The 57,671-nt window shown below is 60.2% G+C and carries 19 protein-coding genes and 2 pseudogenes (1 of these 21 running past the window's edge); 9 read left to right on the plus strand and 12 right to left on the minus strand.

Annotated features, from left to right (window positions below):
• From ALP40_RS17815 to ALP40_RS17825, 3 genes are all read right to left on the minus strand, one after another.
• On the minus strand, positions 1-718 hold a 718-nt coding region (locus ALP40_RS17815), incomplete at its 3' end, for a LuxR family transcriptional regulator (RefSeq protein ID WP_147478340.1).
• A gap of 529 nt (positions 719-1,247) precedes the next feature.
• Complete coding sequence (gene adeC, locus ALP40_RS17820) at positions 1,248-2,720, minus strand: AdeC/AdeK/OprM family multidrug efflux complex outer membrane factor (RefSeq protein WP_122209525.1); 1,473 nt, start codon at positions 2,718-2,720, stop codon at positions 1,248-1,250.
• Positions 2,721-2,768: 48 nt separating this feature from the next.
• A complete protein-coding gene (locus tag ALP40_RS17825; RefSeq protein WP_183136060.1) occupies positions 2,769-3,560 on the minus strand; it encodes a helix-turn-helix transcriptional regulator in 792 nt (263 codons plus the stop codon).
• 658 nt (positions 3,561-4,218) lie between these two features.
• Here ALP40_RS17825 and ALP40_RS17830 point away from each other — a divergent pair.
• Positions 4,219-5,355, plus strand: coding sequence for an efflux RND transporter periplasmic adaptor subunit (locus ALP40_RS17830; RefSeq protein WP_375139995.1), 1,137 nt, complete (start codon positions 4,219-4,221; stop codon positions 5,353-5,355).
• Between the two features lie 1,017 nt (positions 5,356-6,372).
• Here ALP40_RS17830 and ALP40_RS17835 read toward each other — a convergent pair.
• Together ALP40_RS17835 and ALP40_RS17840 are read right to left on the minus strand one after the other, a co-directional pair.
• The gene (locus tag ALP40_RS17835; protein WP_122209528.1) at positions 6,373-6,834 is read right to left on the minus strand and encodes a DUF3429 domain-containing protein; all 462 of its coding nucleotides are present in this window, start codon (positions 6,832-6,834) and stop codon (positions 6,373-6,375) included.
• 134 nt (positions 6,835-6,968) lie between these two features.
• On the minus strand, positions 6,969-7,583 hold the full coding sequence (locus tag ALP40_RS17840; protein WP_122209568.1) for a dTMP kinase: 615 nt from the start codon (positions 7,581-7,583) through the stop codon (positions 6,969-6,971).
• Positions 7,584-7,822: 239 nt separating this feature from the next.
• On the opposite strand from ALP40_RS17840, the gene ALP40_RS17845 reads away from it, so the two are divergent.
• Positions 7,823-9,094, plus strand: a complete 1,272-nt coding sequence (locus ALP40_RS17845; RefSeq protein WP_259640727.1) for an OprD family porin — start codon at positions 7,823-7,825, stop codon at positions 9,092-9,094.
• Between the two features lie 92 nt (positions 9,095-9,186).
• Here ALP40_RS17845 and ALP40_RS17850 read toward each other — a convergent pair whose 3' ends face one another.
• From ALP40_RS17850 to ALP40_RS17860, 3 genes are all read right to left on the minus strand, one after another.
• The gene (locus ALP40_RS17850; RefSeq protein ID WP_122209530.1) at positions 9,187-13,770 is read right to left on the minus strand and encodes an AAA domain-containing protein; all 4,584 of its coding nucleotides are present in this window, start codon (positions 13,768-13,770) and stop codon (positions 9,187-9,189) included.
• A gap of 155 nt (positions 13,771-13,925) precedes the next feature.
• Positions 13,926-15,317 (minus strand): MFS transporter, encoded by a 1,392-nt coding sequence (locus ALP40_RS17855; protein ID WP_122209531.1) that lies wholly within the window; start codon positions 15,315-15,317, stop codon positions 13,926-13,928.
• The gene (locus ALP40_RS17860; protein ID WP_122209532.1) at positions 15,314-16,327 is read right to left on the minus strand and encodes a cupin-like domain-containing protein; all 1,014 of its coding nucleotides are present in this window, start codon (positions 16,325-16,327) and stop codon (positions 15,314-15,316) included. Before ALP40_RS17860 ends, ALP40_RS17855 begins: the two co-directional genes overlap by 4 nt.
• 245 nt (positions 16,328-16,572) lie before the next feature.
• On the opposite strand from ALP40_RS17860, the gene ALP40_RS17865 reads away from it, so the two are divergent.
• Both ALP40_RS17865 and ALP40_RS17870 read left to right on the plus strand, forming a co-directional pair.
• Positions 16,573-32,703, plus strand: a complete 16,131-nt coding sequence (locus ALP40_RS17865; RefSeq protein ID WP_183136061.1) for a non-ribosomal peptide synthetase — start codon at positions 16,573-16,575, stop codon at positions 32,701-32,703.
• A gap of 3 nt (positions 32,704-32,706) precedes the next feature.
• Positions 32,707-46,305 (plus strand): annotated as a pseudogene (locus ALP40_RS17870) (amino acid adenylation domain-containing protein); the annotation flags it as partial.
• A gap of 264 nt (positions 46,306-46,569) precedes the next feature.
• Here the strand turns inward: ALP40_RS17870 and ALP40_RS17875 are convergent.
• Positions 46,570-47,895: an FAD-binding oxidoreductase gene (locus tag ALP40_RS17875; RefSeq protein ID WP_122209569.1), complete on the minus strand. Its 1,326-nt coding sequence runs from the start codon at positions 47,893-47,895 to the stop codon at positions 46,570-46,572.
• A 318-nt stretch (positions 47,896-48,213) separates the two neighbouring features.
• Here ALP40_RS17875 and ALP40_RS17880 point away from each other — a divergent pair, with 318 nt between their 5' ends.
• The gene (locus ALP40_RS17880) at positions 48,214-48,531 is read left to right on the plus strand and encodes a hypothetical protein (protein ID WP_122209535.1); all 318 of its coding nucleotides are present in this window, start codon (positions 48,214-48,216) and stop codon (positions 48,529-48,531) included.
• Between the two features lie 89 nt (positions 48,532-48,620).
• Positions 48,621-48,956, plus strand: coding sequence for a hypothetical protein (locus tag ALP40_RS17885; RefSeq protein ID WP_147478341.1), 336 nt, complete (start codon positions 48,621-48,623; stop codon positions 48,954-48,956).
• A 211-nt stretch (positions 48,957-49,167) separates the two neighbouring features.
• Here the strand turns inward: ALP40_RS17885 and ALP40_RS17890 are convergent, their stop codons facing one another.
• Entirely contained in the window at positions 49,168-51,477 is a 2,310-nt protein-coding gene (locus tag ALP40_RS17890) for a TonB-dependent receptor (protein ID WP_122209537.1), read from the minus strand.
• A 72-nt stretch (positions 51,478-51,549) separates the two neighbouring features.
• Positions 51,550-51,930 carry a biopolymer transporter ExbD gene (locus ALP40_RS25885; RefSeq protein ID WP_259640728.1) on the minus strand — a complete coding sequence of 127 codons (381 nt, stop codon included), beginning with the start codon at positions 51,928-51,930 and terminating at the stop codon, positions 51,550-51,552.
• An 821-nt stretch (positions 51,931-52,751) separates the two neighbouring features.
• Between ALP40_RS25885 and ALP40_RS17900 the strand changes: the two genes are divergently transcribed.
• Positions 52,752-53,399 (plus strand): DUF2238 domain-containing protein, encoded by a 648-nt coding sequence (locus ALP40_RS17900; protein WP_183136062.1) that lies wholly within the window; start codon positions 52,752-52,754, stop codon positions 53,397-53,399.
• Between the two features lie 196 nt (positions 53,400-53,595).
• On the opposite strand, the gene ALP40_RS17905 is transcribed toward ALP40_RS17900, so the two are convergent.
• The gene (locus ALP40_RS17905; RefSeq protein ID WP_122209539.1) at positions 53,596-54,867 is read right to left on the minus strand and encodes an NTP/NDP exchange transporter; all 1,272 of its coding nucleotides are present in this window, start codon (positions 54,865-54,867) and stop codon (positions 53,596-53,598) included.
• 242 nt (positions 54,868-55,109) lie between these two features.
• On the opposite strand from ALP40_RS17905, the gene ALP40_RS17910 reads away from it, so the two are divergent.
• Together ALP40_RS17910 and ALP40_RS26210 are read left to right on the plus strand one after the other, a co-directional pair.
• On the plus strand, positions 55,110-56,309 hold the full coding sequence (locus tag ALP40_RS17910; protein ID WP_122209540.1) for an MFS transporter: 1,200 nt from the start codon (positions 55,110-55,112) through the stop codon (positions 56,307-56,309).
• Positions 56,310-56,658: 349 nt separating this feature from the next.
• A pseudogene (locus ALP40_RS26210) lies at positions 56,659-57,671 on the plus strand (cache domain-containing protein) (its annotated part continues 22 nt past the right edge of the window); the annotation flags it as partial.

Below are 57,671 nucleotides of genomic sequence, written 5' to 3' on the forward strand. Positions count from 1 at the left end.
TAAGAGACAGCATCATGGCTTGCTTGACGTTGACGCATTCGAGTTTTTCAGTCATTTGACGCGCATAGAACTTCACGGTGCGTTCGGTGATATTCATGATCAGACCGATTTCACGGTAGGTCTTGCCCATGCTCAACCATCTGAGGAACTCGTTTTCACGAGGCGTCAATCGCAGGGCGTCTGATTGGGCAGAAGGCGTGGGCCGGTTGTGGTGCGCAAGCTCACTGATACCTTTGATCACCAGCCTATTGGCCTCAACGCTCTGAATGAACTCGTTGTTATCAGCCTTCGCAGCCAGGTGCATGGAGCCGAAGGTGCGACCCGGCTCGTGCAGTGGAACAGTGAAGCCGTGCTTTATCCCGTAACGCGCCGCCTGCCCGATGACTTCAAGGCCTGAATGCCGTGGTCGCAGGACGTCACTCCAAAAGAAGGGCGCGGAGGTGTTGGCGGTGTGGATGATGATCGGATCTTTTTTATAAAGCGATTTTTCACGGTACGTCGCCAGCCACTCGGCAGGGTAGTTGCTGAAGATGGAAACCCGCGAGCTGCCCAGTGGCGTCAGGTCAAGGTGCAAGTACGCAAAGTAGTCGACGTGCAACTTACCGAACAGTTGGCCCACCGTGTCAATATAATCGGCTTCGCCGGTGCCGGGAATGCGTTGCTCGGCTTCAATAAGCAAATCCAACATCTGCGAGCCGTGCTGCAGTGGCTTATGCATAAAGAGATAACCCGATGATATCCATTAGCGACACGTTTTGGTGCGTCGATTGTCCATTTAGAGTACCGCCTGTTGATGGTCCGGTGTTTGGGAGTGCCGAACCTGTGCAAAGGCGCTAGAGCGCTGGAACATCAAAATAATTCAATACCCGCTCTCTACTTTTCAAATGATCGGTCAATTAAAAGGGTCCCCGAAAACGGTCCGCTCGACGCGGAAAGAGGGCCTGGATCCATGAACGTTGTATTGCCATGCGGATTTGGATCCCATTCCTAGGCAAGACAGCAACAGGCTATATCGTTTCAGTGCGTCATACAACCCTAAAACGGTATTGCTTATAGTTTTTGGTTATAAGCGATATATCAATCCCATCTATAGGCTATCAGTCATCAATTAGTCAGACTGTTTAATGACCCTTAGTACACAAAAGTACCAATGGGAAGACAGGAAAGTCTCATTCAAACGTCCATATTAAATGTCACGCGTCATATTAAAAACAGGTGACTCAATGATTAACTTTACATGACGACCTTCATAACAATGGCTTTCGAAGCTCACTGCGGTGGGGTTCAAAAGAAGCGGTCGTTGCAGAGGTCGTTTCTGTCCAGCCGCCGCCCAATGCTTTGTACAGATTGACCTCGGCAGTCAACTGCGCCAAACGATCCGAGATCAGGGTGCTTTGTGCGCTGTACAGTGAGCGCTGTGCGTCCAGCAGAGTAAGGCTGCTGTCCAGGCCGCTTCGGTAGCGCGCTTCAGCGAGGCGATAGTAATCTTCGTTGGCCTTCAATGAATCGCGTTGCGCAGCGAGCTGTTGGGTATAGGTCTGCCGGGCAGCCAAGCCGTTAGCCACTTCCTGGAAGGCGGTCTGAATGCTTTTTTCATACTGCGCCACCCGAATGTCTTTCTGGATTTTCGAATAATCCAGGCTTGCGCGAAGGTTGCCAGCGTTGAAGATCGGCAGATTGATCTGTGGCTGAAATAGCCACGCTCCCGAGCCTGCCTTGAACAGGCCCGACAACTCGGTGCTCGATGTACCAGCGCTGGCGGTCAGGCTGATGCTGGGAAAGAAGGCGGCGCGCGCAGCGCCAATATTGGCATTGGCAGCCTTGAGCAGGTATTCGGCTTCCAGAATATCAGGACGGCGCTGCAGCAAGTCCGACGGCAGACCTGCGGGCACCGCTTCCAGCACTTCATTATTCAGGGGTTGACCGGGGAGGGCGTCTGCCACATTGGCGCCGACCAGCATCGTCAAGGCATTCAGGTCTTGCGCAACCAGCCTTTCATAATTTGCCGATCGCGCACGTGCATCCTCCACTGACGTACGAGACTGGCTCACCGCCAGGGCGGAAGCGGTTCCGGCCGTGTTTTGCCGTAGTGTCAGGTCGAGGCTCTGTTCGTAGGTCTGCAAGGTATCGCGCGTCAGCTTCAGTTGTTCCTGATCGGCACGCCAGTTCAGGTAGGCGATGGCCACGTTCGCAACCAGGCTTAAGTGCGTGCTTCTAAGGGCCTGCTCGCTGGAGAGGTAAGTCTCCAGGTTCTGCTGAGTCAGGCTGCGATTGCGACCGAACAGGTCCAGCTCGTATGCGCTGATACCCAGTGTTGCAGAGTACGAACTGCTGATGGTGCGTTCGCCGAGTGACGACATATTTGCCGGCAGGCTCTGTCGGCTTCCAGACCCCGTCGCGGAAATGGCCGGAAACAGATCGCTTCGCTGTATACGATACTGCGCCTGATAAGCCTGGATGTTGAGCACTGCCACGCGCAGGTCGCGGTTGTTCGACAAAGAGAGCGCTATCACGTGTTCCAGTGCCGGATCGCGAAAGAAATTTCGCCACCCCTGGTCTGCTGCTGCGATCCCATCGGCCCCGGGAGCGGACATAGGCCCATAAGCCGGACCGAGCGGGTAGTTCGAGGCGACAGAGGAGGGTGGGCGCTGGTAATCAGGAATGAGGGAACAACCACCCAGCAGCAAGCCTGCTGCGGCGCCGAGCAAAAAGCACTTCATAGGGACAGCCTTTTTTGAGGAAAACATCAGCCCGCAGCAGTTGGGGGGCTAAGCAGTCTGAGAGACGCCAATCATCCACTTGACCAGGCCATGACGACCTTTGACACCCAGCTTGGCCGCGGCCCGCTTCAGATACGTTTCGATGGAGCTGTTCTTGACGTGTAGTTTCTCGGCCATTTCCGGAACGGTCGCACCGGCAAGCAGGCCAAGACAGATTTCCTTTTCTCGCAATGAAAGCCTGACATCCGAGTGCGTCAGCTTTTCGTTGAAATCGCGTTGCAACTGTTGTCCGCCCAGTGCCATTGCATCACCTTCGGCGGGCACGTTGCATAGATTGCGGGTGGCTTGCGCGTGACGCTCGAGCAAGGGCAACAGCGTTTCAGAGAAATTTTTAAGGAAAGACAGCTCGTGTAGAGAGAAATCGCGCAAGGGTTGTTGACGGTGCAGGGAGATCACGCAGCGCCGATTCGATTTGCGCGACACCAGATTGCACTGATACGCCACCGAGGAACCTGTCGCATCACCAGGTACATCGCTGAACGGGTACCTGAGGTGGATCAGCAGCGAGTCATCGACGTTGACCATGCGCGTGAGCAGCATCTGGCTGTCCTGAGAGGGCGTCGAAAGAGCTTGTTTCTGTTCCGCGCCTTCGCGTCCCAACGGCTGAATGCTGATGATGCTGGCTTCGTTTTCGTCAATCGTCCACTCGCTCAGGTCCAGCAGGTCAATGGGTACTGACGCTGTGATGAGCTGGTACATATTGGAAACGAACTGCACATCGCCGACACTTGATATCAAACGTCCCAGTTCAAGAAAATAAGCAGGTTGTTTCCCCGTCATACGTAGATTTGCATTCATCACACGTGCGCCCCCATGGCAGCTGTTTCCGATGGAATCCAGGATCGCATCCGCATCGGAAGTCCATTGACATCTCGCCTCATGGCGTCTGTATCTTGTAGGACAATAGCTCTAATTTAGAGACGAATATACACAGCCGCTTCGGAAGACGTCTGTAAGGGAAACCGGGGACAATCTGTCATGCCTGTGCTTGAACCCCGAAGGCCCGCGATCGATAGAGAAGAACTGACGTAGTCGAAAGTCAAATTCCCAAAGGGCACGAACGAATTCCGGACCGGTTATTGGTCAGTAGTGACGGGATATGAGGTCCTGTTCGGACGCTCACACATCAGAACTCACCGACCGCTATCAAGTCGTCATTGCTCAGCGCTGACCGTCTTTAGCATGAGCGCTCAAAGTGTCGTGTCCCCGATTGCCGGGACAGACCTGTACGGGGCTGAATGCTTCCATTCCATGTCTCTTGAGTCAGCCGTATGACTTCGGATTTCGCGCGCAAGCGGCATCGATAAGGAAACCTGTTCATGTACGTCTTTTACCCTGGGTTGCTGGAATGGGCACGTGCTGGATCCCAGCCAACGGCAAATGGGGGCAGGGCGTGAGAATCTGGCGTTTCTTTCGCACGCTCAATTACCGCAAGCTCATTTTGCGACTGATCTTCATAGACCTGACCATCACGCTGGCAGGCTACGCCTTCTATAAAGCTGTCAGCGAAGACGCTGCCCCTGTGTACTTGACTGCTGCCGTTGAAGTCACGGACATTGAGCACGCGGTATTGGCAGACGGCGTACTCCAGGGAAAACAACAGGTCGACGTGGGGGCGCAAGTTTCCGGGCAGCTAAAAACACTCAACGTCGCACCCGGCGATAACGTTCGCAAAGACCAACTGCTTGCCGAAATAGATCCTTTACCTGCGCGCAATGCGTTACGTCAGGCGATTGTCAGCCATGAGCAACTCATCGCTCAGAAAGATGCGACAGCCGAGCAACTGAAACTCGCAGCACAGACCTACAAACGTTACGAGGAATTGGGACCGCAAGCTGCAGTTTCCCAAGATGACTACGACAAGGCAAAAGCTGACTATAGGGAACTGCAGGCCAGCCTGACGTCACTTGAGGCCCAAGTAAGAGCCGCACAGATCAAGATAGAGACAGCCAGGATCGAGCTGGGGTATACGCGCATTCTTGCGCCTATGGATGGCAAGGTTTTAGCGATTGTCACGCAGGAGGGCCAGACCGTCATTGCGGAACAGGCACCGCCCGTTATTCTGAAAATGGCCCAGCTTGACACCATGACGATAAAGGCTCGTGTCGCTGAGGCCGACGTGGTGAACATTCACCCAGGGCTTCCGATCTACTTCACCATACTGGGCGATCGTGATAAGCGATACGACGCAACCCTGAGCGCCATCGAGCCAGGCCCCGACCGTTTCGCCAGCCAAGCCAGTGGAGCAGGGCGCTCGAACGACGCGGTATTCTACAACGCCTCCTTCAACGTTCCCAATCCGGATGGCCGATTGAGAATAAACATGTCTGCCCAGGTGCGAATCGTTCTTGAAGTGGCGAAAGACGTCCTGACGATTCCAGTTGCCGCGCTGGGCAAACGTAACCCGGAAGGTACGTTCCCGGTTCGTGTCGTTGATGAGCGTGCGCACATCAAGACCGAAAACATCCGCACGGGCATCAATAATAATGTGCGTGTGCAGGTCATGTCTGGATTGAAGGCAGGTGAGAAGGTAGTGATTGGAGAGACGTTGAAAAGCGAATCTTCAGGTACATAGCCGGTAGGCTGTGATCCACAGTCATTCTATTAACTCAACTAAATACACGTTTAGTCGTGTTATCAATGCACGTGCTTTGTAACCAACGCGGGTGAGGGGAAAGATGCTGTTTATAACAGCGCAGTCATTGGCATTTCACGCAATAGCATGGATGTTTTCACTTGGGCTTATCCGCGTCAAGCCTTCACCTTAAAATCCTGGTCGTGCAGCTGTCGGTTCGGTTTCCATAGGCGCCATTGACACATTAGACACCCGTAATAAATAAGTATTTTGTACGGTCCGGGTGCCCGTCATCGTATGCGATCTTCCAGCCTATAAATGTCTGACGGGACGGAGATCAGTGATCGCTGAAGGATCTGCCCGGTAGCATTTCTTTTCTGGATATCCCCGGGTGACGTTGTGCAGTTTTTCTTCGCATTGACGTGATGACTGTCAGCGCATAGACGATCCAGGCAAACCATACTTATGGTTTAGCTGAGTTGCCGTCGCTACCAATCAGCCCGTTGGACTCAAATGATCTGCGCTTCAGGCCATTGCCGGTTCAACCGACTACTGAGGATCAGGCATTCTTTAGCGTGCTGGTTGAAACCGTGGATGGTGGGCGCAGATTTATGAACCAAGAAAGCTCCCGGGCCAAATGACGAACCGTCACTCAGCCGGAAAGGTATTGCGGTACGTTTATGTGAATCGATGAGCCTTGGTTGATCGCAGGTTGAGGGGGCGGGATTCAGGTTCAGGTAATGACGCGAAATTTGTCCCGCTACGCTCCTGATAATGCAACAGCTTATGTCGCATAATGTATATTATGTTAAATTGTGTCTATCTGTTACTTGACCCTGCCGCGCCATCTTCGACCGGTTCCTCTTCGCTGCTGACGTTGATTATTAGTCGGCGGCCATTTCTTCTCGCGAGAGCTTTTGGTGGCGGCCAGTGCATCGTCCATGCATTGACGCTTGGTGAGCTCACGACCGCCAGTACTCAAGAGGCATAAGCAACCACCCATAAACACAAGCTTCATCAATGAAGCGTTTCAACCACCGCGGCAAACAGCAAGCAGACACTCGCCACGCCGGTAAGCTGTAATCGCATCGGCAAGTACCACGCAGGCATGCTTATAACCCGCGAAAGCTGCCTGTCCTGCCGGAGTTGGGCAACCAAGCCGACGACCAACAATACGCAACCCACCGGTATTGGCAATAACGTGGCAATCCAGGCAATAAGCGCAGGCATGACGCTCCAGATGAATCGTTGGCTGCGCTGCTCCGCGCTCATGTCTTGCACGGTCATGGCGAAGCCCCAGTGCAAAGCGCCGACAAAGCTCAGAATGACGGCACCATAGTTGACTAGCGCAATCGCAATCAACGGCCGATAGTCCATAGAGAACGGGATGAGCAGCGTCAGAAAAATAAACGGCAACAGACCGCCATAACCCAACCATTTGACGTGTTTTGACTGAGAGGTTGAAGGTAACGCGTTCATTTGAATTCCTTGCAGTGAGCGACACTCAAAACGTTAAGCTCAACAGCGCCGATTGGGCGAGCCGGTTGAGCTTCTCCCAAAGGGTACAGAGCGTCTGTAGGTATGTGAAATTGGACAATCAAGCCACCTTCAGTTCATTTCCCCTGCGCGGCCTCAAGGGCTTTATAAATCCTCGACACCACTTGGCTCGTAGCGTCTTCGATCGTTCCCTCATTACGGCACAACCCCCAGCCGTTTTCTGAGACCGCTCGCTCAAATGACTTTGTGCAAGCGGCATGCTCTTCCAGCGTATGGATTACCGTACTGCCCAGCCCACGCCGTCGTTTTGCTGCCCTGGCCCATGAGATATCCGGGTCGGTTACGACGCCGATATGCAGGTCGGGTATGCGCACGTTTCGATCCATGTTCAATTGCAGAATCTCTGCAAACGGGATTATCCGGCGGAACGCGGCATCCGATGGGTACCAGCGATCAATCAGGATAATGCTTTCCGGCGGCTGTTGAGTCAGCACGTGCCGGGAAATCCAGTCACGGCTATCCGCCAGGTGCTCACAAATCTTCAGCTCCAGCGGTCGTGTAGGATCTTTGGTGAACGCATCAACGAGCGCCATTATCTCAGCCCGACGGGGATCGCTTTTTTTCTCGCAGAGCCGGATTACCTTATGGTTGTCCGCCCGCAGTACTGTGGTGACGGCCTCCAGCAGTGTGGTTTTGCCGACGCCTTTGGGCCCATCCAGAGAAACGAACATCAGTAATCGCCAAAAAGCCCACATGAACGGGCAAAGATGATCACTCTAACCCGGTTCATAGCCAACGGGTTTCAAAATACCGAGTCATGAATCACGAATGTATCGCGGTCGTGATCTCATAAAAAGTCGGCACATCCACTCAATCCCTCAGCGCCGACTTCGCAGACCCTCTTCATACGCCCGTTACCCCCGGTTTCCGACTAATGAAGTTTTTTGCATTTCCTCGATTTGCACTGGCCATGCCCTTTTATGCTGTGGTCGCCTCAACCTCCGCCGCCGGCTTGCTGGACGATGCCAAATCCGCCCTCCTCACCCGCAACTACTACCTCAGCAACGATTACCGATCACCCTCTCCTACCGCAAAAAGCTACAAGCAGGAATGGGCCCAAGGCTTCATAGGTACTTTCACGTCCGGTTTCACAAACGGCGCTGTCGGCGTCGGCCTTGATGCCCATGCGTTCTACGGTTTGAAACTGGATGGCGGCAGAGGGCATTCCGGTACCGGTTTGCTACCGGTAGACGGTGACGGTGACGGTGACGGTCGCAGCGAACGCGACTATTCCAGTGCCGGCGGCGCGCTCAAGCTGAAAGCCTCTCGGACGACACTGGCCGTGGGCGAGATGAGAGTTGAGACGCCAGTGTTCGCTACCTCAGACAAGCGCCTGCAACCTGAATACGCCACCGGGTTCCTGCTCAATAGCCGGGAAATCGACAACGTGAATCTGGTCGCCGGTCGTTTCACCGCGTTCAAGAATCAGGACAGTTCATCCGGCAAGGACGATTTTCAAGGCTATGGCGCAACTACTGACGCAGGTGGGATCAGTGTTATAGGGGCCGATCTGTTCAGCGACAGCCCAGTGGGTGCTGCGCTGTATGCCTCTGACCTCAGTGAAGCCTGGCATCAATATTACGCCAATCTGCACTTCAAGCAGTCCGGTGTGCTGCTCGATGCCAACGTCTACCACACCCGCGATACCGGGCAAGCGCTCGCGGGCGACATTGATAACACAGTGTTCAGTCTGTCAGGCAAATATACGTTGGGCGCTCATGCGGTCATGTTCGGCTGGCAGCGAATCAACGGTGACACGCCGTTTGACTTTGTCGGCGGCGACTCGATTTATCTGGCTAACTCAATCAAGTATGCAGACTTCAACGGAGCCCGTGAGCGCTCGTGGCAAGCGCGTTACGACCTGGACTTCGGTGCGTTTGGCGTGCCCGGATTGAGCTTCATGACCCGCTATGTGTCCGGCAGCCAGATCGACGGCTCCCACGCCCCCAAGGGTGGCGCATACAACACGTTCGACGCGGACAGCGGCCAGTATCAGCCTCAACAAGGTGCTGGCGGTCGTCACTGGGAGCGCGATATTGACCTGCACTACATTGTCCAGTCCGGCGCGGCCAAGGAACTATCGGTGCAGTTGTCGCAGGTAACGCACCGGGCCAACAGCGCTCAGGCGGACGATGATATCGACAGGATTTACGTCGTGATCCAGTACCCGCTGGCGTTCTGAATGCCGATACGGATGGCTGGCTCACTCACTCGGAGCCTGGAAAGAGCCCGACCACCCGCTTCACTGATCACACCTGAGGCCTATGGCTCAAGTCAGAGCAATGACGCTTCTTCGGCATCTCCCACCCGGTCTTCCAGTGCCTCGTCCTCCGTGGCCTCCTCCACCTGCACAGGCACAACGGCTTCGCCGGTCCACTCCCTGAACTCCACCAGGGCTGGCAGCCGGTCAAGTGCGCCGGTGGGTTCGATACCCAGTTGCGCCAGGCGCTTTAGCAGCTCTTCGAAGATTTCGTCCTTATGAAGGCTCCAGGATGACGCAAAGCAACGCCAGAACGTCCAGCCGGCACGTTCCAGAATGCGCTGGCGGTTCATGTCGGCTTCCCAGCGATCCGGGCCGTGGAAGGCGTCGCCGTCACACTCGATGGCCAGACGATTGTCGTTCGCCCCCTCCACCACCATGTCCAGGCGGAATGCCCCGCTTTTCACCTGTGGTGTCACGCGATAGCCGCGCTCGACCAGTCGGGTGAAGACCTGCTGCTCGAAGCCGGACTCACAGAGGTTGACCAGATCGTCCTGATCAACCTGCTCTTCAACCTGCGGCTTGCTGAAATACTCCAGAAGCGAGCGCCGAAGATCTTTTTCAGACAGGTCTTCCAGGGTGACCGAGCGAACCAGATACATTCTGTCTCGCGCCCGGCTGGCGGCAACGTTGAAGCGCTGTTCCGCCCCGACCCCGGACAACGGGTGATGATTTTCGACGTCAGCCACCAGCGAGATGAAGATGATGTCGCGCTCGCTTCCCTGGAACGTGCTGGCGTCGCCGCAGGCAAACTCCCGCGCGTGCAGCTCGGTCGCCGAGCATCGTTCACGCACCCGCGCATCGATATGTTTGGCTTGCTCCATGCCACCCAGCAGCGTGACGACACCGATGCTGCGTCCGGCATAGGCGTCATCGTTGATCAGGGCTTGAATTTCCTGAGCGATGGCTTCGGCTTCAAGGGTGTTGCAGCCCTTCTTGTCTTTAACGCCGTGCTTGACGTAAATGTCTACCAAAGGCGGGTCCAGTCGTTCGGAGGGGCGCGGGATTCTGAGCGGCTGGATCGCGCCGTTGTAGAAGCGATTGGAGTACGTGATGATCGGCGGAACACACCGGAAGTGTTCGCGCAGCATGACCATCTGGCCAGCAAAGACCCGTGCGGCGAGATCGTACAGCGACTTGTCAGGTGTCATGTCCGCGCCATACGGCTGGTCACTCAGGAAACGCTCCCGAAGTTCACCGATCCGTTTGCCGGACTTGAAGCCTCCGTCTGGCGACACCTGCTTGTCGTCACCGACCACCAGCACTTTCTTGGCGCGAACGATGGCCGGCAGCGCCCACAGATCGGACTGGCTGGCCTCGTCAACGATCACCAGATCGAAGGCGCCAATGTCCGCCGGCATCGATTCGGAAATCCTCGCATGGCTCATGATCCAGCACGGCACCGCACTGGCGGCATCCTGCATGCACTGTTGCGCGTCCCGGCGGTAGCGTTCTGCGTTGGGGCCTGTGCCTTGCCCTATTTTCCGCACGGCGGTCGAGTAGCCCGCCAAGGCTTGCAGCACCATCGGGCTGGCACTGGCCTTGGTGGACAGCCATGCCGCCCGACTGACGACCTCGCGGTACATACGCGCCAAACCGGACTCCAGGTCTGTGCGTTTGGCGTTCAACTCAACGAGTTCGTGCCGGGCCTCAATGCTTTCCAGATGGGAGCGGATGCGCGTGTGTTGCCACGCCTCTTTCCAGGACGTCGGCAGTGCCGTGTCTTCAGCACCATTGACGACCGGAATGCTGAGCACTCTTTCCGCAATCTTCTCGCCTCCGGCTTGCCTGAGGCGCTGAGCGCCGTCACGGACTTGGCAGAGCAGCGTTTCAAGCCCTTGGATACGCTGCAGTTCGGCGATCAGATCAGCGTAAGCCGTGACGACATGCTGATGGCCGGCTTCAAGGTTGCCCAGTTGCGTCTGGGTGAATGCAGACAGCCTTTCAATCACCGGCCCGCTGTGACGAGCGATCCGAGTGCGCAGGGTCGCGAGCGATGTCAGGGCCGTATTAAGGTCCAGACGTGCCAGGTGATGACGCAACTGATCACGGAGCGTCTTGAGTGTGGCCACGTCCACCGGGTTCAAGCCGGCAGGCGCATCGTCGAATACTGCCAGGCAAAGTGGAATCACCTGTTCCTCTACCTGGGTACAGAGTTCCAGTGCTGTCTGGACAGTGAAGGTGGTCGATTCCAGTTGCCTGAGATGGGCAATGCCACCCGGCTGAGGGGGTAACTCCAGCAATTCGGCCAACGGATTCCATCTGGCGGCAAAGGCTTTCACATCGGCGTGCAACTGAAGATAGCGCAGCACCGCCCGCCATTGCTCAACGGACTTGGGCGCTGACCCGTTGACCTGCACCTGCTCCAGATGGGCTTTGGCTTGAGAGACGCCAAAGCTCATCATGCCGAAGGGTTTGCCGGTTTCGGCGGCCCGCTCGACGGCCTCCAGCGTTTTTTCGCAATCGAGGCCTTCGTCCGGGAAATGCACGTGATTTTCGAGCAGATCCTTGCGGCGCTGCGCCAGATCCTGCGCTTCCGTGAGCCTGGTTTGCAAGACGGATATCTCGCTGTTGAAACGCTGTCCGGCCACCTTGTCACGCAGCCTTATAGACCAGTCGGGTTCGTTTTCTGCGCCGTTACGCAGTCCGGTCAACAGGCCCAGGCATGCTTCAAGCCGGGTATCCAGCAGTCTCGCGGAAGCGACCACCGCATCGTCTTCGGATTTCAGCGCGAGGATCCCGCCTTGATCGAACGCCTGATCCAGGTGCTTGAGCTGACACAGGGCGGCATGAAGCTTTCCGATGTCTTCAGGCGTCGGCAGCTGCGCCGGGTCGATCACATTGGCGTTGACGTAGACCAGATCGGCTCCCAACTGACGACGAGCCTGGCGCAAGGCTTTGCCCGTCTCATCATCGAACGGCAAGGCGTGTTCTTCGCCCAACGACAGTTCGTCGTCGAACCATTGATACTGGTCACCGCCTTTCATGATCAGCTCGGCAAGCTGCTCAGCGCGGTACAGGACGCCGTCGATATTGATCTGGGACAGCTGCTCCAACGCGATCTCATTGACCCTGCGATCCAGACGCACCAGGTCGGCGTGGGCGAGGTCGATGGACTGATGCAGGCGCTCGATTTCGCTACGGGCCAACGAAGGGTTGATCTGTGAAACCTGATGCTGGATCGCTTCGATCGAACCTTGGAACTGCCGGATGCCCTCGCGATCATTGGTGAGCAGCGCGACCGTCAGCGGGCGAACTTCCTCGGGGATCTTGGCTTGCAGGACTTTCAGTGCCTGCTCGCCACGCGAGGTGACCAGAATGCGTTTGCCCGTCGCCAAGTAGTGGCAAATGATATTGGCAATCGTGTGGGTTTTGCCTGTTCCCGGGGGGCCTTGAACGGCCACGCCAGCCGCGTGCTCCAGGCGTTGCACGATGGTGACCTGTTCATCGTTGTAGGGCAGCGGAAAATAGAGTTCTTTGGATTCGGCGACGGACCCGTCCATGCTTCGGCTGGAGAGTCCGCGGAAATTGACGCTGTCGTAGTTGACTGCGAATGGCGACGGGGGCGTCACCAGCGCCAGAGGGCCTTCGGGCACTTCTTCGCACTCGACGAGCTTCCGGCGGATGTTACGCAGGTCGTTGATCAGCCAGTTGCTGGGCTTGGGCCGGGCGAATACCACCCAGGACGAGCTGACCTGCAGCGCGTCGCCCGCCTCCGGTGTCGGCTGATCGGTCGCCATCCACTGAATGTATCGGCCACGGCTGTCCAGGCTGCTAGCGGTTAGCGTCAGCACATCGGTGAAGGTCGCCGGTATGAAAGGGTTCAGCGACATCTCGGTGCTTCTGGCCAGATGCTCCCGTACGGATTTCTCACATTCGCTGGCGCCGGGCACGCCTGCATTGATCAGTGCGTCGAACTCCACCATAGGATTCGTGGCGCGAGGGCGAATTTCCAGCGCCATCGTCGTCTCGTTGAGGCTGATCTCGGTGGCTTGGGTCAGCAGCGGATAATGAAACACCTGCGGGGTGTTATCGATCATCACTGACCAAGTGCTGACCCCCATGCCCCAGACCAGCTCACGGGCGGCCTTACCTGTCTCCATCTCACGCATGAGCGCAAAAATGTTGCCGTACAGGTCAATGGTCTTGCGACGTGGCGTTTCCACCTCGGCCCACTGTTGCCAGCTAACGAGATACTCCGCGAGTGCCGCCTTGGCCTGCTCTCGCACCCTGCTGTCTATAGCGGCCGGATCTGCGTCGGGCTCGTTGCCCTGCTCTTCCTTGATACGCTGCAGCAGCGAAACCTCGGCGATTACCGGGGCTTTGAATGGGTTTTCGCTGGTTTTGATCAGTGATTTGCCCAGCCCCTCTGCAAGCGCCGGGCTTCTTGATTCTTCCAACCGGTCTATCTGAAGCCAGATGCTGTCGCCCAGGAACTGCTGATCGAAATGCAGACCAGGCAGCGCCGTAAGAAACGCGGGGGTCAGGACCTCGTTCTTGGGACTTGATAGCTGATACCGGGAGGGCTCGAGCTCCTTGATGCTTTCCTCTGCGTACTCGAACAGTCTGCAGAGGAGCTCACTAGGCGTCCGTTGCATTTCACACTCCCCATCTTGCTGCGGTGGCAGTCAGGCCAATAAATTTCGCCAAGGATGCCATATTGTTCGCATCCTGACTGCCTGCGCAGCTTTTCAGGGGTCGATCAGATCACAGTCGCCGCTCCCGAGTCTTGAGCGCGGTAATCCAGGCGCAATTACAAGGCCCTGACCGGTTCCGTTTCGTCAACCTTGTCCTGCGTTTCCTCGGAACGGGCGCCTTCAAGGCGACGCATGGGCCCGTACACCAACGCCCCCAGTGCAAGCATGGCAACCCCCATGCCCGTGATCACGAACAGTAACCCCACGCCACGACCCTGGCCAACGCCCAGCCAGACACCGATAGATCCGGCGTAGGCGCCGTCGACGCTTAGTGCGGGCTGAAACCAATGATCCACCAGCACGCCGCCGCCAACAATCGCCAGGCTGGAGCCGGCAATGGTCAGCATGCTGATCAAGGCAAACACGCTGGCCCGGTTACCGGCCGGAATCCGGCTCATCCACAGCGCATTGACCCCGGCGTCGGCAATGCTGGCAACCATGATGGCGCAGAAGGCGATGGCGCAATACGCGACGAGTTCCGACGCCATGCCCAGGCCGATCACGCATACCGACAGCAGCAGGTCGGCGCCTGCCGCCATCACCATCAGTCTTCGCTGGTTACCGGCAAAGACCAGCAGCCCGGCGCCCAACAGCCCACCCAGCGCCGCCCACGTGTAAGCGATACCCAGGCTGTCACTGCCCAAGGTCGACAATAACAGCGGCGCCATCATCAAGGTCACCATCGAAAGCATGGCGTTGCGCAGCACCGCATAGAACAGCAGACAGGCCATCACGTGGTTGGCCACGAAGAACCTGAGCCCCGCCTTCACGTTGTTAAGCGCACCCTGCAGAACGGCCTCCTGCCCTTCCCCGTTTTTTCCGGCGGCGGGCGCTCGCTGCACCCAGGGCATATGGGAGAGTGCCTTGACCACCAGCACCGTGCCGGTGCAAAAGGTAATCAGGTCCACCATCAGAACGCTGACCAGTCCCGCCTTGGCCATGATCATCCCCGCCAACAGCGGTGCGACCAGCGACGATGCATTCTTGGTGATGCTGATGAAACCGGAAGCCTGGGTGTATTTTTCAGGGCGGACAAGGGCACTTACGGACGCCTGGTACGCCGGGGTACGGAACGCCGAAACGATCGAGGCCATGCAGTTGAAGATGTACAAGTGCATCGGTTCAAGACGTTCGAACCACAGTAAACCGATAACGCCGGCCAGTAACAGGGCCAGCAGCACGTCGCAACAGACAATGATCAGCCGGTGGCTGACCCGGTCGGCAAGCCCTCCCGCCAGCGGCAGGAACACCACTGCTGGCAAAGTCGCCGACAGCACCACGTTGGCAAAGGCCAGCGCCGAGCCGGTCGTGGTATAGACCCAGACGCCGAGCGCGAACTCGGTCAGAACCGTGCCGATGATTGCCAGGGATTCACCGCACCAGAGGTAGTAGAAACGCCGCCCCAGATCGAACCCTTTGAATGAGCGAACACGGTTCCAGACACTCATGGGTTGACGTCCTGTCGAGTTTTGGGCCTGAAGACCCCAGCCAGCCCGCGTCCCAACCGGTAGGCCATCGAATAGAGCACCGCGCAGACCACCAGTGGCGCCTGACGGGAAAACACGTAATTGCGCATCAACCGTCTGGCAATCGGCGAACGCATGTCACCGATCACGTGCAACGGAGTCTTGAACGTGGCCGCGACGGTCGCTCCGATCGCGTTGTCCATCGACTGCACGGCATGCCACCAGTAGACCGGTATATAGAGCGCGTCGCCCGGCTCCACGACTGCGCGCACGGCCCGCAGATTCCGGGTGCCCGGAAAGCGCTGGGTATCGATGTCATACAGGTAGCCAGCCTCCTCGACGACCGGCCGCAGCGCTTGCCAACTGGCCTCATCCGGTGGCAGCAACAGCACTTCCTTGGCGCCGACCACCTGAGACATGAAGGTTTCGTCGGCGCTGTGAAAGTGCCAGTCGGTGTACGAGTTGCGGTACATGAAGCTGCGGTACGGCGGGTAGTGCAACGGCGTGGACAGCTCCGGCATGAACGGTAATCCGCCCACGTCATGGCGCATCTGTTCAAGGGCCTCCCCCTCCTTGAAGCCGCAACTGTCCGCCACCAGCGGATGATCGCCCACCCCAAGACTGTCCAGAAACTCGTGGAACGGGATGTCCTTGTGGACCTGTTCCGAATACTGAATCAACGCCGATCTCACCTCCGGGTTCGACCAGCCCACCACTTCCGAAATGATTTTCGAACGAACCACCACATCACTGTTGCGCGAGTGGGCCTTGATGTAGCCCGACTGCTTCCATTTTTCGAATGCAGGCCAGTGCCGTACTGCGTTCTTGATCAGGCAGGGACGGTTGTAATTGACGTAGCGCCGAACGAAATCCTCCCGGGAAATGCTCAAGGCATCAATCACTTCCACAGGCTTTGCCTGGGCGTAATTGGGGAACCGGGACAGGCTCCAGAATTTCGTTTCAGGATGGTCCATTTCGGCGGTCAACGACATCTCGTGTCCCTCACAAATACGCTCAAGAGGCGGTGATATATACAGACTCCCAACGCCTTCCCCAAGCGTGGAAAGGCTCTTGCCCCGCAGTTGTCCCTGCTTCCCATGACAGACATCACAGGGGCGACGTTCTAATTTTTCTCATGCTTTTTCATCGTCCCGCGGACGGGCAGTTGCCTGGGTTTTTACACCGCTGCCCCACGGCTCGAGACGACCTCACTGATCCAGAAAACAGGTGTTACGAAATGAATTCGCCGACCGAAAAACTGACCGCGCAAGGCCACGCGTCCCATCAACTGGCTTCCGTTCAGCAAGGTATCTGGCTCGATCAACTCGCACACCCGGACCTGCCGTACTACAACATCGGCATGACCCTGGATATCAAGGGCGAAATCGACATTGCGCTGTTCGAGAAAGCCATCCAGAGGGTCGTCGACACTCATGACGCCTTGCGCCTGAGCTTCAGTCATGAAGGTGGCATCGGCAGTCAGCGAGTCCTGAGCCAAGCCCCCTTCGCACTTGAGGTCATCGAGCTGCCTGAAGGGCCGGACGGTGCCGAACAGGCCATGAAGTACCTGCGCAATGCGTTCCGCCAACCCTTCGAGGCACTGACCGGACAACTCTGGGAAACGCGCCTGGTACGGTGCGGAGCTCAGCGCTATTACTGGTTCAATCGCTACCATCACCTGGTTGCCGACGGCATCGGTGCTGTGCTGATCGGGCATGCGGTGGACGAAGCCTACACAGCGCTGCTGAAGGGTGACGAGCCCGTTGCCGAAGGCCACTCGTACCTCTCGTTTCTTGAAGAGGACAGAACGTACCTGAACTCTTCCCGTTACGAGCGCGACCGACTGTTCTGGGAGCAAAGCTTCGCGCAACTGCCGCCGCCTCTGCTGCAGCGTCGCGCGGATTTCAAGTCGGGCCTGGCCAACGTTCTGGCCCCCAGCGCTCAGGTTCAGGCATTGTTGCCCCGCGCCCTGTACAAAGCCCTGACGCAGTTTGCCAGCGAACGCAGCCTGACCGTCGCACACGTGCTGGTTGGCGTGATCAGCACCTATTTCTGCCGCACTGTGGGGGTCGATGAGATCGTCATAGGCATGCCTGTACACAACCGCACCACTGCACGACAGAAGGCCACCGTCGGGATGTTCTCCTCGGTCAGCCCGATTCGTCTGGCCTTCGATCCTCAGGCCTCGCTGGTCGACCTGATGAACGCGGTGGGCACACAACTGCGCCGCACCTATCGGCATCAGCGTTTCCCCATCGCAGAACTCAACCGCAACCTGCGTCTGGCACAAGCCGGTCGGCGCCAACTGTTCGATGTTGCGCTGTCGTTCGAAAGCTTCGATGGCGACGCCTACTACGGTCAGGACACCCCGGCCCGTGTGCTCATGCTGGACAATGGCTACGAGCAGACGCCGATGGCGATCTTCGTGCGCGATTACAACCCCGCCGAGGACGTGTACCTGGATTTCAACTACAACACCGCCTTCTTCACGCCCGAGGAAGCCCGGCGCGTCCAGCAGCGCATCTTCGCCATGCTCGAAGCAGTCCTGACGGAACATGACGCCCCGCTGGCGCATTTCCCACTGATGAGCGAGGACGAACACCAGCAACTGGTCGCGTTCAATGACACCGCTCACACCTATCCGCGTGACGTGCTGATTCATCAGTTGATCGAACACCAGGTAGCCCAGCGTCCGGACGCCTGCGCCGTCAGCAGTGATACCGGGCCGTCGCTCAGCTATGCAGACCTCAACAAGCGGGCCAACCAGCTTGCCCATCGCCTCATCGAACTGGGCGTAGAGCCGGACGCGCGGGTCGCGGTCAACCTGCGTCGCGGTCCGGAAATGGTCGTGGCGCTGCTGGGGATCCTCAAGGCCGGCGGTGCCTATGTACCGATTGACCCGGACCTGCCCAGCGCGCGTCAGGCCTACATGCTCGGCGACAGCTCGCCGCGTGCCGTGCTGACCAGTCACGACCTGCTCGATGACCTGCCAGCGCTAAAACTGCCGGTGCTGGTTCTGGATGACCACAACGACAGCGCCCAACTGACTGCACAGCCGACCGGCAACCCAGACGCCCAAAAGCTCGGACTGCTCCCAAACCACTTGGCTTATGTGCTGTACACCTCAGGTTCCACAGGGACGCCCAAAGGCGTGATGAACGAACACTTGGGCGTCGTCAACCGGCTGCTCTGGGCGCGGGATGCCTACGGTGTAGACGCACGCGATAAGGTGTTGCAGAAAACCCCGTTCGGTTTCGACGTGTCGGTGTGGGAGTTTTTCCTGCCGCTGCTCGCCGGCGCCGAACTGGTCATGGCACGTCCGGGCGGTCATAAGGAACCTGACTACCTGGCCCAGGTAATCCGCGACGCAGGCATCAGCCTGCTGCACTTCGTACCTTCCATGCTCGATCTGTTTCTGGAACACCGCTCGGCCCATGACTTCCCGCACTTGCGTCGGGTGCTGTGCAGCGGCGAGGCCCTGCCCCGCAGTCTGCAGCGACGCTTCGAGCAGCAACTGACCGGCGTCGAGCTGCATAACCTGTATGGGCCGACAGAGGCCGCCATTGACGTCACCGCCTGGGAATGCCGTCCGACCGATCCGGGAGAAAGCGTGCCGATCGGTCGTCCTATCGCCAACCTCCAGATGCACGTGCTGGACGAGCTGGGTCAGCTTCAGCCGCCCGGTGTGGCGGGTGAGCTGCACATCGGTGGCATTGGCGTAGCCAGGGGTTACCTGAACCAGCCGGAGCTGAGCGCCGAACGCTTCATCGCTGATCCGTTTTCCAACGATCCTCAGGCGCGCCTGTACAAGACAGGCGACGTCGGTCGCTGGTTGGCCAATGGCGCGCTGGAATACCTGGGGCGCAACGACTTTCAGGTCAAGATTCGCGGTTTGCGCATCGAGATCGGCGAAATCGAGGCCGCGCTGGCGCTGTGCGACGGTGTTCGCGAAGTGGTGGTGGTTGCCCGCGAGGATGATCCGGGACAACCGGACAGCAAGCGCCTGGTGGCCTACCTGTGCGGTGAACCAGCCCCGGCCAGAGAGCTGCGTCAGGCGTTGCTCAAGCACCTGCCCGACTACATGGTCCCGGCGGCATTCGTGCAGCTCGATAGCCTGCCGCTCACGTCAAACGGCAAGCTGGATCGCAAGGCGCTGCCGGCACCCGACATTGAAGCGCTGGTCGATCAGGGCTACGAGGCACCTGAAGGCGAGATCGAAACCGACCTGTCCCTGATATGGCAAGACCTGCTGGGCCTGGCCAGGGTCGGGCGTCACGATCACTTTTTCGAGCTGGGCGGCCATTCATTGCTGGCGACGCGGTTGATTTCGCAGATTCGCCAGCGTCTGGGCGTCGAGCTGAGCCTGGCAGAGCTGTTTGCCCATCCCGAACTGACGGCTCTGGCCGGGGTTATCGCCCGAGCGGGCCGCAGCACCCTGCCAGACATCACGCCAGTATCACGCGAATCATCCTGGCCGTTGTCCTTTGCCCAGCAGCGCCTGTGGTTCCTCGCCCAACTGGAAGGCGGCAGTGCGGCCTATCACATGCCGGCCGCGCTCAGCTTGCGCGGTGCGCTTGATGAAGCCGCCCTGCAACGCGCACTGGAACACCTCGTCGCACGCCACGAGGGCTTGCGCACCACCTTTATCCAGGGCGATGACCAACAGCCGTTGCAGCGCATCCAGGCAGCGGACACCGGTTTCAGCCTGCAACTGCACGATCTGCAAGGATTGGCGGACGCCGAACAGCAGTTGGCTGCACTGGCCAGTGAGGAGTCATCACTGCGCTTCGATCTGGAACAGGGGCCGTTGATGCGTGGCCGCCTGATCCGCCTGTCCGCCGATCACCACGTCTTATTGCTGACCCTGCACCACATCGTTTCCGATGGCTGGTCGGTGGGCGTACTGACGCGGGAAATGACATCGCTTTACGAAGCCTTCAGCCAGGGCCGGGGCAATCCGCTGGCACCGTTGGCGTTGCAGTACCTGGATTACGCCGTCTGGCAGCGCCGTTGGCTCAGCGGCGACGTGCTGCAACAGCAGACCGCGTACTGGCAGCAAACGCTGGCAGAGGCACCTGCCCTGTTGATGTTGCCCACCGATCGCGTGCGTCCGGCGCAGCAGGACTATGCCGGAGCCGTATTGCCGCTGGTTCTGGATGAAGACCTGACCCGAGGCCTCAAGGCATTGGGCAAACGCCACGGCACCACCCTGTACATGACCGTCATGAGCGCCTGGGCAACCCTTCTCGGGCGTTTGGCCGGGCAGGACGATATCGTCATCGGCTCCCCGGTCGCCAACCGCACGCGCAGTGAGGTTGAAGGGCTGGTAGGTCTGTTCGTCAATACCCTGGCCATCCGCGTCGACTTGAGCGAGCAACCGACGGCCGAGACGCTGTTGGCACGGGTCAAGCAGCGCACTTTGGGCGCTCAAGCGCATCAGGACCTGCCGTTCGAGCACGTGGTAGACGTGATCAAGCCAGTGCGCAGTCTGTCCCACAGCCCGGTTTTCCAGGTGATGTTGACCTGGCAGGATGCCGACGACATGAATTTCGTGCTCGGCGACCTGCAACTGGAAAGCCTGAAGCCCAGCCAGACGCTGGCCAAATTCGATCTGTCGCTGGACATCGGTGAGTCCGAGGGATGTCTGGTCGGTACGCTTGAGTACGCAACCGCGCTCTTCGACGAACGCACCCTGCAGCGCTATCTCGGCTATTTCCAGCGCGTGCTGCAGGCGATGGTCGATGATGATCAGCAAGTACTGGAACACGTGCCGCTGCTCGACACGGCCGAGCGTGAGCATCTGTTGCAGACGCTCAACGCAACCGACGCACCTTATCCGCAGCACACTGTTCATCACCTGTTCGAAACACAGGCTCAGGCACAGCCCGACGCCATTGCCGTGGCGTTCCAGGCGCAGCGCATGAGCTATGCCGAACTGAACTGCGAAGCCAACCGCCTGGCCCACCACCTGATCGGGCTGGGCATCGGCCCTGATGACCGGGTCGCGATTTGTGTCGAGCGTGGTGTGGAAATGATGGTCGGCCTGCTGGGCGTGCTCAAGGCCGGGGCTGCCTACGTGCCGCTGGACCCCGCTTACCCCGCCGATCGTCTCGTTTACATGATCGAGGACAGCGCACCGTCGGCGTTGTTGACCCAACGCGACCTGCAAACACGCCTGCCTACACTGGCTTTGCCCGTCGTGCTGCTCGACGACGGTCAGCGCCAGACGCTGGCTGCGCGTGATGACAACCCAGTGGTGAACGCCCTTGGCGTGCGCAACCTTGCCTATGTGATCTACACCTCCGGCTCCACCGGCAAGCCCAAGGGCGTGATGATCGAACACCGTGGCCTGGTCAACTACAGCCTCGACGCTGCAAAGCTGTTCGAACTGTCCCCGGCCGACACGGTGCTGCAACAGAACACCCTGAACTTCGACCTGTCGGTTGAAGAAATCTTCCCGGCACTGCTGGCCGGCGCCACGCTGGCACCCAGCCGGGAAATATTCGGCAGCGAACTGGCAGCGCAGGAGGGCATTCACCCGACAGTCCTGCACCTGACGGCTGCCCACTGGCACACCCTGGCCGCCGAATGGCACCACCAGCCGCAAGTCGCCGCGCAACGTTTGCAGCATGTGCGGTTGATCAACGTGACCGGCGACGCGCTGTCGGCCCAAAAACTCAAACTCTGGGATGAGGTGCGTCCTGCGCACACTCGCCTGATCAACACCTACGGCCCCACCGAGGCGACCGTATCCTGTACCGCCGCCTACGTCAGTCACGACGCTGTGGCAGGCAGCGAAGGCAGTGGTAACGCGACCATCGGCAAGCCGATGGCCAACACCCGTATCTACCTGCTCGATGCTCATCAGCAACCGGTGCCGTACGGCGTTGCCGGGGAAATATTCATTGGTGGCGATGGCGTGGCACGCGGTTATTTGAACCTTGATCAGGTCAATGCCGAGCGTTTCGTTTCCGACCCGTTCAGCAACAGCCCTGATGCGCGCATGTACAAGACCGGCGACCTGGCGCGATACATGGCCGATGGCCGTATCGAATATTTGGGTCGCAACGACTTCCAGGTCAAGGTGCGGGGTTTCCGCATCGAGCTGGGCGAAATCGAGTCCCGCCTGGGCAACTGCACCGGGGTGAAGGAAGCGGTGGTGATTGCCCGCGAAGACCGCCCGGGCGACAAGCGTCTGGTGGCGTACGTGGTCGCCCAGCCACAGGTGGTGCTGAATGCGGCCAGCCTGCGTGCCGAACTGGCGCCGCAACTGGCTGAATACATGCTGCCCAGTGCGTTTGTCATTCTTGATGCCTTGCCGCTGACACCCAACCGCAAACTGGATCGCAAGGCGTTACCCGTACCGGCGGACGACGCGTTTGCCAGTCGTGCCTACGAGGCACCGCAGGGTGAGGTCGAGCAGGTTGTCGCCGAGGTCTGGCAGGACGTGCTGGGCATTGAACAGGTCAGCCGTCATGACCGATTCTTTGAACTGGGTGGCCACTCGCTGCTGGCGGTCAGCCTGATCGACCGTCTGCGCAAGCGCGGCCTGAATATCAATGTCAGCGCCGTATTCACGGCACCGAGCGTGAGCGAGATGGCGTCCGCCATCCGCCAGAACGCTCAGCCCCTGTTTCAAGCACCGGCCAATCGTATCCCGGCAGGGTGCAGCCAGCTGACGCCGGACCTGCTATCGCTGGTCGACTTGAATGCCGCGCAGATCGACCTGATCACCGCCGCCGTTCCCGGCGGGGCTGCCAACATCCAGGACATCTACCCTCTGGCTCCGCTGCAGCAGGGCATTCTCTTCCATTACCTCTTGGACAATGAAAGCGACGCGTATCTGGTGCGCTCGATGATCGAGTTCGACGGTCGCCTGCGCCTTGACGCATTTCTTCAAGCGCTGCAAACGGTCATCGACCGGCATGACATTCTGCGCAGCTCGGTGCATTGGGTCGGTCAGCCGCAAGCGGTTCAAGTGGTTCATCGCCAGGCGCAACTGCCGGTACAGACCCTGACGCTGGCCCCGAATGAAGACGCGCTCGGCCAACTGGATCGCCTGACCGATCCGCGCCGTCTGCGTCTGGACTTGCAACAGGCACCGCTGATGCGCGGTTACATTGCTCGCGCCCCCCGTTCCGAGCGGTGGCTGCTGTCGCTCATCGATCACCACATGATCAGCGACCACGTCACCCAAGAGCTGATACTCGAAGAAGTTCGCCTGCTGATGCAGGATCACACTGCCGATCTGCCGGCGGTTCAACCTTACCGGGAGTTTGTCGCACAGACCCTGGCCTCGTCCCCCGAAGCCCATGAAGCCTACTTCAAGCGCCGTCTGGCCGATGTCGATTCACCTACCGCGCCTTTTGATCTGTTGGAAATCCAGGGCGACGGCACCCGAATCGAAGAAGCCGAACACCCCCTGAACGACGCACTTTCCCGACGCATTCGGGCCCAGGCCCGCGAGCGCGGTGTGTCGGCAGCGGTGGTGTTTCATGTCGCCTGGGCTCAAGTGCTGGCCCGTTGCACGGCGCGCGACGATGTTGTATTCGGCACCGTGGTCACTGGCCGGTTGCAGGGCACAGCGGGTGCCGAGCGGGCGTTGGGCATGTTCATGAACACCTTGCCGGTGCGTGTGCAATTTGCCGCTCACGGTGCTCACGACCTAGTCATGGCCACTCATCGCGACCTCAGCGAGCTGCTGGCCCATGAACAGGCGCCCCTGGCGCTGGCTCAGCGTTGCAGCGGCATCGGCACGTCGGTGCCGTTGTTCACCAGCCTGCTCAACTACCGCCATCAGGGCACCGACAGCCGCTTGGACTGGGCAGGTATTCGCCTGCTCGACAGCGCCGAGCGCACCAACTACCCGCTGTCGCTGGCCGTCAACGATTACGGCGATGAGTTCAGCCTGGTGATGCAGAGCGTGGCGCCGGTCTCGCCACAACGCCTGTGCGCCATGATGCAGCGTGCACTGGAGCAACTGACGGAGGCGCTGGAACACACGCCGCACATGGCGGTTAATCGACTGGACGTACTGCCGAGTCATGAACGCGAGCAGTTGCTCGAAGGTTTCAACGCCTCCGCCGTCGATTTCCAGCTGGACCTGACGTTCCCTGCGATGTTCGAGGCCCGTGTCGCCCTTGACGGTGAGGCCGTGGCATTGGTCAGCGAAAACGTGAGCCTGACCTACGACGCACTCAACCGTCAGGCCAACCGGATCGCCCACCGCCTGATAGGCATGGGCGTCGGCCCGGATGACCGCGTGGCGATCTGTGTCGACCGCAGCCTGGAAATGGTCGCGGGCCTTTTGGGTGTGCTCAAAGCCGGTGCGGCCTATGTGCCGCTTGACCCATATTTCCCCGCCGATCGCATCGCCTACATGCTGGAAAACAGCGCGCCGGCCGTGATTCTGACCCAAAACGCTCTGCAGTCGTCACTCGCGGCAGGCAACGTGCCGGTGTTGTTGCTCGACCCCGATTACGTCGAGCGAGACGGTTTCCTTGCACAGCCGGACCACAACCCGCAGCGCCCCGGCATGCGCGCCGAGCATCTGGCCTACGTGATTTACACCTCAGGCTCCACCGGGCGTCCGAAAGGTGTGCAGATCAGCCATCACGCCTTGAGCAATTTCCTCCAGTCAATGCGCCAGGCGCCTGGGCTGCGCGCGCAGGATCGTTTGCTGGCGATCACCACGATTTCCTTCGACATCGCCGCGCTGGAGCTGTATCTGCCCTTGGCCAATGGCGCCTGCGTGGTTCTGGCGTCCCGCGAGGCGACGATGGACGGTATGCAGTTGCAGCGCTTGCTCGAAGCGCAGCAAATCACCGTCATGCAGGCCACCCCGACAACCTGGCAGATGCTGGTGAACAGCGGCTGGGCCGGTAAGCAGGACTTGCGTATTTTCTGCGGCGGCGAAGCCTTTCCCCGCAGCCTGGCCCGCGACCTTCTGTCACGCAGCGAACAACTGTGGAACCTCTATGGCCCGACGGAAACCACCATCTGGTCGTGTGCCGCGCAGGTGGGCGCGCAGGGAGAATCGCTGATCGTGCCAATTGGCAAACCGATTGCCAACACGCGCACCTACCTGCTCGACGCTCAGCAACAACCCGTCCCACAGGGCGTGTCGGGTGAGCTTTACATCGGTGGCGAAGGCGTTGCACGAGGCTACCTGAACCGCGACGACCTGACCGCCCAACGCTTTCTCGCTGACCCTTTCAGCCAGCAACCGACGGCCCGCATGTACCGCACCGGCGATCTGGCGCGGTATCTGCCGGACGGCTCGCTCGAATACTTGGGACGCAACGATGATCAAGTGAAGATCCGGGGTTTCCGGATCGAACTGGGTGAAATCGAGGCGCGTCTTGGCGGGTGTGCCGGTGTCAACGAAGCGGTCGTGGTCGCCCTTGAGGGCAGCACGGGAGAGAAACGCCTGGTTGCCTATGTGGTTGCCCGATCCGACGCAACCGTGGATGCCACCGACCTGCGCGCAGAACTGGCCTCGCAACTGGCCGAATACATGCTGCCAAGCGTCTTCGTGATGCTTGATGCGATGCCGTTGACGCCCAACCGCAAGATCGATCGCAAGGCCCTGCCCGCCCCCGGTGCCGAGGACTTCGCACACCGCCAATACGAGGCGCCATTGGGTACAACCGAACAACGTTTGGCCGTTGTCTGGGCCGAGCTGCTGGGTCTGGAAAAGGTAGGTCGCCACGACAATTTCTTCGAACTCGGCGGTCATTCGCTGTTGACCGTGCAGCTGCAAGCCCGCCTGCACCAGGACCTCGGCGTCGAGATCAATCTGCGCACCCTGTTCGGCATCACCTCGCTGCTGGCCTTGGCCCAGTGCGTGGACCAGACCGCGCAGTCGCACCTCCAGCCCATCGACGTCGCCCCGCGTACCGGGCTCTTGCCGCTGTCGCTGGCCCAGCAACGGTTGTGGTTTCTCGATCAACTGGACCCGGCCGCCAGCGTCGCCTACCACATGCCCGCCGCCCTGCGACTGCGCGGCCAGCTCGATCGCACGGCTTTGCAGCGTGCCCTGGACCGTATCGTTGCCCGTCACGAAAGCCTGCGGACCACGTTCCACAAACAGCACGACATCGTTTACCAGCGCGTTGCCGCCGAACACATCGGCTTTGCGCTGACCGATCACGACCTGCGCGCCGTACCGGGCGAAGAGCGGCAGGCACGCGTTGAGCAATTGAGCGAGGCAGAGGTCCGCCAAGCCTTTGATTTGAGCAAGGGCCCTCTGATTCGCGGTCGTTTGCTGCAATTGGCCGATGATGAGTATGTACTGCTGGTCACCCAGCACCACATCGTCTCCGATGGCTGGTCGGTGGCCGTGTTGGTCGACGAGTTCAATCGTCTATACAGCGCCTTCAGTCAGGGCTTGGACGATCCATTGCCGACCTTGACGCTGCAGTACGCCGACTACGCCGCCTGGCAGCACCAGCATTTGCAAGGAGAACGCCTGCACGCCCAGACACGCTTCTGGGCCGAGCACCTCAAGGGCGCGCCGGGTCTGCTGGAATTGCCGACCGACAGGCCTCGCCCTCAGGTGCAAAGCTACCGAGGTGCGACACTCGCGCTGGAACTGCCGACGCCGCTCAGCAATCGGCTGCGACAGTTCAGTCAGCAGCAGGGTCTGACCCCGTTCATGGCCCTGCTGGCGGCCTGGTCAATCCTGCTTTCGCGCCTGAGCAATCAATCGCAAGTGGTCGTCGGCACGCCGGTGGCAAACCGTCCGCGTCAGGAAACCGAAGCGCTGATCGGTTTCTTCGTGAACACCCTGGCCCTGCGCGTTGATATCCAGCCCGGCAATCGAGTGGATCAACTGCTGGCGCAGGTCAAAACCCTCACGCTGGATGCCTACAGCCACCAGGACCTGCCTTTCGAACACGTGGTTGAAGCCCTGCAGCCGGAACGCAGCCTCGCTCACAGTCCGGTGTTCCAGGCCCTGCTGGTGCTGAACAATACGCCACGGGATCAAGCCCCTGCCCTGCCCGGTCTGGAACTGACTGCGCTGCCGAAGGCGACAGGCACGACGCAATTCGACCTGAGCCTGTCGCTGAACGATGACGGTGATCGCATCAGCGGCCAGTTCGAATACGCCACGGACCTGTTCGACGCGAGCACCATCACGCGCTGGGGTCGTCACCTGCTGCACCTGCTCGAAGCGTTGTTGGGCGATGTCGCGCAACCGGTGGCAAGCCTGCCGCTGCTCGATGCCGAACAGCGTGGGCAACTGCTCGACAGCTTCAACCCGCGCAGTTCAGCGTTGGACGAAAACCCGCAGCGTCTGCCTCATCGGGTGTTCGAGACCCAAGCGGCGTTGACGCCTCACGCTGTGGCGCTGGTCTGCGACGGCCAGACGCTCGGTTACGCCGAACTGAATGCCCGGGCTAACCGCGTTGCCCACCGGCTCATTGCGCTGGGTGTGGAACCCGACGACACCGTGGGGCTGTGTGCCCGCCGCAGCCCGGAAATGGTCATTGGCCTGCTGGGGATTCTCAAGACCGGCGCGGCCTATGTACCACTGGACCCACAATACCCGGCGCAGCGCCTGGCCCACATGCTGAGCGACAGTGCCCCCAAGGCGCTGGTCGTCCAGCACGGGCTGCGCGCATTGCCGGTGCCTGAGAGCCTTGCGACAGTCGAACTCAACGGCTCTTCTCTGCTGGAGGGCGCAGATCACAACCCGCAAGTGACGGCACTGAACTTCAACCATCTGGCCTACGTGATCTACACCTCAGGCTCAACCGGACTGCCCAAGGGCGTCATGGTCGAACACCGCGGCCTGCGCAACCTGCTGGACTGGTACCTCGACGACCTGGCGTTCCATGCCGGTGATGCAGTGCTGCTGGCTTCGTCCTACAACTTCGACCTGACCCAGAAGAACATCCTCGCTCCGCTGATGGTCGGCGCCACGCTGCATCTGGCAGAAGAGCCGTTCAACCCGGAGGCCATTGTCGCGCAGATCGCCGATGCCGGAGTGACCCACCTCAACCTGTCGCCCAGCGCTTTCCATGCGCTGGTGGAAGCCGACGCAGACCGCGTGATGACGTGCCTCAAGCGTGTGGTACTGGGCGGCGAGCCGATTCAGATTGCGATGCTTGAAAAGCTCGGCCAGCCTCGCCCGGCGGTGATCAATAGCTACGGCCCGACCGAATGCAGCGACGTAGTGGCCTGGCACCAGGCTGACACTGACCTTGCGACCTACCACGACCGCTCGATCCCCATTGGCAAGCCGATCCGCAACATGCAACTGCATGTGCTGGATGAAAGCGGTCAGTTGGCGCCAGTGGGCGTGCGCGGCGAGATTCACATCGGGGGTGTCGGGGTTGCCCGAGGCTACCTGAACCTGCCGCAATTGAGCGCCGAGCGCTTTGTTGCCGATCCGTTTGCGGAGCGTAACAACGCACGCCTGTACAAGACCGGCGACGTCGGACGCTGGCTGCCTGACGGCACGCTGGAATACCTGGGGCGCAACGACGATCAGATCAAGATCCGTGGGCTGCGTGTCGAGCTGGGAGAAATCGAAGCGGTGCTCAGCAGCCTGCCGGGTGTTCGCGAAGCGGCAGTCATCGCCCGTGACCACCAGAACGGACACGCCGACAGCAAGCGCCTGGTCGCCTACCTGTGCGGTGCGCCTGCTCCCGCCGAACAACTGCGCAGCGAGCTGTTGACTCGCCTGCCGGAGCATATGGTGCCGAGCGCGTTCGTCGTGCTTGAAACCTTGCCCCTGACCCCTAACGGCAAGCTGGACCGCCGTGCCTTGCCCGAACCTGCGCAGGAGGCCTACGCCAGCCGTGTTTATGAAGCACCGCAAGGCGATGTTGAAAGGGTCATCGCAGGCATTTGGGAGCAATTGCTGGGTGTGGAACGTGTCGGTCGTCACGACCGGTTCTTCGAGCTCGGTGGCCATTCGTTGCTGGCCGTCAGTCTGATCGACCGTCTGCGCAAACAAGGCCTGAACGGTAACGTGCGCACGGTATTCACTGCGCCGAGCGTACGTGAAATGGCCTTGGCCATCAGTCAGGACAACCATGCACTGTTCGAGGCTCCGGCCAACCTGATTCCGGCCGGCTGCACACACCTGACACCGGACATGCTGCCACTGGTCGAGCTGAGCGCCACACAGCTTGAAAGGATCGTCGCCGCCGTTCCTGGCGGCGCTGCCAATATCCAGGACATCTACCCCCTGGCACCGTTGCAGGAAGGCATCCTGTTTCACCACCTGCTGGGCCAGGAAGGCGATGCCTACCTGATTCGCTCCATGATCGAGTTCGACAGCCGCGAGCATCTCGATGGGTTTATCGAAGCGCTGCGGTCGGTGATCCAGCGTCATGACATTCATCGCACGTCTGTGCACTGGGATGGCCTGACCCAGGCCGTGCAAGTGGTGCAGCGTCAGGTTCATCTGCCGGTGCACAGCATGACGCTGGACAACGACACGGATGCGCTGGCGCAGATGTATGCCCTCAGCGACCCGCGCCACCTACGCCTCGACTTGCATCAAGCGCCGCTGATGCGTGTTTCCATTGCTCGCGACCCGCATTCCGAACGCTGGCTGCTGGCGCTGCTCAACCACCACATGGCTAGCGACCACGTGACGCTGGAAATCGTTCTGGAAGAAATCCACGCGATCCTTAACGGCAATGCCGACAGCCTGCCTGCGCCACAGCCGTACCGTGAATTCATCGCCCAGACTCAATCCATTCCCGCTGACGTTCATGAAGCCTACTTCCGCCGCCGCCTCGCTGACGTGGAGACGACCACCGCGCCTTTCGACCTGATGGAGGTTCAGGGCGACGGCAATCACATCGAACAGGCCGAGCTGCAACTGAGCAGCGAGCTTTCCCTGCGGATCCGCGCCCAGGCACGGGAGCGCGGCATAACCCCTGCGGTGCTGTTCCATGTGGCCTGGGCTCAGGTACTGGCGCGCTGCACCGGTCGCGATGACGTCGTATTCGGCACCGTCGTCGCCGGTCGCCTGCAGGGCTCGGCAGGTGCAGAGCGGGCAATGGGCGTGTTCATCAACACCCTGCCGGTGCGCGTGCAACTGGCCACGCTGGGCGCCGACGAACTGGTCATGGCCACCCACCGTGACCTTACCGACCTGCTGGATCACGAACAGGCGTCTCTGGCGCTGGCCCAGCGCTGCAGCAGCGTGCCGACCGCAGCGCCACTGTTCACCACCCTGCTCAACTACCGGCACCAGGGCGATGACAGCCGCTTGCAATGCCCGGGCATGCGCATGATCGACAACGAAGAGCGGACCAACTACCCGCTGGCCCTGTCGGTCAACGATTACGGTGTGGACCTGGGACTGTCGATGCAATGCGTGGAACCGGTGGATCCCCAGCGTCTGTGCGCCTTGATGCAGGGCGCACTGGAACAATTGACCGAGGCGCTGGCACATACGCCGCACGTGGTCCTCACCCATCTGGACGTGCTGCCCGCTGCGGAGCGTTCCCTGTTGCTGGACACGTTCAACCAGCACCGAGTGGCTGGCCCGACAGACCTGTGCATCCAGCAGGTGTTCGAGGAACAGGTGCGTCTTGCGCCCGAGGCCATTGCGTTGGTCGATGCCCAGTCCAGCCTCAGCTATGCCGAACTCAACGCCCGTGCCAACCGTATCGCCCATCGCCTGATCGCTGCGGGCCTGTGTCCGGACGAGCGTGTGGCGCTGCTGGCCGAGCGCAGCCCGGAAATGATCGTCGGCATGCTCGCGATCCTCAAGGCCGGGGGCGCCTACGTGCCGCTTGACCCGAACTACCCGAAGGACCGCCTGCAACACATGCTTGACGACAGTTCGCCACGGGTACTGCTGAGTCAAGGCACCCTGGCCGAACAGTTGCCACCACTTGCCGTTACCCATTTGCAACTGGAAGACGCGCCAGGCAACGACACCAATCCACACGTCAGCGAACTCACGTCGCGGCACCTGTGCTACGTGATGTACACCTCCGGTTCGACCGGCAAACCGAAAGGCGTGATGCTTGAGCATCGCTCCGTGTGCAGTCAGATCGGAGCCCTGCAAGAGCGTTACGGTCTGAATCCGCAAGACCGCGTTCTGCAATTCGCCACGATGACCTTCGACATGTCCGTTGAAGAGATTTTCGGTGCCTTGTTGTCCGGCGCAGCGCTGGTGCTGCGCAGCGATGCCTGGATTGCCGGAACGGCAGCGTTTGCCAGCCTGTGCGAGCAATACGCGATTACCGTGGCCAACCTGCCGACCGTCTTCTGGCAGCAGGTCAGCCGTGATACCGACGTCCCACTGCCGACCTGCCTGCGTCAGTTCATGATCGGCGGCGAAGCGGTGGGCAAGCAGGCTGTCGCGCAATGGTTCGAACGCGAAGGCCATCGCCCTGCGCTGTTCAACGCCTACGGCCCGACTGAAGCCACGGTCAACGCCTCGATTCGCCTGATGGAACGCGACAACGAGGACTTCCGTTCCATCGGTCAGCCGGTGCGCAATACGCAACTGTATGTGCTGGACACCGCAGGCTACCTCGCCCCGCTGGGCGTTGCCGGAGAACTGCATATCGGCGGCATCTGCGTGGCCCGTGGTTACCTCAACCGCGCCGAGCTGACCGCCGAGCGTTTCATTGCCGATCCGTTTACCGCCGACCCTGAGGCCCGCCTGTACAAGACTGGCGACCTGGCGCGCTGGCGTGCAGACGGCACCCTTGAGTACCTGGGGCGCAACGATGATCAAGTGAAGATTCGCGGTTTCCGTATCGAACTGGGTGAAATCGAGGCCGTGCTGAGCGCCTGTGCCGGGATCAGCGAAGCGGTCGTGGTCGCCCGTGAAAGCAAGCCGGGCCAGTCCGACAGCAAACGCCTGATCGCCTACCTGTGCGGCGAACAGGTGCCTGTCGAGCAGTTACGTACAGCGCTGCTGGAGGCCCTGCCCGATTACATGGTGCCGAGCGCCTACGTGCATCTGGAAACCATGCCCTTGACCCCCAACGGCAAGCTGGACCGCCTTTCACTGCCTGCGCCGGGTCAGGAGGCCTTTGCCAGCCGCGCCTACGAGGCACCTAACGGTGAAATCGAGCAAATGCTTGCCACTGTCTGGCAGGACCTGCTGGGGCTTGATCAGGTCGGCCGTCACGACAACTTCTTCGAACTGGGCGGCCATTCGCTGCTGGCCGTGCAGGTCATCTTGCGGGTACGCGAGACCTTTGACGTCGAGGTGCCGCTGCGGGGCCTGTTCGAACATCCGTCTCTACAGGCCCTCGCTGACCTGATCACGACCCTGCAACTGGCCCAGTACGGCGCCGATGACTTGCTGGATCTGCAACACGAAATGGCTTTGCTTTCTGAAAGCGAATTGCTCTCTATCCTTTCCAGGGATGCTTGAAAATTGAACGCACCTATCGATAGTCTCGACCCGCTGAAACGTGCCGCATTGCTGCGCCTGCTCAAACAACGCGGTGCCACGCGAGTGGTGGATACCACCCCGGACGACATGGTTGCCGTGGACCGCGAAGGTCCGCTGGCGCTGTCGTTCGCTCAACAGCGGCTGTGGTTCATCGATCAACTGGATCCGACCGCGAGCGCCGCCTACCACATACCGGCGTCGCTGGTGATGCACGGCAGTCTGGACCGCAGCGCGCTCAAGGCCACTCTGGATCGTTTGGTGGCCCGGCATGAAAGCCTGCGTACCACGTTTCGCCGTGAGGGCGAGCAGCCGGTTCAGGTCATCGCTGCAGCCGACTGCGGTTTCAACCTGGTGGAACACGATCTGCGCCACCTGCCCCGGGACGAAGCCGAACAACAGGCAGCCGGCCTCACCGAACAGGAAGCCGCAGCGCCCTTCGACTTGCTGAACGGTCCGCTGATCCGGGGCAGTCTGCTGCGTCTGGCTGACACCGAACACCGCTTGCTGATCACCCAGCACCACATCATCTCCGATGGTTGGTCCATTGGCGTGATGGTCAAGGAGTTCGCTGCACTGTACGAGGCGTTCAGCGCCGGCCAGCCCGATCCTCTGCCCGCCTTGACGCTGCAATACGCCGATTACGCGGCCTGGCAGCGTCACCATCTGGAGGGCGAGCGATTGAGCCGGCACGTCGAGTTCTGGCGCAGCCACTTGGCGGGCGCCCCGGCCCTGCTGTCGCTGCCGACCGATCGACCTCGCCCTGCCGTGCAGAGCTATCAGGGCGCGACCCTGTGTTTCGATCTGCCGGTGGCGCTGTCGGGTGCGATCACCCGGTTTGCCCAGTCCCGTGCCGCGACGCCCTTTATGACGTTGATGGCCGCCTGGGCGGTGTTGTTGGGTCGAATCAGCGGCCAGCAGGACATCGTGATCGGCACCGTAACGGCGAACCGTGAACGCCAGGACGTGCAGGCGTTGATCGGCTTTTTCGTCAATACCCTGGCCCTGCGTGTGCGCCTGGACGCCAATCCGACCCTTGATCAGGTGCTGCAACAGGTCAAGGAGTTGATGCTGGAATCTGCCAGCCACCAGCAGACGCCCTTCGAGCAGGTCGTCGAAGCACTAAAGCCTGCGCGCAGTGCCAGCCATAGCCCTGTTTTTCAGACCATGCTCTACACCGACGCCGAGGGCTCTGGCGGTCAGTTGCAACTGCCGGGGCTGAACCTGGAATTTCTGCCGTCGCAAAAGGACAACAACCAGCACGACCTGTCGTTACACATCGATGAAAGCGGCGAGCGTCTGTCGTGCAGCCTTTCCTATTCCACGGCCCTGTTCGACGCCAGTACGGTCGAACGTTTGGCAGCACGCTTCGAGCGTCTGCTGAGCCGCTTCACCGAAGCGCCGCAAACGCGTATCGGCGAATTGCAGCTCGACGCGGACCAGGTTTTGCCTGAGGTCTCGGCATTGGCACCGGTGGCTGACGCGATGCCGTTGTCCTATCACCAGGAACGGATCTGGTTCGTCGACACTTTCGAAACCGGCTACCTCTACGAAGCCAACCCGATCTACCACAACGTGGCCCTGTTGCTGGCGTTGTCGGGCGAGCTGAATGTCGAGGCGTTGCAGACAGCAATCAACGGACTTCTGGCCCGTCACGCCATCCTGCGCTGCCGGGTACACAGCGACGGCGCCAGTGCGTGGCAGCGTTTCGACGGCCCGGCCGTGCTGGCGCTCGAACAACAGCAGGCCACCCTGGAGACCTTGCGCGCCCAGGCATTGGCCGAAACGCGTCGGCCACTGGACATGAGCTCGGGCAGCCTGGTGCGGGCGACTCTGGTCAGGGCCGATGAGAATAACGCCGTGCTGGCGCTCGCCGTGCATCACCTGCTGGCTGACCGTACCTCGATGCAACTGATCAAGCGCGACCTGCTGGCCCTTTACGAGGCCGCTTGTGCCGAACGTGAGGCCGTCCTGCCGGTCCTGTCCCTGAGCTATGGCGACTTTGCGGCCTGGCAGCGCCAGTTGCCCGCCGCTGCTCTGGAAAACCTGCGCGCCTATTGGAGCTACCAGCTGCGTGGCAAACTGCAAGCCCTTGAGTTGCCGCTCAACCGGCCTCGGGCGGCGGTGCATGTGTTCAGCGAAGCGACCCACGAGTTCACCATCGACTCAGCGCTAACGCGGCGTCTGGAGCAGACGGCCCGTGACGTCGGCGTGAGTGCCGAAAGCATTGCCTTGAGCGCCTTTTCCGCCCTGCTGCGACGTTATGCCGGACACGACGAGCTGGTCATCGGCACCAGTGCAGCTTGCCGCGAACCGGGCCTGCAGAATGTGCTCGGTCCGATGGACAACTTGCTGGTCATCCGCACGGCGTGCGACAGCGACCTTTCCCTGCAGGCCTTGCTCGAACAGACGTCCACGACCCTGACCGATGCCCTGCGCAACCGTCACCTGCAGTTCGACCAACTGGTCCGGGTCCTCAACCCGGCCAAGGACATGAGCCGTACCGCGCTGTTCGACGTGTTGTTCAATTTTCAACACGTCAGCGACAGCCGCACCCTGATCGCAGGCCTCGAAGTCGACAGCCTGGAAACCAACCTGGGCTACGGTAAAAATGATTTGCACCTGCTCATCAGCGCAGGTGAACAGCGCTGGAACGGGCACCTCGTCTACAACGCCGACTTTTTCACGGCTGAATTCGTCACGCAACTGATGCGCCATTACGTGCGCCTGCTGCAAGCCTTCGTCGACACCCCGCAACAGCGCGTCGACGATGTCGTCCTGCTCGATGCCGCCGAGCGCCAGCGCCAGGTGCTCGACTTCAACGACAGCGAAGCGGCCTGGCCAGACACACTGACCCTGCATCAGATGTTCGAAGCGCAAGTGCGCGTGACCCCGGATAACATCGCGGTCAATCTGGGCGAAGAACGCCTCACCTATCGACAGCTCAACGAGCAGGCCAACCGCCTGGCGCATCGTTTGCGCAAGGCCGGTGTGCAGCCTCAGGAACTGGTTGCCATCGTTCTGGACCGCTCGCTGGCGATGATCGTCGCGACGCTGGCGGTGCTCAAGTCCGGCGCAGCCTATGTGCCGATCGACCCCGGGTCACCCTCAGAACGAATCGCCTACGTGCTGCGTGACAGCGGTGCGCGCAAGGCCATTGCCCGTCCGGACATGAGCCCGGCATTGCTGGCGCTGGACATCGAGGTGTTCGCGCCGCAGTCCAGCGAGGTTGCCCATGACGCCGAGAGCGTTGCCAACCTTGCCAACGTCAATACCCCGAATCATCTTTGCTACGTGATCTACACCTCAGGCTCCACCGGTGAGCCCAAGGGCGCACTGCTGGAACATCGCAACGTCGTACGACTGATGCACAACAACCGTTCGCCGTTCGCCTTTAACGCCGAGGATGTCTGGTCGCTGTTCCACTCCAATGCCTTCGACTTCTCGGTCTGGGAAATGTATGGCGCCCTGCTCTATGGCGGCCGCCTGACCCTGGTGCCTGACGCCTTGCGCCGCGACCCCGAGCAACTGGTGAGCTTCCTGGAGCAGGAACAGGTCAGCGTGCTCAACCAGACACCGTCGTCCTTTCTGCAACTCAGCGCCGCCGCCCTGGCCCGCAGCGACGTGAGCCTGAAAAGCTTGCGCTACGTGATTTTCGGCGGCGAAAGCCTGGAACCGGGCAAACTCGACGCATTCCATCGGGCGTTCCCCGACGTGGCGCTGGTCAATATGTACGGCATCACCGAAACCTGCGTGCACGTGACCTACAAGGCCATCGACGCGCAGGACATCGAAGCCGGCATTTCAAACGTAGGCCGTCCGATCCCGACCACCGTGGCGTACGTGCTCGACGCTCAGCAACGTTTGCTACCGGTCGGCGTTGCCGGGGAGATTTGTGTCGCTGGCCTGGGGGTTGGACGTGGTTACCTGAATCGGCCTGAACTGACAGCCGAGCGATTCATTGCCGATCCGCTGCGCCCCGGCGAACGCCTGTACCGCTCTGGCGACCTGGGCAAGTTGCTGGACAACGGCGAAATCATCCATCTGGGCCGCATGGACGCCCAGGTCAAGATTCGTGGCTTCCGCATCGAATTGGGGGAAATCGAGGCCAAGCTGCTGGCCTGCGAGGGGGTACGTGAAGCCAGGGTCCTGGCCCGCGACGATGCCAGTCAGGGCAAACGCCTGATTGCCTACCTGATTCCAGAGCCCTCGGTGCGTCTGGAAGTGGCGGCGCTGCGCAAACAACTGGGTGCCACCCTGCCCGACTATATGATTCCCAGCGCGTTCGTCAGCCTGTCAGCCTACCCGCTGACCGGCAACGGCAAGCTGGATCAGGACGCCTTGCCGGCGCCTGATCTGGACGCCATGTCCGAACGTGGCTACACCGCCCCCGAGGGAACCACCGAGCTGGCCCTTGCGCAGATATTCCAGGAATTGCTGGGGCTTGAGCGCGTAGGTCGCCATGACGGCTTCTTCGAACTCGGCGGTCACTCTTTGCTGGCGGCGCAACTGGTTTCCAGAGTGCGTCAACAGTTGGGTGGCGAGATGATGCTGCGCCAGCTGTTCAGCCATCCAACGGTGGCCGAACTGGCACGGGTCATCGGCGGCCTGCAAACCGCAGACAATGACGCTATCGAGCCGATCGGGCGTGACCAGCCGTTAGCGCTGTCGTTTTCCCAGCAACGTCTGTGGTTCCTCGACCAGCTCGACCCGGATGCCAGCCGCGCCTATCACATGCCGATTTCGCTGCTGTTGCGCGGCGATCTGGATCACGCCGCGCTCAAGGCTGCACTCAATCGCCTTGTAGCGCGCCATGAAAGCCTGCGCACCACCTTTGAACGCCACGGCGAACAGCCGGTGCAGATTATTGCGCCGCCAGACTGCGGTTTTGCTCTGGCCGAACAGGATTTACGCGCGCTGCCTTACGAGCAGGCGAGTCTCAGTGCTGCTCGCATCGGTAACAGCGAAGCCCTGGCGCCGTTCGACTTGCGCCAAGGCCCGTTGATTCGCGGCCGTTTGTTGCGCCTGACGGATGACGAACACATCGTGTTAATCACCCAGCACCACATCATTTCCGATGGCTGGTCGGTCAGTGTGTTGGTCAAGGAATTTGCCGCGCTCTACGAAGCGTTCAGCCAGCAGCAGGCAGATCCGCTGCCGCCGTTGTCGATCCAGTACGCCGATTATGCCGCCTGGCAGCGCCGCACATTCACGGGCGAGCGTCTGGCCGAACAGGCCAACTTCTGGCGCGACCACCTGTTGGGCGCTCCGGCATTGCTGTCGTTGCCGACCGACCGACCACGTCCGGCGGTGCAAAGCTACCGCGGCGGCAACATTACGATGCGCATCGAACCTGCGCTGTATCAGCGTCTTGAACGTTTCTGCCAGGCCCACAACGTTACGTTGTTCATGGGGCTGCTCAGTGCCTGGTCGGTGCTGATGGCACGCCTGGGTAATGAGCGCGATGTGGTGATCGGTGTACCGACGGCCAACCGTGGTCGCACGGAAACCGAAAGCCTGATCGGCTTTTTCGTCAACACCCTGGCGTTGCGTGTCGACCTGACGCAAAACCCGAGCGTCGCACAACTGCTGGATCAGGTTCGCCAGACCCTTCTTGCTGCGCATGAACATCAGGACATCCCGTTCGAACAGGTCATCGAAGCCCTGCAACCGCCACGTTCGCTGAGCCACAATCCGCTGTGCCAGGTTGCCCTGTCACTGGACAACACCGATGTGGGCGGTGAACTGAACATGCCGGGCCTGAGTCTGCAGCCCGTCGTTCAGGCCCATGACACCGCGCAATTCGACCTGATGCTGACCTTGGTCAGCGAAGACGGCGGCCTGTCGGGAGTGATCGAGTACGCCAGCGACCTGTTCGACCGCACGACCGTCGAACGTTTTGCCCAGCATTTCCAGATTCTGCTTGATGCGCTGGTCGCCGATGTCACGCAGCCTGCACTCGGCCTGCCACTGCTCAGCGCTGCGCAGCGTCAAAGCTCTCCAGCGTTGCAGCCGCCCCAAGCGGCGTTTGCGCCGGGGTTGATGGTCCATGAGCGCTTCGAACAGTTCGCTGCACAAACGCCTCACGCCACCGCGCTGGTCTTCGGCGAACGTGAGGTGACTTATCAAACGCTTAACCGCCAGGCCAACCGACTGGCCCGCGAGCTGCTCGCAAAAGGCGTTCGTCCGGATGATCGCGTGGCGATCCTGGCCCAGCGTGGCACACAGATGGTCAGCGCGGTGCTCGCCGTGCTCAAGGCCGGTGCCGCGTACGTTCCGCTTGACCCTAGTTACCCCGCCGAGCGTCTCGGCTATCTGCTGACCGACAGTGCTCCGGTTGTCGTGCTGGCTCAGGCTTCTTGCATTGACGTGCTGCCTGCGCACAACGTGCAGGTTATGACACTGGACGATGACGACAACGGCACGGCCCAGACGGATGCATCGTTTGACCACAACCTCAGCATCGAAAGCCTGGGGGTGTCGCATCAGCACCTGGCCTATGTCATCTACACCTCAGGCTCCACCGGCCTGCCCAAAGGCGTGCTGGTCGAACACGGCAACGTCGCACGGCTGTTCGATGCCACTGCCGGACACTTCAACTTCGGGCCTCAGGATGTCTGGACCCTCTTTCACTCCTTCGCCTTCGACTTCTCGGTCTGGGAAATCTGGGGGGCACTGAGCTACGGCGGCAAACTGGTGATCGTGCCGAGTGAGGTTGCCCGCTCGCCGGATGACTTCTACGCGCTGGTCTGCCAACGAGAGGTCACGGTGCTGAACCAGACGCCAAGCGCGTTCCGTCAGTTCATCCAGGCCCGCGAACGCAGCCCGCAGGAGCATGCCCTGCGCGAGGTGGTATTCGGCGGCGAAGCGCTGGATTTCCGCAGCCTGCAACCCTGGACCGCGAAGACACCGCTGTCGCGTACTCGTTTGGTGAACATGTACGGGATCACCGAGATCACCGTACACGCCACCTACTACCCGATCAGCCAGGCAGAAATCGACACCGCCATGCCGAGCCTGATCGGAACGCCCCTTGCTGACCTCTGCCTGCGTATTCTTGACGATTACCAGCAGCCGGTGCCGGTTGGCGTTAACGGTGAGATCTACATCGGTGGCGCCGGTGTTGCCCGGCATTACCTGAATCGTGAGCAACTCAATACCGAGCGTTTCATTGCAGACCCCTACGCCGTGGAAACCGGCGCACGGCTCTATCGCACCGGGGACGTGGCTCATTACCGTGCCGACGGCGGCGTGGTCTATGTCGGACGCAATGATTCGCAGATCAAGATTCGTGGTTTCCGTATCGAACTGGGCGAGATCGAAGCGCAACTGCTGGCCTGCGCCGAAGTCCGTGAAGCCATCGTCGTGCTGCGCGAGGACCGGCCCGGTGACAAGCGGCTGGTGGCCTACCTGATCGCCGAACAAGGCTGCATACCCGAGTCCTCAGCGTTACGCAGTCAGTTGGCTGGCGTGCTGGCCGAACACATGCTGCCCAATGCATTCGTGACACTGGAGGCCTGGCCGCTGACCACCAATGGCAAGCTGAACCGCACAGCGCTGCCTGCACCGGATCCGTCCGCTGCCGTGAGCCGTCAATACGAAGCGCCACTGGGAACGATCGAAGCCACGCTGGCCGCTGCCTGGCAGGAATTGCTCGGCGTTGAACGGGTGGGTCGTCAGGACCATTTCTTTGAGCTGGGCGGCCATTCCTTTCTGGTCATCAGCCTGATCGAGCGTTTGCGTCAAGCGGGACTGCAGCTGGATGTGCGCACGGTATTCTCGGCACCGACGCTGCAAGCGATGGCCACCGTCCTGGCCGGCGGCGGCAGCGCAGAACGTGTGGTCCCGGCCAACCTGATTCCAAACGATTGCAAGGCGATAACGCCGGACATGCTGCCGCTGGTCACGTTGAGCCAGCAGGAAATCGAGCAGATCGTTGACGATGTGCCCGGCGGCGCGGCCAATGTGCAGGACATTTATCCGTTGTCGTCCTTGCAGGAAGGCATTCTGTTTCACCATTTGTTGCAGTCCGAAGGCGACGCGTACCTGATGCGCACCGTGGTGACATTCACCACCCGCGATGTACTCGACACCTTCCTCGACGCGCTGCAAGTGGTGATCAACCGCCACGACATCATGCGCACCGCCCTGCGTTGGCAAGGTCTGCCGCAACCGGTGCAAGTGGTTCATCGCCATGCACCGTTACCCGTCATCCACTTCGACACCGCCGCCGATGAAGACGCGCTGCAAGCGCTGCGTGATCGCACCGACACCCATCATTTGCGTCTGGACTTGCAACAGGCACCGCTGATTGCGGCCCACGTCACCTACGACGTCGCAAACGATCAGTGGTTGCTGGCCCTGCTCGACCATCACCTGATCAGCGACAACGTGACCCTGCGTCTGATCATGCGCGAAATTCAGGCAGTCATGGACGGCCAGGCCGATGCGCTGCCACCGTCGCAACCGTACCGTAACTTCATCGCTCAGGCGGCTACCGTTTCCCAGGCTGAACATGAAGTCTACTTCCGTAAGTTGTTGGCAGATGTCGACTCCACCACCGCACCGTATGGCGTGCTGGACGTACACGGCAGCGGAGCCGGCATCCAGCGTTCCGTGCAGCATTTGAGCGATGACATCAGCGCCCGGGTACACCAGACCGCACGTGCTCAGGGCGTACCGACATCAGTGTTGTTCCATGCCGCCTGGGGCCTGGTTGTCGCCGCCACCAGCGGCCGCGACGACGGCATCTTCGGCACCGTTCTGTCAGGGCGTTCCCAAGGCACCACCGGCGCTGACCACGCGCTGGGGATGTTCATCAATACCTTGCCGATGCGCATTCGCCTGCAACAAAACAGCGTGCGCGACATCGTTCAGGACGCCTACCAGCAGCTCAGCGGCCTTTTGACCCACGAACAGGCACCTCTGGCGCTGGCCCAGCGTTGCAGCGCGGTGGATGCCTCGTTGCCATTGTTCACGGTGATCCTCAACTGCCGTCACGGCGATCTGGTGAACACGGCCGGAGAAAGCGTCGAGGAGATGGACGACCAGGACGGCATCCACTTCCTGGCTTCTGAAACCCGTACCAACTACCCCATCGAAATTGCCGTGGCAAACGAAGGCCCCGGCTTCTCACTGACGGCGCAATCGATCACCGGTATCGATCCTCAACGCATTGCCGCCTACCTCGGTCAGGCCGTTGCCGAACTGGTCAATGCCCTTGAACAAGACCCGGCGCGTCTGGCTGCAAGCCTTCAGGTGGTGCCCGATGCCGAGCGGCAGTTACTGCTCAACGACTTCAACGCCACGACCGACACGTTTGCGCCAGCAGAACCGATCCATGCGCTGTTCGAGCATCAGGTGCGTGTCAATCCGGACGCGGTGGCCCTGGTCTACGAAGACTGCCACCTGAGTTATCGTCAGCTCAATCGTCGGGCCAATCATGTGGCCTCGCAGTTGCTGACGCTGGGTGTGCAACCGGACGAACGCGTGGCTATCTGCGCCGAACGCAGCCTGGAGATGATCGTCGGCCTGCTGGGCGTGCTCAAATCCGGGGCAGCGTACGTACCCATTGACCCGGCCCATCCGGCGGATCGCATGGCCTTCATGCTGCAAGACAGCCAGCCACGTGCGCTGCTCGCCCAACGTGCGCTCAGCCTGCCCGTCGGCGACATCCCGCTGCTGACGCTGGACAGCGCCGAGTCACGATTGGCTGTGGACGATCAGGCATTCGACGCCAACCCGGTGGTGAACGGCCTGACACCGGACAACCTTGCTTATGTGATCTACACCTCCGGCTCCACCGGCCAGTCCAAAGGGGTGATGGTCGAACACCGGTCGGTGTTCAACTTCTGGAACGTGCTGGCCCGCACGACTCACCAGCACTGCCCGACACCGGCCACCGTAGCGCTCAACGCCGGGTTCTTCTTCGACATGTCGATCAAAGGCATCTCGCAGCTGTTTTCCGGCCACAAACTGGTGATCATCCCGCAACTGATCCGCGCCAGTGGCAGCGAACTGCTGGATTTCCTCGAGGCTCATCAGGTGCATGCCGTCGACTCAACGCCATCGCAACTCGATACGCTGTTGTCGGCCGGTCTGCTGGAGCGCAGCAGCTATCAGCCTGTGAGCGTGTTGTTGGGCGGTGAGGCGATCAATGCCAGCACGTGGGAGAAACTGCGCAATTGCCCGACCATTCGCTTCTACAACATGTATGGCCCGACCGAATGCACAGTGGACGCGACCATTGACCTGATCCGTGAACTGGGTGAAAAACCGAGCATCGGCAGGCCCATCGCCAATGTCCAGGTGCATGTGCTGGATGCGTACGGCGAGCCCGCCCCGCTGGGAGTGGCCGGAGAAATTCATATCGGTGGTAGCGGTGTGGCCCGTGGTTACCTCAACCGCGACGAGTTGAGTGCCGAGCGCTTCATTGCTGACCGCTTCTGCGCTGGCGCCAACGCCCGCCTCTACAAAACCGGCGATATGGGTCGCTGGCTGGCTGATGGAACCCTGGAATACATGGGGCGTAACGACTTCCAGGTGAAGGTCCGGGGCTTCCGGATCGAGTTGGGTGAAATCGAAAACGCCCTGCTTGCCATACCGGGTATCCGCGAGGCGGTGGTGATTGCCCGTAATGACAGCCAGGGTGACTCGGAAAGCCAGCGCCTGGTCGCTTATGTCTGTGGCGAGCCGGTTTCGGCCGAACAGTTGCGCAGCGAGCTGCTCAAGCACCTGCCTGAATACATGGTGCCCAGCGCGTTCGTCTCTCTGGATGCGCTGCCGCTGACGTCCAACGGCAAGCTTGATCGCCGGGCACTGCCCGCCCCCGGTCAGGATTCATTGGCCAGCAAGGCGTATGAGGCTCCGAAAGGCGACACCGAAGAGGCAATCGCCGAAATATGGAAAGCCCTGCTGCGCCTGGATCAGGTGGGCCGCAACGACGGTTTCCTTGAACTGGGCGGTCACTCGCTGTTGGCAGTGCAGTTGCTGTCGCGGCTGCGGCGCAAGCTGGGTACGCGAATCACCTTGCGCGAGCTGTTCGACGCACCGACCGTGCGTGGCCTGGCTTCACTGGTCAATGCCAGCGCACCCAGCGAAGCGCAATCGATTCCCAAGGCCAACCGGTCCGGCCGCTTGCCGCTGTCGTTTTCCCAGCAGCGCCTGTGGTTCCTCGATCATCTGGACCATGCCGCCGGTGCGGCCTATCACTTGCCGATGGCATTGCAGCTGACCGGCACGCTGGACAAGGCCGCCTTGCAGGCCACCCTGGATCGTCTGGTTGCACGGCACGAAACCCTGCGCACGCATTTTGAATTGGTGGAGGGCGAACCGGTGCAGAAAATCGCGCCGGCCGATACGCGCTTCCCGTTGCAGCAACAAGACCTTCGGCACCTGCCCAGCGATGAGCGCACGGCGACCCTTAACCGCCTTGGTCAGGACAATGCCACGCAACTGTTTGATCTGACGACCGGACCGGTCCTGCGCGGTGACCTGTTGCAGGTGGCGGATGAGGAGCATGTGCTGCTGATCACACTGCACCACATCGTGTCCGACGGTTGGTCCAACAGCGTACTGGCGCATGAAGTCAGTACGCTCTACAGCGCCTTCAGCCAAGGGCTCAAGGACCCGCTGCCAGCGCTGCCGTTGCAATACGTGGACTACGCGGCATGGCAACGGCAATCCCTCGACGGCCCGGCGCTGCAAGCTCAGGTCGACTTCTGGCGCACGCACCTTGAAGGCGCGCCAGGCCTGCTGAACCTGCCCCTGGACCGTCAGCGGCCGGCGATCCAGAGCTACACCGGCGGTATCGTCGACTGTGTGTTCTCGCCAGAACTGAGTGCCGACCTGCGTGCGTTCAGTCAGGCGCAGGGCAGCACGCTGTTCATGGTGCTGCTGGCGGGCTGGTCGGTGTTGATGACCCACCTCAGCGGCCAGCACGATGTGGTGGTCGGCACGCCGGTCGCCAACCGCCAGCGCCCGGAGCTGGAACCATTGATCGGTTTCTTCGCCAATACGCTGGCACTGCGCATCGCAACCGGGCGCGATACACGTCTGAGCGACATGCTGGCGCTCATCAAGGACCAGACACTGGCGGCTTACAGCCATCAGGACCTGCCGTTCGAACAGGTGGTCAGCGCCCTGCAGCCGACCCGCAGCATGAGCCACAGCCCGCTGTTCCAGGTCATGTTGAGCCTGGACAACACACCGCCCTCGGTGCTGCAACTGCCCGGCCTGCACGTCGAGTCGCTGGACAGCGCCCATCACACCACGCAGTTCGATCTGTCGTTGTCGCTGGTGGACAGCGGTGAACGTCTGGGCGGTAGCCTGCAATATGCCAGCGATCTGTTCGACGCCTCGACCGTGCAGAACATCGCACAGTTGTTTGCCAAGGTTCTGGAGAACCTGGTAACCGATGCGCGACAGTCGATTGGTCAGGTGCTGGACCATACGCCGACGCTGCCTCGCTCGGCCCACGCAACGCTGCCCGCTGAGTCTGTGGAGCAAGCGCCCCTTGACGTCCTGCCGTACGAAGCGCCTCAGGGAGAAACGGAAATTGCTCTGGCCAACTTGTGGAAGGAGCTGCTTAAGCTGGAGACGGTCAGCCGCCATGACGATTTCTTCAAACTGGGCGGTATTTCTCTGATGGCCGTGCAAATGGCCTCGCGCTTGCGCAAGGTCCTCGGCAAACCGATTGCAGTCCGTGATCTGTTCGTCGAGCCGACCATCGCAGGTTTCGCTCGGACACTGGACGGTCAGACACGTCCGGGCCAGCACAGCAACCTGGTGCCCATCCGCCGTACCGGTACGCAACGTCCACTGTTCATGGTTCACCCTCTGGGTGGCGAGGTGCAGTACGTGCGGGATCTGGCGCCTGTGCTCGACCCACAGGTGCCGCTCTACGGCCTGGCCGCCAGTGGACGGGTTGCCGGAGAAGCGCCGCAATTCGAGGTGTCAGGCATGGCCTCGCATTACCTGGCGGCTATTCGTCAAGTCCAGCCACAGGGGCCTTACCGGATCGGCGGCTGGTCTGCCGGTGGCCTGATCGCTTATGAAATGGCCCGCCAGTTGCTGTCCAGCGGCGAGCAGGTGGAGTTCCTCGGTATCATCGACACCTCCACGCGGCCTGAACAGCAAACATCGGAGTCCTTGAGCGAAGGACAATTCCTGATGGACTGGCTCAGCGGCCCTCTCGATCCCGAGGTTCGCCAACGCCTGAACGCGCTGGCGCAGGCAGATGCCATCGACGCCATGCTGGCGCTGTGCATCACGCACCGTCTGTTGCCGGAGGAACTGCCACAGGATGTCGATGCCAGCCTGTTACGCGGTCACCTGGCGGTGGCCTATGCGATTCGTCAGGCAATCAGCGCTTACGTCAGCACCCCCGCCCCGGTCACGGTGACGCTGTTCACCGCCAGTGGTCAGGAACGCAAGGACCCGCTGCTGGGTTGGGGGGATCTGCTTGAAACCCCGGTCAGCGTTACGGCGCTTCCAGGCACCCATGACACGCTGGTCAAGGCGCCTCACGTCGAGGCGTTGGGACAGGCGATTTCGCTGGCGCTTAAAGGTGGGACTGTTTCATAACGGGAGAGACGGCGCTGTGTGCTGACACAGCGCTGTCTTGCATCAAAAGCAGGAGTGACGGGTTCTGGCGGCCATCGGACGACTGGATTTGTCAGCTGTCTTGCTCGTGACTGACATGACGCCGTCGCCGGCAAGCCGCCCCTTTTCAAACAGCCTGTCATCCGCTTTGGATGTACAGGCCTTTTCGCGGACAAGTCAGTCGGTTCCCACAATTCCGTTTTTGCTACCCAATAACGCCTCGTCAGAGGTGTAAGGCTGAGTCTGTCAGAAGTCTGCGACCTTTCCCCACGACGATTGCTTGAAACGGTCGGGATGGTAGGGCCGCGGGTCCACGATGGGTGTGACGTCGCTGACGATGTCGGCAATCAGGTGCCCAGCGCCCGGCCCGATACCGAAACCATGACCACTGAATCCAGATGCCAGCACCAGCCCCGGCAGGCTGGCCACTTCGCCGATACCCGGAACGCCATCAGGCGTGCTGTCCACATACCCTGCCCACGCCGCGTTCACAGAGGAGCCCTTCAGCGCTGGCACCAGTTCCTGCGCGCGCTTGTAGGTCAGAGCCACGGCCGAAGCGTCAGCCCTGGGGTCGAGAATTCGCATTTTTTCCATTGGCGTTGGTTGGTCCAGGCTCCAGCGCTTCCAGCTTTCATGGCCTGCTCGGATGCCGTCTAGACCGCCGGGCGCCAGATTGCGCCATCTGCGCTGAAACATCGGTAGAAACTGCGCAGCGAAACCGAGCAGCTGAGGTGTTGGATCAACACGCCCTCTTCCGCTGATGGCCAATGTATAGCTACCATCGAACCGTCGTGTCATGGACACGCCAGACGTGTGCAGCGCACCGGGTATCTCATCGCTTGGCGCAGAGACCGAGAGCACGGTCTGACGAATCGTGGCCTGGGGAAAACGAATGCCGTACTGGCGACAGAACGACGACGCCCAGGCACCTGCCGCCAGCACCGCGACCGGGGTGCGGATGACGCCTTTCTCGGTCACGACCGCAGACACCCGCCCACCTTCGGTTTCGATACCACGGACCGCACACCCTTGATGCACGGTACTCCCTAAAGCCATGATGGCACGGGCGACAGCGGGCGCTGCGCGGGAGGGGTCTGCGGTGCCGTCAGAAGGCGCGAAAACCCCGCCTTTCCATTGTTTGCCGGTCGCCCTTCCATGCTCGGCAGCCTGCTGAGCGGTCAACATGCGGGTGTCGACATTGACCGTGCGTGCAAACTCCCCCCAGCGCGCCCAGCCGGCAATTTCCTTTTCATCATTGCTGAGGTAAAGCAAACCGCAGCGGCTGAAACCCGTCTGTTCGCCGGTTTCGGCGCCGAATTGCTCCCACAACTCCAGGGCCTTGGTGGCCATCGGCAGCTCACGTGCATCGCGGTTCTGCTGACGGCACCAGCCCCAGTTGCGGCTCGACTGTTCAGCGCCAATGCGCCCTTTTTCAATCAGGGCGACTTTCAGGCCGCGCTTGGCAAGGTAATAGGCGGTAAAGGAACCAATGATGCCGCCGCCGATCACGACCACGTCGGCTTGCGTCGGCAACTCAGGGGACGTTTCTATGGCGGTTAACGGTGCGGGCATGTTCAGAAGGTCCATTCAAGGCATACGTACATGGGCGTGTTGCATTACCGATCTATTACACCACCACAGCGCCACGCATAAATGCTTGAAAATGGCCGCCATCTATCACGATTCACCGTTTAGCAGGCCTGTCTCGGCAGACTTTGCCGATGAGCAACGAGTCGCGCTATCGCGAACACCCGGTTTTTAACTGTCTGTGTGCAAACGACGCTTTTTATTGCTGTCGTCTTCGATCCTCTTATCGAAGATACTGCGGCAGGACAGTGATGCTATAGATGAAGCATTTCCCCTCGCTCTTGAACGGAATCAAACACTGCAATGCTCAAACTCGCCGCTGTGCCGCTACTCATCCTTCCCCTGTTCGCTGTTGCCGACTGCACGGATCAACTGGATAACTGGGCCAGAACCATCAAGCCCGAGCTGAAATTTGATCGCGAACGAGCGGTCTGCAAGGTTAATCCAGCCAACGCTAGCCAGACGCTGGCGGCCCTGCCGTTTGCAGAGAGCGTCACCGCAGACGGCGAGGGCGATTATGGGCTTGCCGTACTCGTGGCAAATACGACGAGCAGCAAGATCATCGCCCAGCATTATCAAAGTGCAGCGATCAGCTCAGACGCTATTTTTTTGACGATCTGACACTGGACACCGCGCGCTATCAGCTTGCACCGAAGCTGCGAGCCTTTGGAGTCAGGGTGGCTCTTCGAAATTCATCCCGAGTTGTGACGGTGAGCAGCACACTTCTGAATCTTTATCTATTTGAGGGTAAAACGTTACGTCCGGTGATGAATGCGCTGGAAGTCAGCAGGTATAACGGTGAGTCCGACGGAATGTGCGATGGTCAGTTCAGCGAGACCCAACGTACGCTATCAATAGCAAACACAGGCATGAATGGAATGGCCAATCTACAAATAGACGCACGTGTCGTTAAGACACAGAACAAGGTCAAGGGCGAAGAATGCGAAAGCACCGACAGCGAACCTGTCGCGTCCAGGACGATTTTGAAATACGACAAAGACCACTATGAAGTACCGAGTGAGTTGTCATTTTTAGGGTCCTTATAAAGCATGCACGGCTCCCCCGTAGAGGTCGGTTGCCGGGCGATGTTCAACTCCCATTCAATCCCCTCGCCCAGACTGCCCTGCTGGTGTCCTGGAGTCAGCGATCCAGAAGAGTGCCCATCCATCACACTCAGGGCCGCATGGGTCAGCCGGCCGCTTTGCGCGGCTTGAGAGTCGTGCCCGGCGTATCGCGGATTTTCGCGACATAGCATGGCTACAGACGAACTGCCATAGTGACGAACGCACTCCGTGGGTTGCCCACTTGGAGGATCTGCAGATCGCCCGTCGGGTCGCTCGCGGCACTGGCGTCGGTGTTCAGGGTCGAGATGTAGCGTTTGTCGAACAGGTTCACCACGTTCAGCGATACCGTGGTGTCCTTGACGGCACCCAACTTGCCGAAGTCATAGCCCAGGGTCGTGTTGGCCAGCCAATAGCCCGCGACGCTCGAATCGTTGGTGTAGGTGTAGTAACGCTTGCTCATGTAGCTGCCCTGCAAGCCTGCGTTCCATTGCTGCCAGCGCCAGTCCAGGCTACTGGAATACATCAATTTGGGGGTGTCGACGACGGTTTTGCCTTTGACATGCACCGTGTCGGCACCGCTCTGGTAGTCATCATCGTACGTGCTTCGGTTATAGGACGCCGAGTTGGACCAGCGCCAGTTTTCATCAGGGGTCAGCGCGAAGGTCAACTCAGCGCCCCTGCTGGTGACCGAGCCAACGTTGGCCACGCTGTTCTGGCAAATCACGATGCCGGTGCAATTGGTAATTGCCACTAGACGATTGTCGAATTTGGTGTTGTAGACCGCCGCCGAGGTCGAGTACAGCGGATTGCTGCGGCGCACGCCGACCTCAACGGTCTTGGAGGTTTCCGGCTTGAGGTTCTTGAACCCGCCCGCCGCGTCGACGGCGACTTGCGTGGTGAAAAACGGGCTGTAACCGCTACTGGGGAACGCGGCAATATTTTCGGAATACGAGGTGAACACCTCGTCCTGATCATTGAGTTTGTATGTTGCGCCCAACTGCGGCAGGAAACGATCACGTGCTTCCAGCGAGCCACTGGCATAACCGCCGCCCTTGCCTTCTGCGGTCGAGGTGGTGACCGTATTTTTTGCACCGAACTCCAGCTTCAGTCGGTCGTCCAGCAAGGTGTAGCTGTCGCGCAGATAGAACTGCCGCGTCAGGTCGTTGTAGTCCTGGGCAAGGACGGTTGCGACCTGTGGCAAACCTTTGGTTTTCACAATGTTGTTCTGCGGTGCGGTCCCGGTCGGGTCGAATAGATAACGGCCAATGTCGCTCTTGTTCGACTGAATCCAGAATCCGCCTTGAATCTCATGCTGGCCGAGGAAATACGTCAGCGATGTCTGAAAACCCGACCGGTTGATGCCATAGACCGTGCTGCGAATGGAGTTGGTGGGCACAGTGGTGGTGCCGTTGGTGAAGACAAACGGGTAGTAGGAATTGCCGCGGCCCGAGTCGTGGTGGTGATAAACCGCCGCGTCCAGCAGCAGATCATCGCTGAGCGAGAAATTGCCGCTCAGGATGTCCAGTTCATCGTCACGCAGGCTGCTGCCGTTGTAGGTCGCATCCCCTGCACGGGTAACACCGCCGGTAAAGATGCCATTGGCCGCATTCACGGCGCGCGTCCAGTCAGGCGTGTAATAGCTCCAGTTGTAGCCCAACCGCTGAATAATGCTGCTCGACAGGGACGGCAAACTGGCCTCGTTGTGGGACGAGGTGCTGTGAAAGAAACTCACGCGGTTGCCGCCAAAATCGTAGGTGACCTTGGCGTTTATAGCGTCCGATTCCTGGGGGTTGTCGTGGCCTTTCCAGGCATCGGCGTCGTACGTTTCTCCGGAAATGTAAGCAGCCAGACCGTTGTATTCGCCGGTGTCGATTCGCGCGAACGTACGCTTGGTTTTGTAATCGCCCAGCGTCTGCGACAGCCGTGCACCGAACTCCTTGTCGGGGTTTGCGCTGGTGAAAGCAATCGTACCGCCCAGATTGCTGTTCGAGGCGGTGCCCAGTGCGCCAATACCGGCCGCCACTTCACTGTCGGCGATGTTTTCGGCAATGATCGCCCGGGTAATGCTCAGACCATTGAAGTTGGCAAAGCTCATGTTGCCCAGCGTGACGCCATCCAGCGTGTAGCCCAAGTGGTGCATATCGAAGCCGCGCAAACTGATGCGCTGGCTGCTCTCTTCCCGCCCCAGCGGGTCGCCCGATTGAAAACTGACCCCAGCCAGACGCTGCAGAACTTTCATCGGGTTCGTGGCGGCCGAATACGCCTTAATGTCCTCGTCACTCACGCGCTGCACCTGGCGTGTTTCGCCCTGGCCGATCACCGAAACCGTACCCAGCGTGGCGTCAGTGGCGTCAGTGACGCCGGAAACCGGTTCCTCGGTTGAGGCGGTCGGCGTCGCGGCGTCCTGCGCGTAGGTCGACAGACTTAACGCGTGCAAACCAATCAGTAGCACCAGCCGTCGGAGCGGAAAACGTGACGCGTGCGTGGTCGATGACGTGATCATGAGAGGGCTTCCAGGACGTAATGAGTCGACAGGTTTTGGCCTGCGTTAAGGCTGGCCGGGATTTTTATGGCTTCATGGGCTTTCAGTAATCACTGCCAGGCGTGTGATGCCGGATCGCTGCACATCTGCCAATACGCGGGCGACTCGTCCGTAGTCGGTTGCCGTATCGGCGCGCAGGGTCAGCGCGACCTCCGGGTCTCGTGTATGCAGGTTCTGCAGGGCGTCTGGTAGTTGCTCCTCGACCAGAGGCTCGCCATCGACAAACAGACTGCCGGTGGCATCGATACTGATCGCAACCGGCTTTGCGTCATCAAGGGGCGGTGGGTTGTTCAGGTAACCGGCGCGGCCAATGGGCGCGGCGGGCTTTTCGGAGGTAGGCGTTGCCCGGTTGGGTGCCGGAGCGTGTTCGCAAAATTGCTGCGGCGGACGTCTGGATGAAAGTAACGCAGGCATAGCATCACCCATTCAAGGCGGAGCACCTAAGAGACGGCACGTCTAAAAGTTGGGCGATGCTACTACGAGGTTTATGCAGTTAATGTGACGAGGCAGGAACTTGCTATTAAGTTTCATCTTACAGGGTGGTGGCCCGTTAGCATTAACTTTATATGCTCAATATCATTTATGGTGCCACGCCAAAAAGTGCCAGAGCGTGATGTTTTTATATTGCCATTGAGCGCTTTAATAGCCGTCATCGGTAATGACGTATGTACGATCACGTACAAGGCCTTCAGGTGAGTATCACATCAGTCATGCAGTGCCGGCGGCGGCTCTGGCCTGTTATCGCTTCCACATAATGCGCCGCTAACGCCTAAGTCATCCAGCCAGAACAGCCATTTAACAGGGCCTGATTAAACCGGCGCTGTTAATAAACCTGTTGGCGATGCATGAATGGACACTGCTCGCCGGAAACAGTCCACCGTCTTGAAATCTGACGGTACTTAGTCGATATGACAGATTGAGGACGTCATTTCCCAAGGTATATTGATGTGGCCTTGACAGTACCCCGCACAGAGGTAAGTAACTCCCATTAAATAAAGACTGACTCACTAGAGACCCCTGCTCACGGATCCAATAGACGGGTTATTGATCGGCCCAACGTCTTGCTGTTTCGCCCCAGCGCCATCCTGGCCGGCGCATGATCTGACGGGCGTTCCAGCCACAGGGCACCCGTCTGCCAACAACGGAAACTCACTGAATTTACCGGATTCATCCATGACTAAAACCTGTGGGTTTTTCCGGCAAGTCACGTGATGTACAGGCAGGAGCATGCGCAGGTGAGCAAACATGAAATAAACGTCATCAGAGGATTGCAAGCCGTTTTTCTGACTGTTGTCGCAGTGCTGGGTTGGGCGCCGCTGGATCGAACGACGTGGTTGATGGAAAACAGCGTGGTGGTGCTGAGCGCTGCAGCGCTCTGGGCCAGCCGTCACAGGTTCTACTGGACAGCAAGGTCCTGGGCACTGGTGCTGGCGTTCGTGGTTCTGCATGAGGTCGGCACGCACTACACCTATCCGCAGGTGCCCTATGACGCTACCGTCCTGAAGATGACGGGGGTCAGCATCGATCAACTGTTCGGCTGGCAGCGCAATCAATATGACCGATTCGTGCATCTGGCCTACGGAGTGCTGGGCGCCCTGCCCTTGCGTGAGATCGTGACTGTCAAATGCCGGCTTCAGGGCGCGTGGGCGTCGCTGATGGCCTGGTCGCTGGTCCTGTCCACCTCAATGCTTTACGAACTGATGGAATGGGTGGGCGGCGCTTATCTCGGCCCAGGAGGCTCGGCGTTTGTGGGGGCTCAGGACGACTTTTGGGATGCGCAAAAAGACATGGCCGCCGCTGCGGCGGGCTCGCTTGCGGTGCTGGTCTGCAGAGGCCACGCAATACGTGCGCCGTTCATGCAGGGCGAAGGAGCCGAACGATGAGGTCTGCTTTTGCCCGAAGGGCGTGGGAGCCTTAGGCGACTAAGACGGCCGCGATGGGCTGCGCAGCAACCCTTGGGTACAGCGCACTGCATGCGCAGGTTGTGATGCCGGTCCCGGTAGATCGCCGACACGTCGTCTCCCACCACTCAATGACTAACATGCCCTGTCCGTTTTCCAGGGTCTTCAGGCGTTGTACTTAATGATCGTCAGCTTCATCCGCTTTACGTTTCTGTCGCCTGGCGAGCCACACGCATAACCCGGCCCAGCCCCCGGCGACAGGCAGAATCAGCATGGCAACGATGCCGAATCCTGCGCCCAGTGCCGCCAGCCCCACCGACAGCCATCCACTCACCGCATCGCCACCGCGATACACCAGCGTTTCGATGACATTCTTGGCCTTGTACTTTTCCTCGCGACTGACCACGGTCCAAAGTACTTCCCGCGCCGGGCGCACAATGGAAAACTCGATGGCACGGCGCAGCCCCTGCGCCAGCGCGACCGTGGTAGGCACCGGTGCCAGCGCCATTGCGGTGAACGCGACCACGGTGGCCAGCGGTAACGCGATGAGCGCGCCGCCGATGCCGATCATGCGGATCAAAGGGCCGGTCAGCAACAGTTGAAAGGTTAGCGTCAGCATCGACACGATCAGATCGACGACGGCAAAGAACTGCGTTCTGCTGGCGACATCCGAATAACTGCCTGCAACGATTCGACCCTGCTCGAAGTACAGAAAGGTTGAGGCGGTGGTGTGCATCAGCATGAATAACACCAGCCCCAGCAGATAAGGCGAGCGTGAAATCAGGGTGATGCCGCCGAGCATGCTGCCGCCCATGTGGCGATCTACGTTCGACGGCCGGTAAAACTGAGTCTCGGTGCGAACCAAAAGCGCTCGGTGGCAGCGTACTGCCAGTTCCAGCAGCACTGCCGCCGCCAGCGTCAATGCAATCGGCCCGAGACGGGACGCCATCGTCGCCGCCAGCAACGGCCCGATGAACGTCCCCAACGTGCCGCCTGCGGCCACAAAACCGAATAGCCGCCGCCCCTGCTCACTGGAAAACCGGTCAACCAATACGCTCCAGAAGATCGACACGATGAACAGGTTGTACACGCTGATCCAGACGAAGAACACGTTGCCGACCTGCACCGGCGCAATCCGATTGGCGATCAAGATGCCGAACAAAATCATCGTCAGCGCAATGCCGCGATAGATCAGCGGCACGAAACGCCGGGGCGGCAACCGGGACACCAGTGCGCCAAACAGCGGGACCATCAGCAGCATCACCAGAAAGGTCGCGGTAAAGAGCCATTGAAGTTTGTCGGCACCGCCTTCAAGCCCAAGCGCATCACGCAAGGGGCGCACCAAGTAGTAGCTGGCCAGTACGCAGAAATGGAAGGCAAACCCCAGCAACAGCGCCGCTCGCTCGCCGGGCCGCACATCGGCCCACTTCAGCGCTGCTGCACGAATCATGATCGGGGGCTTTTAAGCGATGTGCTTGGCAAGGGGGTTACTCCCAGCGTCCGGTTAAAGGCTAACGCAATGTGCCAGAGACACTGAGGCATCTTCCACGGTTCAGTGCACCCTGATGAACAGCGGTATTTCGGAAACGAACCCACCATGACAATCAGTGAATACCAATATGCCTGACGTCGATTTGACCATCCGGTCAACATTCCCTACCGTAGCCGACCTTTTCCCCGCCCGAGACACTGATGACTACCCGCTCCAAATTGCCTCCAACTGTCTACCTGCTGGGTCTGACAATCTTTTCCCTGGTCACTGCCGAGTTCATGGTGGCTGGCATGATGCCTGCGCTGGCCGAGGCGTTTTCTGTCAGCCTGGCGCAGGTTGGCAATCTGATTGCCTATTACGCGCTGGGCATGGCGCTGGGCGGTCCGCCGGTTACGGTGCTGCTGCTCTCCAGAGGCATCAGCAACAAACGCGCGCTGGTCTGGCTGCTGACGTGTTACGTGATCGCGGGCGCCGTTGCGGCAGCGGCACCCAGCTACGCTGTCTTGGCGGTGGCACGTATCGTCATGGGTATTTCGAGTGCCGTGTGCATCGGCTTGTGCATGACCATCTGCGCAGGCCTTGTCGCACCTGAGGGTCGTGGCCGCGCGGTCTCTGTCGTGCTGGCCGGGTTGATGCTGTCTCCCGTCATCGGCGTGCCGATGACCACCTGGGTCGAGCAGCATGTCGGCTGGCGTGCCAGTTCCTGGGCGGTCGTTGCGCTGGCCATGCTGTGTACCGTGTTGGCGACACGACGTCTGCCAGCCATTCAGAAAGGTGGCGAACCGCCGCTGAGCCAGCAGTGGGCGGGCTTGAGAAACCCCAAGCTGTGGGGAGCGTACATCACCAGCGGACTGATCATCGGCGGGACATTTGCAGCGTTCAGTTACTGCACGCCGATCCTGATTCATGAGGTCGGCATTGCACCGACGCTGGTTGCCCCTGTTCTGGCTATCTATGGGGTTGCCAACCTCATGGGCAACATGATCGTGGGTCGCTTCGCCGATCGCTACACATTCCCTGCCCTGGCTTGGGGGCTCGGCCTGATGGTGCTGGCATTGGGCGGCTTTGCTCTGGCCGGTGACCATCTGTGGCTGAACCTGGGCTGCTTCTTCGCGCTGGGGCTGACGGGTGTTGCCTTGAACCCTGCGATGGTCGCACGCGTGATGAAGGCGGCCGAACCTGCGGCGATGGTCAACATCCTGCACACCTCGGTGATCACTGCGGGCCTGGCGTTCGGCAGTTGGGCAGGTGGCGCTGTGATTGACGCCGGGTATGGTTTGCGTTCACCGCTCTGGGTGGGCGCTGTGATGGCGCTGGCGGGTCTGGTGAGTCTCGTGCCTGCGATGAGCCGGGTGCGACGTGACAATGACGTTTCAAAATCGGCTCCGTGCGCATCGTGATGCCACGAAGACGCTGACCCGTTAGCGGGCGCTGCTCTCACTGGGCGCCGAGTCACCTGTTACGGAGGGGTCACCCCGCCCCTCCGTTGATGACCTATCTGCGCAAAACCATCTCAATCCTCAACTCACGCATCGCTCGCGACATGACGTGTGCCTGAAAACAGCCTTGCCAACCCGCATCAGGATTCGACGAGCCGCCCCATTGGCCGTTCTTCATGAACTTGAGCCGATACCTGCCCGGCTTTACATGACGAGTGGCATTCATTAATCAGGCGGGCAGCCGATAAGCGCCGAAGTGACCTTGCTACACAGAACCCCTGCGCTAGACACTTCAAAGGCTCGTATCCGCATGACCAAATCCCTGAAATTCAGCCATAAGATTCTGCTGGCTGCCTCTCTCGTGGTAATTGCCGCGTTCACATCGTTCACGTTTTACAACGATTATCTGCAACGCAATGCGCTGCGTGACCAGCTAAAGGAAAGCCTGAATCAGACCGGTGACAGCACCGCGGGCAATATCCGCAACTGGCTCTCCGGACGAATTCTGCTGGTGGAAAATCTGGCAGACAACGCGGCTGTGCCACAAACGGTAGAGGCGCAGAATGTCGCGCTTGGCCAGCGTACCCTGCTCGCCACATTCATGAGTATTTACGTAGGCAAGAAAGACGGATCGTTCAGCACTCAGCCTCCTGACGATATGCCGGGTGACTATGACCCGAGAACTCGTCCCTGGTACACGGGCGCCATCGCCGCAAGCAAAACGACGCTTACCGAGCCCTACCTGGACGCGGTCACCAAGGGCCTGATCGTAACGATTGCGACCCCTGTCAAGGCTGCTTCAGGGGTTTCTGGGGTTGTCGGCGGAGATTTGAGCCTGGAAACCCTCGTTAAAATGATCAGTTCCCTACGCCTGCACAACGATGGCTATGCATTTCTGGTCGACGCCAACGGTCGTATTCTGGTCCACCCTGACGCATCGCTGGCCATGAAAACACTGGCTGAGGTTTACCCCGTGGCAACCCCAAGGCTGTCGCAGGACATCAGCGAGAGCAGCTACGCGGGCAAGCCCCAGATTCTGACCTTCGCGCCGGTCACCGGGCTCCCTTCAGTCAATTGGTATGTTGGCGTGGCGATGGATAAAACCAAGGCCTACGCCACCTTGGGCGAATTCAGAAATTCAGCGATCGTGGCCACAGTCGTCGCCGTGGTGCTGATTATCGGTCTGCTGGGCATGCTGTTGAGCGTACTGCTGCGTCCTCTCAACCTGATGGGCCGTGCCATGCATGACATCGCTGCGGGCGAAGGCGATTTGACACAGCGTCTGACGATTGAGAGCCAGGACGAATTTGGCTATCTGGGCAA

This window comes from Pseudomonas viridiflava (genome assembly GCF_003702045.1).
Taxonomy (GTDB): Bacteria; Pseudomonadota; Gammaproteobacteria; order Pseudomonadales; family Pseudomonadaceae; genus Aquipseudomonas; species Aquipseudomonas viridiflava_C.

Coding starts and splice junctions, on each gene's coding strand:
- adeC (WP_122209525.1), bottom strand. CDS start 2,720: ATGAAGTGCTTTTTGCTCGGCGCCGCAGCAGGCTTGCTGCTGGGTGGT.
- ALP40_RS17825 (WP_183136060.1), bottom strand. CDS start 3,560: ATGACGGGGAAACAACCTGCTTATTTTCTTGAACTGGGACGTTTGATA.
- ALP40_RS17835 (WP_122209528.1), bottom strand. CDS start 6,834: ATGAACGCGTTACCTTCAACCTCTCAGTCAAAACACGTCAAATGGTTG.
- ALP40_RS17840 (WP_122209568.1), bottom strand. CDS start 7,583: ATGTTCGTTTCTCTGGATGGGCCCAAAGGCGTCGGCAAAACCACACTG.
- ALP40_RS17845 (WP_259640727.1), top strand. CDS start 7,823: ATGCCCTTTTATGCTGTGGTCGCCTCAACCTCCGCCGCCGGCTTGCTG.
- ALP40_RS17850 (WP_122209530.1), bottom strand. CDS start 13,770: ATGCAACGGACGCCTAGTGAGCTCCTCTGCAGACTGTTCGAGTACGCA.
- ALP40_RS17855 (WP_122209531.1), bottom strand. CDS start 15,317: ATGAGTGTCTGGAACCGTGTTCGCTCATTCAAAGGGTTCGATCTGGGG.
- ALP40_RS17860 (WP_122209532.1), bottom strand. CDS start 16,327: ATGTCGTTGACCGCCGAAATGGACCATCCTGAAACGAAATTCTGGAGC.
- ALP40_RS17865 (WP_183136061.1), top strand. CDS start 16,573: ATGAATTCGCCGACCGAAAAACTGACCGCGCAAGGCCACGCGTCCCAT.
- ALP40_RS17875 (WP_122209569.1), bottom strand. CDS start 47,895: ATGCCCGCACCGTTAACCGCCATAGAAACGTCCCCTGAGTTGCCGACG.
- ALP40_RS17880 (WP_122209535.1), top strand. CDS start 48,214: ATGCTCAAACTCGCCGCTGTGCCGCTACTCATCCTTCCCCTGTTCGCT.
- ALP40_RS17890 (WP_122209537.1), bottom strand. CDS start 51,477: ATGATCACGTCATCGACCACGCACGCGTCACGTTTTCCGCTCCGACGG.
- ALP40_RS25885 (WP_259640728.1), bottom strand. CDS start 51,930: ATGCCTGCGTTACTTTCATCCAGACGTCCGCCGCAGCAATTTTGCGAA.
- ALP40_RS17905 (WP_122209539.1), bottom strand. CDS start 54,867: ATGATTCGTGCAGCAGCGCTGAAGTGGGCCGATGTGCGGCCCGGCGAG.
- ALP40_RS17910 (WP_122209540.1), top strand. CDS start 55,110: ATGACTACCCGCTCCAAATTGCCTCCAACTGTCTACCTGCTGGGTCTG.